43 protein-coding genes, 11 tRNA genes, 1 rRNA gene and 2 other annotated features are annotated in these 43,745 nt (G+C 30.3%); of the genes, 52 read left to right on the top strand and 3 right to left on the bottom strand.

From position 1 onward, the window contains the following. Nucleotides 1-8 precede the first annotated feature (8 nt). The 44 genes from rrf to FYJ83_RS12680 all read left to right on the top strand — a co-directional run bounded on the left by rrf (nucleotide 9) and on the right by FYJ83_RS12680 (nucleotide 33,346). Nucleotides 9-125: ribosomal RNA gene (gene rrf, locus FYJ83_RS12895) — 5S ribosomal RNA — on the top strand. 110 nt (nucleotides 126-235) lie between these two features. Beyond that, nucleotides 236-310 (top strand) — tRNA-Asn (locus FYJ83_RS12890). 17 nt (nucleotides 311-327) lie between these two features. Further along, nucleotides 328-416, top strand: a tRNA-Leu gene (locus FYJ83_RS12885). Nucleotides 417-545: 129 nt separating this feature from the next. Next, a tRNA-Met gene (locus tag FYJ83_RS12880) sits at nucleotides 546-622 on the top strand. A 34-nt stretch (nucleotides 623-656) separates the two neighbouring features. After that, a tRNA-Glu gene (locus tag FYJ83_RS12875) sits at nucleotides 657-731 on the top strand. Nucleotides 732-844: 113 nt separating this feature from the next. After that, a tRNA-Val gene (locus tag FYJ83_RS12870) sits at nucleotides 845-920 on the top strand. Between the two features lie 127 nt (nucleotides 921-1,047). Continuing rightward, a tRNA-Asp gene (locus FYJ83_RS12865) sits at nucleotides 1,048-1,124 on the top strand. Nucleotides 1,125-1,128: 4 nt separating this feature from the next. Next, a tRNA-Thr gene (locus FYJ83_RS12860) sits at nucleotides 1,129-1,204 on the top strand. Nucleotides 1,205-1,268: 64 nt separating this feature from the next. Beyond that, a tRNA-Tyr gene (locus tag FYJ83_RS12855) sits at nucleotides 1,269-1,353 on the top strand. Between the two features lie 50 nt (nucleotides 1,354-1,403). Further along, nucleotides 1,404-1,478, top strand: a tRNA-Gly gene (locus FYJ83_RS12850). An 18-nt stretch (nucleotides 1,479-1,496) separates the two neighbouring features. Further along, nucleotides 1,497-1,570 (top strand) — tRNA-Gly (locus tag FYJ83_RS12845). 13 nt (nucleotides 1,571-1,583) lie between these two features. Continuing rightward, nucleotides 1,584-1,660, top strand: a tRNA-Arg gene (locus FYJ83_RS12840). A gap of 758 nt (nucleotides 1,661-2,418) precedes the next feature. Beyond that, nucleotides 2,419-3,855: a radical SAM/SPASM domain-containing protein gene (locus FYJ83_RS12835; protein WP_195837999.1), complete on the top strand. Its 1,437-nt coding sequence runs from the start codon at nucleotides 2,419-2,421 to the stop codon at nucleotides 3,853-3,855. A gap of 131 nt (nucleotides 3,856-3,986) precedes the next feature. Continuing rightward, nucleotides 3,987-4,346: a VOC family protein gene (locus FYJ83_RS12830; protein WP_154441088.1), complete on the top strand. Its 360-nt coding sequence runs from the start codon at nucleotides 3,987-3,989 to the stop codon at nucleotides 4,344-4,346. A gap of 92 nt (nucleotides 4,347-4,438) precedes the next feature. Continuing rightward, nucleotides 4,439-4,685, top strand: a binding site (T-box leader). Nucleotides 4,686-4,735: 50 nt separating this feature from the next. Next, nucleotides 4,736-5,716 carry an aspartate--ammonia ligase gene (gene asnA, locus FYJ83_RS12825; protein WP_195837998.1) on the top strand — a complete coding sequence of 327 codons (981 nt, stop codon included), beginning with the start codon at nucleotides 4,736-4,738 and terminating at the stop codon, nucleotides 5,714-5,716. Nucleotides 5,717-5,924: 208 nt separating this feature from the next. Beyond that, nucleotides 5,925-7,577, top strand: coding sequence for a glycosyl hydrolase family 18 protein (locus FYJ83_RS12820; protein ID WP_154441084.1), 1,653 nt, complete (start codon nucleotides 5,925-5,927; stop codon nucleotides 7,575-7,577). A gap of 48 nt (nucleotides 7,578-7,625) precedes the next feature. After that, a complete protein-coding gene (locus FYJ83_RS12815) occupies nucleotides 7,626-8,162 on the top strand; it encodes an O-acetyl-ADP-ribose deacetylase (protein WP_154441082.1) in 537 nt (178 codons plus the stop codon). Nucleotides 8,163-8,231: 69 nt separating this feature from the next. After that, the gene (locus FYJ83_RS12810) at nucleotides 8,232-8,885 is read left to right on the top strand and encodes a zinc dependent phospholipase C family protein (protein WP_154441080.1); all 654 of its coding nucleotides are present in this window, start codon (nucleotides 8,232-8,234) and stop codon (nucleotides 8,883-8,885) included. A 128-nt stretch (nucleotides 8,886-9,013) separates the two neighbouring features. Further along, nucleotides 9,014-10,117, top strand: a complete 1,104-nt coding sequence (locus tag FYJ83_RS12805; RefSeq protein WP_154441078.1) for a transglutaminase domain-containing protein — start codon at nucleotides 9,014-9,016, stop codon at nucleotides 10,115-10,117. A gap of 18 nt (nucleotides 10,118-10,135) precedes the next feature. Further along, nucleotides 10,136-10,609, top strand: coding sequence for an endolytic transglycosylase MltG (locus tag FYJ83_RS12800; RefSeq protein ID WP_154441076.1), 474 nt, complete (start codon nucleotides 10,136-10,138; stop codon nucleotides 10,607-10,609). Between the two features lie 162 nt (nucleotides 10,610-10,771). Continuing rightward, nucleotides 10,772-11,506, top strand: a complete 735-nt coding sequence (locus FYJ83_RS12795; protein WP_154441074.1) for a hypothetical protein — start codon at nucleotides 10,772-10,774, stop codon at nucleotides 11,504-11,506. Nucleotides 11,507-11,525: 19 nt separating this feature from the next. Next, the gene (locus FYJ83_RS12790; protein ID WP_154441072.1) at nucleotides 11,526-12,158 is read left to right on the top strand and encodes a CBS domain-containing protein; all 633 of its coding nucleotides are present in this window, start codon (nucleotides 11,526-11,528) and stop codon (nucleotides 12,156-12,158) included. Between the two features lie 68 nt (nucleotides 12,159-12,226). Beyond that, complete coding sequence (locus FYJ83_RS12785) at nucleotides 12,227-12,817, top strand: BofC C-terminal domain-containing protein (protein WP_154441070.1); 591 nt, start codon at nucleotides 12,227-12,229, stop codon at nucleotides 12,815-12,817. Between the two features lie 82 nt (nucleotides 12,818-12,899). Next, a complete protein-coding gene (gene ruvC, locus FYJ83_RS12780; RefSeq protein ID WP_154441068.1) occupies nucleotides 12,900-13,394 on the top strand; it encodes a crossover junction endodeoxyribonuclease RuvC in 495 nt (164 codons plus the stop codon). A 21-nt stretch (nucleotides 13,395-13,415) separates the two neighbouring features. After that, nucleotides 13,416-14,006, top strand: coding sequence for a Holliday junction branch migration protein RuvA (ruvA, locus tag FYJ83_RS12775; protein WP_154441066.1), 591 nt, complete (start codon nucleotides 13,416-13,418; stop codon nucleotides 14,004-14,006). A gap of 13 nt (nucleotides 14,007-14,019) precedes the next feature. Further along, a complete protein-coding gene (ruvB, locus tag FYJ83_RS12770) occupies nucleotides 14,020-15,030 on the top strand; it encodes a Holliday junction branch migration DNA helicase RuvB (RefSeq protein WP_216585136.1) in 1,011 nt (336 codons plus the stop codon). A gap of 27 nt (nucleotides 15,031-15,057) precedes the next feature. Beyond that, nucleotides 15,058-16,437: a SpoIID/LytB domain-containing protein gene (locus FYJ83_RS12765; RefSeq protein WP_154441064.1), complete on the top strand. Its 1,380-nt coding sequence runs from the start codon at nucleotides 15,058-15,060 to the stop codon at nucleotides 16,435-16,437. Nucleotides 16,438-16,472: 35 nt separating this feature from the next. After that, nucleotides 16,473-17,498, top strand: a complete 1,026-nt coding sequence (gene queA / locus FYJ83_RS12760) for a tRNA preQ1(34) S-adenosylmethionine ribosyltransferase-isomerase QueA (protein ID WP_154441062.1) — start codon at nucleotides 16,473-16,475, stop codon at nucleotides 17,496-17,498. 13 nt (nucleotides 17,499-17,511) lie between these two features. Next, nucleotides 17,512-18,636, top strand: coding sequence for a tRNA guanosine(34) transglycosylase Tgt (gene tgt, locus FYJ83_RS12755; protein WP_154441060.1), 1,125 nt, complete (start codon nucleotides 17,512-17,514; stop codon nucleotides 18,634-18,636). Nucleotides 18,637-18,691: 55 nt separating this feature from the next. Next, entirely contained in the window at nucleotides 18,692-19,009 is a 318-nt protein-coding gene (yajC, locus tag FYJ83_RS12750; protein ID WP_154441058.1) for a preprotein translocase subunit YajC, read from the top strand. Between the two features lie 93 nt (nucleotides 19,010-19,102). Then, the gene (locus tag FYJ83_RS12745; RefSeq protein ID WP_154441056.1) at nucleotides 19,103-19,480 is read left to right on the top strand and encodes a TIGR04086 family membrane protein; all 378 of its coding nucleotides are present in this window, start codon (nucleotides 19,103-19,105) and stop codon (nucleotides 19,478-19,480) included. A 76-nt stretch (nucleotides 19,481-19,556) separates the two neighbouring features. Beyond that, the gene (scfA, locus tag FYJ83_RS12740; protein ID WP_154441054.1) at nucleotides 19,557-19,697 is read left to right on the top strand and encodes a six-cysteine ranthipeptide SCIFF; all 141 of its coding nucleotides are present in this window, start codon (nucleotides 19,557-19,559) and stop codon (nucleotides 19,695-19,697) included. Between the two features lie 67 nt (nucleotides 19,698-19,764). Beyond that, nucleotides 19,765-21,126, top strand: coding sequence for a thioether cross-link-forming SCIFF peptide maturase (gene scfB, locus FYJ83_RS12735; protein ID WP_154441052.1), 1,362 nt, complete (start codon nucleotides 19,765-19,767; stop codon nucleotides 21,124-21,126). Between the two features lie 10 nt (nucleotides 21,127-21,136). Further along, the gene (gene secD, locus FYJ83_RS12730) at nucleotides 21,137-22,438 is read left to right on the top strand and encodes a protein translocase subunit SecD (protein ID WP_154441050.1); all 1,302 of its coding nucleotides are present in this window, start codon (nucleotides 21,137-21,139) and stop codon (nucleotides 22,436-22,438) included. Further along, on the top strand, nucleotides 22,435-23,301 hold the full coding sequence (secF, locus tag FYJ83_RS12725; protein WP_154441048.1) for a protein translocase subunit SecF: 867 nt from the start codon (nucleotides 22,435-22,437) through the stop codon (nucleotides 23,299-23,301). Before secD ends, secF begins: the two co-directional genes overlap by 4 nt. A 148-nt stretch (nucleotides 23,302-23,449) precedes the next feature. Then, nucleotides 23,450-25,219, top strand: a complete 1,770-nt coding sequence (gene recJ, locus FYJ83_RS12720; protein ID WP_154441046.1) for a single-stranded-DNA-specific exonuclease RecJ — start codon at nucleotides 23,450-23,452, stop codon at nucleotides 25,217-25,219. Nucleotides 25,220-25,340: 121 nt separating this feature from the next. Next, nucleotides 25,341-27,503, top strand: a complete 2,163-nt coding sequence (locus FYJ83_RS12715) for a RelA/SpoT family protein (protein WP_154441044.1) — start codon at nucleotides 25,341-25,343, stop codon at nucleotides 27,501-27,503. Nucleotides 27,504-27,517: 14 nt separating this feature from the next. After that, nucleotides 27,518-27,967: a D-aminoacyl-tRNA deacylase gene (gene dtd, locus FYJ83_RS12710; RefSeq protein ID WP_154441042.1), complete on the top strand. Its 450-nt coding sequence runs from the start codon at nucleotides 27,518-27,520 to the stop codon at nucleotides 27,965-27,967. 11 nt (nucleotides 27,968-27,978) lie between these two features. Further along, nucleotides 27,979-28,599: an MBL fold metallo-hydrolase gene (locus FYJ83_RS12705; protein WP_154441040.1), complete on the top strand. Its 621-nt coding sequence runs from the start codon at nucleotides 27,979-27,981 to the stop codon at nucleotides 28,597-28,599. 26 nt (nucleotides 28,600-28,625) lie between these two features. Then, on the top strand, nucleotides 28,626-30,104 hold the full coding sequence (gene hemZ / locus FYJ83_RS12700; RefSeq protein ID WP_154441038.1) for a coproporphyrinogen dehydrogenase HemZ: 1,479 nt from the start codon (nucleotides 28,626-28,628) through the stop codon (nucleotides 30,102-30,104). Nucleotides 30,105-30,121: 17 nt separating this feature from the next. Beyond that, nucleotides 30,122-30,508 (top strand): bacteriohemerythrin, encoded by a 387-nt coding sequence (locus tag FYJ83_RS12695; RefSeq protein WP_154441036.1) that lies wholly within the window; start codon nucleotides 30,122-30,124, stop codon nucleotides 30,506-30,508. Nucleotides 30,509-30,568: 60 nt separating this feature from the next. Then, nucleotides 30,569-30,766, top strand: a binding site (T-box leader). Between the two features lie 43 nt (nucleotides 30,767-30,809). Next, nucleotides 30,810-32,597, top strand: coding sequence for an aspartate--tRNA ligase (gene aspS, locus FYJ83_RS12690; RefSeq protein ID WP_154441034.1), 1,788 nt, complete (start codon nucleotides 30,810-30,812; stop codon nucleotides 32,595-32,597). Nucleotides 32,598-32,645: 48 nt separating this feature from the next. Then, nucleotides 32,646-33,068, top strand: a complete 423-nt coding sequence (locus FYJ83_RS12685) for a SoxR reducing system RseC family protein (protein WP_154441032.1) — start codon at nucleotides 32,646-32,648, stop codon at nucleotides 33,066-33,068. Nucleotides 33,069-33,085: 17 nt separating this feature from the next. Beyond that, entirely contained in the window at nucleotides 33,086-33,346 is a 261-nt protein-coding gene (locus FYJ83_RS12680) for a metal-sensitive transcriptional regulator (RefSeq protein ID WP_229768583.1), read from the top strand. Between the two features lie 2 nt (nucleotides 33,347-33,348). On the opposite strand, the gene FYJ83_RS12675 is transcribed toward FYJ83_RS12680, so the two are convergent. Further along, complete coding sequence (locus FYJ83_RS12675) at nucleotides 33,349-33,786, bottom strand: threonine/serine exporter family protein (protein WP_154441028.1); 438 nt, start codon at nucleotides 33,784-33,786, stop codon at nucleotides 33,349-33,351. Then, nucleotides 33,787-34,560, bottom strand: coding sequence for a threonine/serine exporter family protein (locus tag FYJ83_RS12670; protein WP_154441026.1), 774 nt, complete (start codon nucleotides 34,558-34,560; stop codon nucleotides 33,787-33,789). Nucleotides 34,561-34,721: 161 nt separating this feature from the next. Between FYJ83_RS12670 and FYJ83_RS12665 the strand changes: the two genes are divergently transcribed. The 7 genes from FYJ83_RS12665 (at nucleotide 34,722) to FYJ83_RS12635 (ending at nucleotide 42,424) form a co-directional block, all read left to right on the top strand. Further along, on the top strand, nucleotides 34,722-35,951 hold the full coding sequence (locus FYJ83_RS12665) for a serine hydroxymethyltransferase (protein WP_154441024.1): 1,230 nt from the start codon (nucleotides 34,722-34,724) through the stop codon (nucleotides 35,949-35,951). Nucleotides 35,952-36,048: 97 nt separating this feature from the next. Next, nucleotides 36,049-37,392 carry a DUF512 domain-containing protein gene (locus tag FYJ83_RS12660; RefSeq protein ID WP_154441022.1) on the top strand — a complete coding sequence of 448 codons (1,344 nt, stop codon included), beginning with the start codon at nucleotides 36,049-36,051 and terminating at the stop codon, nucleotides 37,390-37,392. Nucleotides 37,393-37,403: 11 nt separating this feature from the next. Next, nucleotides 37,404-38,720 (top strand): ribosome biogenesis GTPase Der, encoded by a 1,317-nt coding sequence (gene der, locus FYJ83_RS12655; RefSeq protein ID WP_154441020.1) that lies wholly within the window; start codon nucleotides 37,404-37,406, stop codon nucleotides 38,718-38,720. Between the two features lie 2 nt (nucleotides 38,721-38,722). Further along, complete coding sequence (gene plsY / locus FYJ83_RS12650; protein WP_154441018.1) at nucleotides 38,723-39,316, top strand: glycerol-3-phosphate 1-O-acyltransferase PlsY; 594 nt, start codon at nucleotides 38,723-38,725, stop codon at nucleotides 39,314-39,316. Between the two features lie 13 nt (nucleotides 39,317-39,329). Next, nucleotides 39,330-40,358, top strand: coding sequence for an NAD(P)H-dependent glycerol-3-phosphate dehydrogenase (locus FYJ83_RS12645; RefSeq protein ID WP_154441016.1), 1,029 nt, complete (start codon nucleotides 39,330-39,332; stop codon nucleotides 40,356-40,358). 117 nt (nucleotides 40,359-40,475) lie between these two features. Continuing rightward, on the top strand, nucleotides 40,476-41,954 hold the full coding sequence (gene spoIVA / locus FYJ83_RS12640; RefSeq protein WP_216585138.1) for a stage IV sporulation protein A: 1,479 nt from the start codon (nucleotides 40,476-40,478) through the stop codon (nucleotides 41,952-41,954). A gap of 221 nt (nucleotides 41,955-42,175) precedes the next feature. Then, entirely contained in the window at nucleotides 42,176-42,424 is a 249-nt protein-coding gene (locus FYJ83_RS12635) for a GlsB/YeaQ/YmgE family stress response membrane protein (protein WP_154441014.1), read from the top strand. Between the two features lie 158 nt (nucleotides 42,425-42,582). Here FYJ83_RS12635 and FYJ83_RS12630 read toward each other — a convergent pair whose 3' ends face one another. After that, a complete protein-coding gene (locus tag FYJ83_RS12630) occupies nucleotides 42,583-42,750 on the bottom strand; it encodes an aspartyl-phosphate phosphatase Spo0E family protein (protein WP_154441012.1) in 168 nt (55 codons plus the stop codon). Between the two features lie 463 nt (nucleotides 42,751-43,213). Between FYJ83_RS12630 and FYJ83_RS12625 the strand changes: the two genes are divergently transcribed. Further along, nucleotides 43,214-43,351, top strand: coding sequence for a hypothetical protein (locus tag FYJ83_RS12625; protein ID WP_154441010.1), 138 nt, complete (start codon nucleotides 43,214-43,216; stop codon nucleotides 43,349-43,351). Nucleotides 43,352-43,745: the final 394 nt, after the last annotated feature.

Here is a 43,745-nt window from a genome sequence, read left to right as displayed (position 1 = left end):
AGTTTTCGTCTGGTGACGATAGCAAGATGGACACACCTGTACCCATACCGAACACAGAAGTTAAGCATCTTAACGCCGATGGTACTTGGTTGGAAACGACCTGGGAGAGTAGGAAGTTGCCAGGCTTTATGACCTAACCCAACGAGCTTTAGCGAGTTGTAGGTAGGTCAAAAGCAATGAGCGCCAAATCTATATGAGCATAGCAAGTAAATAGATTTGAGTTGCGAAACTGCATTCTTGGGTAGCTCAATGGCGGAGCAACCGGCTGTTAACCGGTAGGTTGTGGGTTCGAGTCCCACCCCAAGAGCCATTAGAAACATAAAAAACGCCGGAGTGGCGGAACAGGCAGACGCACAGGACTTAAAATCCTGCGATCCTCACCGATCGTACCGGTTCGATTCCGGTCTCCGGCACCATTATGACCTAACACAATAAGCGTAGTGAATTGATGTAGGTCAAACGCAATGAGCACCAAATCTATATGAGTGTAACGAGTAAATAGATTTGAGTTGCGAAACTGCGAGAATGAGAGATAAACTAGATAGCGCGGGATGGAGCAGTCTGGCAGCTCGTCGGGCTCATAACCCGGAGGTCGTCGGTTCAAATCCGGCTCCCGCAACCAAAATTTTTTTAAAAATATATTGTAGAATAAATAAGGCCCCATGGTCAAGCGGTTAAGACATCGCCCTTTCACGGCGGTAACCCGGGTTCGAATCCCGGTGGGGTCACCATTATGACCTAACTTAATGAACGATAGTGAGTTATAGTAGGTCAAACGCAACGAGCACCAAATCTATACGAGTGTACGAGTAAATAGATTTGAGTTGCGAGACTGCGATAATATGGGCGCATAGCTCAGTTGGGAGAGCACCTGCCTTACAAGCAGGGGGTCACAGGTTCGAGCCCTGTTGTGCCCACCATTTATGAACAATTTATGACCTGACACAGTGAACGATAGTGAGCTGATGTAGGTCAAACGCAATAAGCTCCAAATCTACATGAGCGTAGCGAGTGAATAGAATTGTGATGCGAAACTGCGAAATGTTTGGCCTGGTAGTTCAGTTGGTTAGAATGCCAGCCTGTCACGCTGGAGGTCGAGGGTTCGAGTCCCTTCCAGGTCGCCATTATGCTGGCGTAGCTCAATCGGCAGAGCAACTGACTTGTAATCAGTAGGTTGGGGGTTCAATTCCTCTCGCCAGCTCCAAATAAAGTTATTTTTATAAATTGCTTTGAAAATATGGTAGTCCTTAGGGCTCTGTTTTAAATTAGGAGGAGTACCCAAGTGGCTAAAGGGGACGGACTGTAAATCCGTTAGCTAAGCTTTCACTGGTTCGAATCCAGTCTCCTCCACCATTATAATTGATTTAGTTGAATTAATATCAGTAAGTGTAAAATTTGATTATGCGGAAGTGGCTCAGTGGTAGAGCATCGCCTTGCCAAGGCGAGGGTCGCGAGTTCGAATCTCGTCTTCCGCTCCATAAGTATTTATTTGTTATGCGGGTGTAGCTCAGTGGTAGAGCCCCAGCCTTCCAAGCTGGTTGCGAGGGTTCGATTCCCTTCACCCGCTCCATTTATATTTATTTGTACCCTTAGCTCAGCTGGATAGAGTGTCTGGCTACGAACCAGAAGGTCGGGGGTTCGACTCCCTCAGGGTACGCCAAAACGTTGGAGTTTTAATATCTTAATAAAAGCGAATTGTGTACAAAGAAGATTTAGCCAAATTGTACATCATTCGTTTTTTTGTTTTCTGTATTTCTATAACTGATATAACTTTTTTAATTTTAAATTTTCTTCAATGCAGATCTTGTTCAATTCAGCAAGATCTTTTTTAAATTCTGATCTCTTTTTTATAAACATCTAGTTTTATTCCAGTGCAAAGGACATTATAAATACCTGATTAATATAAAGTATAAAGAGTCATTTAATAAATTTGTAAAAGATTGTAGATATTTGTAAAAGATTCGCAAGATTTGTAATATTTATAATATTTGAAAAATTACCTTGACTTTTAATAAACCTTCTAATATAATTTATATATACACCATAGTATAACGCAAAAAGGTGAAACGTTATTTAATACTAGGGAGGTGAAAATATAATGAAAATGAAGCCGATTATTGAAACTAGTTGGGATTTACAAAATGAAGCTAAGAATGACTCAAGTATGGGGCCAATGGTGGGAATTGGTAATCAATGGTGTTGTGCTTGCTAAGCTTAACAAAGTGGTTTAGCTTACTCTCTTACTGAATATTTGATTCTAAAAAAGCTGAGCTACATAACCCTTCTATCACAATAATCCAAATTATTTAGTGATAGAAGGGTTTTTATCACAGATGACATCTTGCCAAATATTTTGATTATTATAGTTGTGGGAATGTGATTTGTTGCCAAGTTATGTGTGTCATAGGTTGGGTGGAGATGATTGGTATTTGGAATATATATTTTGGACATGCTAGTAAGTTTAGAACTTCATTAACAAAACAATCAGCTTTAGGGGGGAAAGTAATGAAATTAATTAAACACATGATATTTGTAGATATACACGATAACAAAAAACTGTTGATAAACTCTTTAACAGGCACCATGGACGAAATTGACGCTCCGATTTACGAAACTTTGTCTAAGTGGCAGACTTGTGAAGAGATTGTAACAGAAAATGATTTAGAAGCTGAGTTATTGAGCAATCTTCAATCCAGAGGATATCTGGTAAATAATCATGAAGAGGAAGTGGCTAAAAAGAATGAAATTTTAAAGATATTGCGTGACGAGCACGTCCAAATGCAAAAAGACCAAAAAACTGTTGTCTTTGTTATGACTTATGACTGTAACTTTAGATGTCCTTATTGCTTTGAGGGTGATGCTTATCTTAAAAAGGAGGTTATAGCTCCTGAACAAATTGATGTTGCTTTAAAGTTTGCAGGTGAGGGTGTGCAGACAATATGTCTTTTTGGCGGAGAGCCGTTACTTCCAAAAACCAGACCTACTTTGGAACATCTTTTCAAAAAGGCACCCGACAAAACATACCAAATTTTTACCAATGGGTATTATCTGACAGAATTTCTTGATTTGCTTTTGTCTATAAATATTTCTCAAGTTTTAATTACTTTGGATGGTAGCGAGGAATCTCACAATAGCAGGAGAGTCTTAGCTAACGGAAAGCCTACGTTCAAAAAAATTATGGATGGTATAGAGAAGTGTTTAGAAAACGGGATAAATATCCGAATCAGAATGAACCTTGACAAGACCAATTACGAGGAAGGAATTGATTTAAGAGAAAAGCTACTTGACAAATTTTCAGGATATAAGGACAATTTATCCTTTGAATTGGCCACATTGATTGGAGACTCTTATGAAGAACGAATGGATATAATAACTGAATTATATCATACAGATGTAAAGCATTCCTTCAAAGATAGGGAAAGAATAAACGATTTTATAACTAAAAAAAATTCAATACTAGACCACTTAGTATATGGCAGAGCCATAAAGCCTTTGTACTCCTATTGCTACGCTCATGTAGATGGTATGGCGTTTGACCCCTATGGAGATATTTATCCATGCTTGGGGTGTGTTGGCAAGGAACGCTTTTCTATAGGAAAGTATCATCCCTTAATTGAGTTCAAGGAAAACTCAATACGTAACCGAAATATAGAAAAAATTCCTGAATGTAGGGATTGTACATATTCTCTTCTTTGTGGAGGAGGCTGTCCTTTGGGGTTAAATGACAGTAGTGATTTTTTCAAGCCTATGTGCTATTCCGTTAAAACTCTTTTGCATGAAGAGCTTCCCATATTCTATAAAGAAATGGAAGAAGGTATGAAAAAAACTGAAGAAGCAGTAAATAGTGCATATTGATGGGAGGGGGGATTGTTATCCCTGAAACCATCAGGGTACGCCTGAAAGACATAGTTTTTCTTAAGAAAAACTATGTCTTTTTTATATAAAAAATATGATATAATTAACAAATAAAGGAGTGATATTCAATTATGAAATTAAATTGGGTTACAATTTATGTAAGCAATTTGGAAAAGAGTTTATATTTTTATACAAAGATATTAGGTCTTAATGTTTCAGTGAAATTTGGTGATGAGAATCACCAAATTGTCATGCTTGGTGAAGCAGATGAGACTAAGATTGAATTAATATTTGAGTCAAACACTAAAATAGAAAATCCAGGTAAAGGTGTATCAATTGGACTCGAAACTGATAATTTAGAAAATTTAATAGAAGAATTAAATAATATTGGATATAAAGTGACAGGACCTATATCACCTAATCCACATATTCGTTTCTTTTTTGTTCAAGATCCAGATGGATATACAATTCAATTAATTGGGAAAAGCTAAATTGAACTACTAAGTGAGAAAAGTGCTTTAAAAATATGTATTTTTCCTCTTGACTTTACTATAATATGAGGCTATACTATTAATAATTTAAAAATAAAGCGTTGATAGAAAGAGTAGTTTATTAAGTAAGTTATAGAGAGTCGGAGATTATGGTGGAAGTCTGATACTAATTAATAAATGAAGAACATTCTTGAGCATCTAACCGAAATTGCAAAAGAGTAGGCTTAGACGGGTGTAGCCTGATATTGACTATGGAGTATCGATTAATATAATCTGTACTTATTTAAGAGAGCTTGCTAACTAAGGTGGTACCGCGAAAATCAACCTTTCGTCCTTTATCAGGATGAAAGGTTTTTTTAATTATAGCAAATAAAATGGGAGGAATAAAGATGACAGAACTAAATCCAAGAAAAACTCAAATAGCAATAAAGCAAATAAAAGACTATTTTGAAACAAAATTGGCTGAAAAACTTAATTTAATCAGGGTATCAGCCCCATTATTTGTTACACCTAACAGTGGGTTAAATGATAATTTAACAGGAGTAGAAAAAGCTGTATCTTTTGAGATGAGAAAATATAATGAAATGATAGAAATAGTTCAATCTCTAGCCAAGTGGAAAAGAATGGCTTTAAAATGGTATGAATTTAATATTGATGAAGGTCTTTATGCAGATATGAATGCCATAAGACCAGATGAAGTATTGGACAATATACATTCTATATATGTAGACCAATGGGATTGGGAAAAGATAATAAAAAGATCAGATAGAACTATGGAATATCTAGTTCATACTGTAGAAAATATATATAATGTATTTAGAGAGACAGAAGATTATATTAGTGAATTATATCCAGATATATTTACAAAAAAATTGCCTAAAGATATAAAATTTATTACTAGTCAAGAACTAGAGGATTTATACCCTAATGAAACCCCTGATGAAAGAGAATATTTAATAGTAAAAAAATATAAAGCAGTATTTATATCAAAAATTGGGGGAACTTTAAAATCTGGAATTTCCCATGGAACTAGGTCACCAGATTATGACGATTGGAATTTAAATGGCGATATTATATTTTGGAATCCAATAACGGAAGAAGCCTTGGAATTATCCAGTATGGGAATAAGGGTAGATAAGGAAGCATTGGAAAAACAACTTAAATTATCTGGAGCTGAGGAAAGAAAAACACTAGATTATCATAAAAAGTTATTAAACGAAGAATTACCTTATACAATAGGTGGTGGAATAGGACAGTCTAGAATTTGTATGTTTTTCTTAGAGAAGAAACATATAGGAGAAGTTCAAGCATCGGTTTGGACAGATCAAATATTAAAAGAATGTAAAGAGAATAACATATTTTTATTATAGATTGTATTAAATATAATAGACTATAAAATGGGCAGCTAATATTTATAATATTGGCTGTTTGTTTTTATAGGAAATTCCACCCCCCGATCTTGTGGTTCGTAGCCAGACACATTATCAATGGAACTAATTAGATTTGTAAAAATAATATATTTCAATTATAATAATTAATAGGACAAGTTATTGATTTCTTAAAGTAGGAGGAGACAATATGAGAAAAGTAAGTATATTTATACTTTTAGGATTGGTTATAATAGGCTTAGGTGGATTTATTTATCATGAAATTCTTGTATCACCAAGCAAAAAAGTAATGACTTACTCAGATGATTTATATTTAATAGTTGAAGAACAGGAAGCAGAAGATGGGTCAGTATTGTTTTCTGAAGATATATTATATCTTTCACTTTCATCTATTGAATATTTTATAGATAAAGATATATTTTATGATGATGCAGAAGAGACATTGATAATTACAGATAAAAGTAGAGTTATTAGATATAAATTAAACTCTGATAAAGGCAGTATGAACAATAAAGAATTTTTAATATCTAACCCCATAAGGGAATTTAATGATAAAGTATATATTCCAGTAGATATAATCCTTAAAAACTATGATGTAGATATTAATTATTTTGAAGAGACAAATGCAGTTGTATTGGATTACAAAAATATTGAGTATTTGAAAGGTGAAATAATAGGTGATGATGCTGTTTTAAGAACAGACTTAGATATTAAATCACCTATAATATCAAATAACCTTCCAACAGGAACCATAATAAATGTTTATGGAGAATATGAAAATTGGTATAAAGTAAGAAGTATAGACGGAGTACCAGGATTTATTGAGAAAAAGTACCTAAAAATAAACTATGTAAAAGATATGTTTAAAGTAGAATTGCCTATTGAAGATACCTCTGATTATGGTAAAGAAAAAATCAGCTTAACTTGGGACTATACTTATAGAAAAGTCCAAAATACTGACAATATCAAACCAATTCAAGGAGTAAATATAATTTCTCCTACATGGTTTTCTGTTATTGATACAGATGGGAATATACAGGACAAAGGTAGTACAGATTATGTTAAAAAATATAGAGACTTAGGTTATGAAATATGGCCTCTTATTAATAACAGCTTTGACCCTGATTTAACTCATGAACTTTTATATAAAAGTAGTACAAGGGAAAAACTGATAAATGAGATACTAGAGGTTTATAAAGAATATGGTTTTCAAGGGATTAATATTGATTTTGAAAATGTACATTTAAAAACAAAGGATCTGTTGACTCAATTTGTAAGGGAATTATATCCTCTATTTAAAGAGTCAGGTTTAAGTGTTTCCATGGATGTAACTGGAATGTCAACTTCTGAAAACTGGTCTTTAAGTTATGACAGAGAAAGACTTTCCAAAGCAGTAGACTATATGATTTTAATGGCATATGACCAGCACTGGGCTAGTAGTCCTGTAGCTGGTTCTGTTGCAGAATATACATGGGTAGAAAAAAGTATATTGGGAGTGTCAGAATACATTCCAAATGATAAATTAGTATTAGCAGTACCATTTTATACCAGACTTTGGATAGAAAAAGATGGGAAACTATCTTCTCAGGCACTATCAATGGAAACAGCCAATAAGTTTATAGATGAAAATAATATTGAGCTTATGTGGGATACTAAGGCATTACAGTATTACGGTGAAATAGAAAAAGACAATGAATTATACAGGATTTGGTTAGAAGACTCAGAATCACTAGCTGCTAAAGTATCATTGGTTCACAAATATGATCTAGCAGGAATAGCGTCTTGGCGAAAAGGGTTTGAAACTGATAATATATGGAGTAGCTTAGATAAATCTTTAAATTAAAATAATAGGGTTTAAAAAGGGATTTTAAATTAATATAGGAGTGATTTAATGTATATATATAAAGATACAACGATTAATGTGTTATTAGGGGATATAACAGAAGTAAAAGTAGATGCCATAGTAAATGCAGCAAATAATACTTTACTAGGTGGTGGAGGTGTTGATGGAGCTATACATAGAGTTGGAGGTAAAACAATTCTAGAGCAATGTAAAAAGATAGGAGGATGTCCAACAGGAGAAGCAAGAATAACTACAGCAGGAAATCTTCCAAGTAATTATATAATACACACTGTAGGGCCTATATATAAGGATGGAGATTCAAGAGAAGAAAGATTATTATACGAAGCTTATTATAATTCACTACTTCTTGCAGAAGAATATAATATAAAATCTATAGCCTTTCCATCTATATCAACTGGGGCATATGAATACCCAATAGAAAAGGCTATGAAGGTAGCTGTTAGAGCCATTATGGATTTTATAGATAAAGAAGGAAAAATTTCAAGTATAAGTTTTGTACTATTTAAGGAAACTGATTTTATATTATATAATGATTATTTAAAAGAGAAAATATTACAAATTTGATATTATTTTTAATTGACTTTATATTCAAATTGTTATACTATCAAGTAGAACTTAAATCCAAACAAAGGGGTGTTTAAAATATTTGCAGATTCTCATAAAGTTATTGCATCTAAGATATATGATAATATATTTGATATATATGGTGTGAAACTAGATAAGGATAAATTATTATGGGGGGCTGTATGTCCTGATATACTACCACAATTTAAGTTAATTAGACATTATAAAGAAGAAAGCTTGAATGCTGTTGCTAAGGAAATCATGAAAATTATTTTCATTAGCAGATATTTAGAGTTTAATAAAATTCTTGATCCTTTGGCAATGAAAATATTAAGCAAAAAAATAGGGATTATATCTCATTATTTATGTGATTATGTTTGCATTCCTCATGCTAATAGATGGACATTTATAGATGGTATGGATGTTATGATAAAACATATAAAATATGAATCTCAATTAGACAATGTGGCTGTATCCCATGATTTTAAAAAGAATGTTATTAATGTTAAAGATTTAGATATATATGATATAGATGAAACGGAGCTAAAAAATAAAATAAAAGACTATATAAATAAAGTTGTTGAAGAGTATTCTTTAAAGACAGACTTTAAAAATGATCTGAACTTTGCATTATCGTTAAATTTAAAAATATCATACTTTATATTAGATACTATTTCATCATACTCAGAAGAATTAGATGGACATTTTGCTTTAGAATTTTAGTAACTTTTAAAAGATAAGCTCTATATTAGATTAATTGAGCTTATCTTTTTTATTGTAAAAAACCATTTTAGTTGGAAGAATAAAAAAAATAATATATACTATATTAGGAAGGAGTTGAGGAAAGGGATATGATGAAAAAGCTTACTAAGATTTTAATAATTGGATTCTTAGGTGTTTTATTGTTTTTTCTATATTTTGTTTTTAAATATGAGAAGTATAATATTTCTATATTAAATGATGTAACAGCTAATGAACATAGTGAGATAGATCAGGGTGAAGGAAAATCTAAGCTATATATAGAGCTTGAAAAAATGTTATTAGAAGGAGAAGAAGATATACAGTTTAAAAATACATTGTTGTTTAAAGATTCTAATGAAATATTTAGTACATTAGAAGAAATATCAAATGACAATCCAGAAATAATGTACTATAAGGGAGCAGAACATAGTTTTGGAAAGTTAAGACTTATATATTCAAAAGGAAAAGAAGAAATAAAAGAGCATAAAGAAGATATAAGAAAAATAAGAAGTGAATTCATATCTAAATATATACTACAAGAAATGTCAGATTACGAAAAAGTATTGACTATACATGATTATATAGTCAACAACAGCAGATATGATAATAGATTATTGACATCGGGAATAGTACCTCCAGAATCCTATAGCAGTTATGGAATATTGTCTTTAGGACTGGGAGTATGTGAAGGATATGCTAAGGCAATGAAATATTTACTAGATGGTATAGGGATTAAATCTATAATAGTAATAGGGGAGTCTAAGGGCCAAAGTCATGCTTGGAATTTAGTAGAAATAGAAGGTGAATATTATCATATAGATTCTACTTGGAATGATCCAATTACAAAGGATGGCTCAGATGTGTTAAGATATAATTTTTTTAATTTAAATGATAGTGAAATTTCCAAAACTCATAGCTGGAAAAAGGAGAATTATCCTGAATCTAAAGGTGAAAAATTCAATTATTTTAGATATAATAATTTAATAGTAGAGGATGAAGAAGAACTAATAAAAAAAATAAAGAGCATACTTTTTAATAGGGAGTCATATTTATTAGTTAAAATAATGAACTATAGTAGTGAAGAAATATCCATTAATAAAATAGTTGAGAAAATAGTATATGATAATTATGAATTAATACGACTAAACACCTATACATATTCCATAGATGAAGAATATGGCATAATAGAATTTAAGTTTGACTACAAAAAATAATTTAATGGAGGTTTAACAATGGGGAAGAAAGGTAAAATAGTGTACTTAATTTTGGGACTAGGTATAGGGGTTATTCTTACCAATATTCTACACTCACTTTATCCAATTGTAAAATATGTTGATTTAAGTGATGATATGATAATTGAAAGATCTAAAGAATTAGGTATGGTCAGCTTAAAAGAAAGCATAAATACTAATTTGGAGAAAGAAAAAGAGGAAGTTGTAGTTCCGCCAATAGAAGAAAAAGAAATCATAGAAGAAATTTTAGAGGAAGCAGAAATTGAAGTAGTAATCAAAAGTGGTGAAAGTTTAACACAGATTGCAAAAAAACTATTTGAATTAGGAATCATAGATAATGAAAAAGAATTTATTCAATTGGGAAAGAATAAAAAGTTATCTACCAAGTTTATAGTCGGAACTTATAAAATCAAAACCAATACAGATTATGATATAATTATGGATATTTTAACTAGAAAAGAAATAGAAAAATAATAAAAGATATAATATATTAAGTTTTTGTTATAAATCTATTATAGGTTTTTAAACAAATATACATCTATTTATAGTATAATGGTTTATGTTTCCATTATATTTTAATGTTATAGGTTTAAAAATTAAACAGTTGTAAATAATTGGTAAAAAGGAGGTTTTGGTATGGCAATAGAAAACAATGATTTATTAAGTATTTATGAAGGACTAATACATAGATTTCTTTATAAAAATGATATTAATTCCATACATATCCTTCTTAATCTATATGATTTAGAAGAAAATATTACAAATATTCGACCAAAATATATCTCTATTTACCATTTAAAAAAACATATGAGTAGATTTCTAAGAAAGAAAAGGGGAAACAATTTAATTGCTTTAAATCTTGGACAACTAATACATGAGGATATTAATAGGTTAGAATTATTTATTTATCTGGAAGGCTATAAACATGGTTATTACAATAATTATTGGGTAAATATTCTAGAGAAAACAATAGTCAAAAACATACCTGTAGAAAGATTATATAAAAATCAATATTTATATCACTTTGATAATAAGACTAAAGAGATACTTGATATTAAAAATTTAATCAATAAAGATATTCAAGAAAAAGAAAAACAGGACAAATATTTATTTAATAGTATAACTGATTATTGCTCAAAGGTATTAAGGGAAAAGATATTTAGTTTAAATAAATATTTAGATAAACAATTAACTATAGAGTATAATTCCAAGTACTATAGTATAAAAGAAGATTATAGTTTGTTAACAAGAAGTGAATTAAATAAAATATACGAAGAAATTATCAAAGTAGTACTTAAAGATGGATTTAAACATTATAAAGAAGCTTACTGGTATGGACTAAATGATAGAGTATTAAAGAGATATAAATAATAATTAAGGGGGAATTACAATGTTTATTAAAAACTATATGTTACCAAAAGAGGAGTTAATCACTGTTGATTTATCTGAAAGTATAGGAGAAGCTCTTAATAAAATCAATGAGGGGAATTTTTTATCTTTACCAGTAGTAGATGGTGCTGAGTTCAAAGGTATAATTATGAAAGAAGCAATCTATAGAATTTATTTAGAGTCAGGTAATTGCAACAGAGATGAATACTTAAATAACACTAAAGTAAAAGATATATATAATAATGATTATGAAAGCATTTCAGCAGATGAAAGAATCGAAACTGCTTCATATTTATTAAAACAACTTAGAACACCATTTTTACCTGTTTTTGACTCTACGAATAAATTTGTAGGTATATTAACTCATTTTGCAATTTTTAAAGCCTTTTCCGAAATATTTGGTATTGATAAAGGAACTAGAATTGTAATAAATATGTTTGATTTACCAGGACAACTAGCTAAACTTACAGATGTAATCAGAAAAGAAAATATAAATATAATAAATTTTGCTATTATGGACCCAGAAGTATTAGATTTAATTCAAGTAGTTCTTAGAGTAGATTCAGAAGATGTAGAGAGATTAGTAGAAAAGATTCAATCAGCAGGATTTAGAATTGGTGAAGTTGAAAAATAGTATAAGATGTATAAAATTTCATAAAATGGATACAATATCCCTCTAGATAGTATTCTGGAGGGATATTTATGAAAAAAGATAAAATTATACCTGTTTTTTTCTTTTCTTTAACTTTGTTTCTAATAAGTTTTATTGTTGGCTATCAATTAATGGGGAATAAATTAAATCCTCAAATTAGTAAAATGAAAGAAGAACAAGAAAACATACAGGATTATTCTGATTTGCAGATTTTAAAAGAGGATATTAGGATTTCCCCAAATACCTTTATTGAAGAAAGAATTCATCATACTACTTGTAATCATGTGGTTACAAAGGTTAATGAATCTAATGACGAATTCGTAAATATGACTAGAAATGAATTTGTAGATTATTTAGAAGAAAATTACCCTAATAAAAAACTTATATCATTCTCATCTAGTAATGTAACCATTGGAACTACAAAAAACCATTTGTGTGAGAATCATTATGTAGTAGGGGAAAAAGACGGCTCCATAGCCATATTTACAATAAATGAAGATGGTGAAAGAGTATTAGAAAATATATTAACAGACCATTCTATATCCTTATTGATGGAAGTGGATCAAGAAAAATTAATTGAGGGAATTGTTGTAGATAATGAAGACGAACTATCTGAAGTTTTAGAGAATTTCATTAGCTAACTAAGTTAGAAATCTAACTTAGTTTTTTCTTTGCAAATATGATACAATAGTATTTGAAATTAATGGAGAAAGGTGGCTAGAAATGATAATACTTGGAATTGACCCTGGAATAGCCATAGTAGGTTATAGTATTATAGAATGTAATGGGAATAAGTTTAATGCCATAGATTATGGTGCCATAAGAACAGATGCAGATACTTTATTTCCAGATAGAATAAAGATAATTTATGACAAGTTAATAGAGATTATAGACAAATATAATCCAGAAGATTTGGCTGTAGAAGAATTGTTTTTTAATAAAAACGTAAAAACAGCTATAAAGGTAGGACAGGCTAGAGGGGTAGAGATTCTGGCAGCAGTAAATAAAGGATTAAAAATATATGAGTATACTCCATTACAAATAAAACAGGCAGTAGTAGGGTATGGAAGAGCAGAAAAAGCACAGGTACAGGAAATGGTTAAAGTCTTGCTAAATTTAAAAGAGAAACCAAAACCTGATGACGTGGCAGATGCTTTAGCAGTAGCAATATGTCATGGTAGTTCTTTGAAATTTAAAGAATCTTTTAGAATGAAATAATATTTATAAAGGGTGAATATATTGTTTGAATTTATTATAGGAGATATAGTTGCTATAAATGAAGATTACATAGTATTACAAAATAATGGAATTGGATATAAGATATTTACTTCTATTAATTCAATGGTTAAACTGGAATTAGGAATGAAAAATTCAATGATTTACACAGAGCTTAGTGTAAGAGATGATGGTGTATTTCTTTATGGATTTATATCTCAAGAAGAAATGGATATGTTTAAATTATTGCTGATGGTTTCAAAGATTGGTCCTAAAATAGCACTAGGAATACTATCACATCTTACAACAAATCAGATTAAAGCTGCCATAATGAAAAAGGACTTGGATACATTATGTAAAGCACCGGGAATAGGTAAAAAAACTGCTGAAAGATTGATTTTGGAATTAAAGGATAGAATAGATAAAGATTTTGATATAGAGGAAGAAGATTCTAACAAATTAAACCTAAATGGCTATAATGAAGCCATAAATGGGTTAATGTCATTGGGATATACACGAATGGAAATAGAAAAGATCACTAGAACCATGGATATATCCAATATGGATATAGAAGATATAATTAGGGAAGCATTAAAAAGATTATCAAAACAGTAAGAAGGTGAAATAAGTGTCAGATAATAATGATAGAATAGTGGCTGGAGCCTTGAGAAGTGAAGACTTAGAAAGTGAACAAAGTTTACGTCCTAAATGGATAGCAGAATACATAGGACAAGATAAAGTAAAAGAAAAATTAAATATTTTTATTCAAGCAGCTAAAGGGAGGAATGAATCTCTAGATCATGTACTATTATATGGACCACCAGGATTAGGAAAAACTACATTGGCAAATATTATAGCAAATGAAATGGGAGTAAATATTAAAATAACATCAGGTCCAGCAATTGAAAGACCTGGAGATTTAGCAAGTATTTTAACTAATCTTTCAGAAGATGATGTTTTGTTTATTGATGAGATACACAGAATAAATAGGACTGTAGAAGAAATCTTATATCCTGCAATGGAAGATTTTGCTTTAGATATAATTATAGGGAAAGGACCTTCTGCTAGATCTGTAAGACTAGATTTGTCTAGATTTACCCTTATAGGTGCTACTACTAGGGCTGGGCTTTTAACTTCTCCACTTAGAGATAGATTTGGAGTAATGTTAAATTTAGAATTATACGATGAAGAAAACTTAAAACAGATTATAATTAGGTCAGCGGATATATTAAATATAGAAATTGAATCAGAAGGAGCTTTAGAAATTGCCAGAAGGTCTAGGGGCACTCCTAGAATAGCCAATAGGCTTCTAAGAAGAGTAAGAGATTATGCTCAAGTAGTAGAAAAAGGTATAATTACTTTAGAAGTAGCAAAAAAAGGTCTGGAAATTCTTGAAATAGACCCTCTAGGATTGGACAGTGTAGATAGAAAGCTTATATTGACTTTAATAGAGAACTTTGCTGGAGGTCCTGTAGGAGTAGATACATTGTCAGCTGCTACAGGAGAAGAAAGAATCACAATAGAAGATGTATATGAACCTTATCTTTTACAAATAGGTTTTTTAAATAGAACACCTAGAGGTAGAATAGTAACTAAAAGAGCATATGACCATTTTCATATTCCATATGAGGAAGATTAGAAATTGTAACAAGAAAGGGGCACACTTATGAAAAAAATATTAGCAGTTTTTTTAATTTTATTGTTCGCTGTAATTTTAATTCCTACTAATAACTCTTATGCCAATTCTATAGCAGGACAATATATAGATATTAAACTTACAAAACCCTCAAATCAAAAAAACCATATTAATTTCAGCAGTAGTACAGGATTTTCCTTAATAGATGCTTTAAATAAAGATTATATATTAATGGATATACAGGAAACCAATATAATTGCTACAGTAGATAACGGTAATATTTATTTAATGGATTCAAGGAATAATATTATATTTGATTTACCGAAGGACGGTAGTATTTTAATTAAATCCAATACATTGAATGATTCTATAATAACTGTTGAAAAAGACCGTTATAGGGATTATATTAAATTAATAAGTAAAAATAATGAAATACTTGTTATAAATCATGTAGAACTTGAGAATTATCTATATGGATTAGTTCCAGCAGAAATGCCAGTTAGTTTTCATAGGGAAGCATTGAAAGCTCAAGCAGTAGCAGCTAGAAGTTATACTCTTAAAAATATAAATAAACATAAAAACGAAGGGTTTAATCTTTGTGATACAACTCATTGTCATGTATATTCAGGATTTGAGTATGAAAACCCGATAACAAATTCTGTAGTTGATGAAACAAGAGGTATACTAGCCTATTATAATGGAGAAGTGATAGATGCTATATACCATTCCACCAGTAGCGGAGTTACAGAAGATAGTGCCAGTGTCTGGGGTGGAGACTTTCCTTATCTTAAATCTGTAGAAGATAATTTTTCCAAGGATTCACCTTATAGTAGCTGGACAATTAGTGTTGGATTTAATGAAATAAATAATAAATTAAAATCATCTGGAATAAATATAGGTGAATTTCAAGGAGTAGAAATAGTAGAGGAAACTTCCGCTGGAAGAGTAAACAAAATGAAAATTATTGGTACTAGTGGAGAAAAGATTATATCAGGTGCAGATTTTAGAAATCTAATAGGTGCAAGTAAATTTAAAAGTTCTTCTTTCAGCGTGAATGGAGGAATTAGTAGTAGAACTAGTGCAGGAAATAAAAAAGTTTATGTAATAGATGGTAATATGAATAGTGTAAAAACTGTAGATATTAACAATGCTTATATCCTAGACAATAAAGAAAAAAATACAGTAACTAGAAGTAGTGTAACGCGAGGAATAAGTAAAGATAGAATTGAAAATATAGGTGAGAACCAATCTACTTTAACATCTACATCAACTACAGAACTAATAATAGAAGGAAAAGGCTTTGGACATGGAGTAGGTATGAGTCAGTTTGGGGCAAAAAAAATGGCAGAGTTAGGATATTCTTTTGAACAAATTCTCAAATACTATTATACAGGAATAGATATTAGGTAAAAATAAGGATAATTATAACAAAGAAGGATGATTAAATGAAGCGAGAGGATTTTAATTTTATTTTACCAGAGGAGTTAATTGCTCAGCACCCTTTAGAAAATAGAGAGGAGTCTAAGTTATTAATATTAGATAAAGAAACTGGTAATATAGAACATAAACATTTTAAAGATATTATTGATTATTTAAGTAAAGGTGATTGTCTGGTTTTAAATGATACAAGAGTAATACCTGCCAGACTCTATGGTAATAGACCAAGCAAAGAAGAAAGTATAGAGATATTGCTTCTTAAAAGAATGGAAAATGATATTTGGGAAGTATTGGTAAAGCCAGGTAAAAAAGCTAGACCTGGGCATACAATAGAATTTGGGGAAGGTATATTAAAAGGTACAATTTTATCAATAGAGGAAGATGGGACTAGATTGATTAAATTTGAGTATAAAGGCATATTTGAAGAAATATTAGATAAACTAGGAGAAATGCCTTTACCTCCATATATAACAGAGGTTCTGGAAGATAGGGAAAGGTATCAGACCGTATATTCAAAAAATATAGGCTCAGCGGCAGCTCCTACAGCTGGACTACACTTTACTAATAGACTATTAGAAGATATTAAGAATAAGGGAATCAATATTGCTTATATAACCTTACATGTAGGTCTTGGAACTTTTAGACCAGTAAAAGTAGACAATATTTTGGAACATCATATGCACTCAGAGTATTATCAAATATCAGAAGAATCTGCTGCAATTATTAATAATACTAAATCTAAGGGAGGAAAAATCATATCTGTAGGTACTACTTCTACAAGGACATTGGAGACTGTAAGTAACGAGGATGGAAAGATCACTGAATCATCTGGATGGACAGATATATTTATTTATCCAGGATATAAGTTTAAAATCGTAGATAAGTTGATTACAAATTTTCACTTACCAGAATCAACATTACTTATGTTAGTTAGTGCATTGGCCACTCAAGAAAACATTCTTAATGCGTATAAAATAGCTGTAGAAGAAAAATATAGATTTTTTAGTTTTGGAGATGCAATGTTTATAAAGTAATAGGAGGAAAATAATGGCTATAAAGTTTGAACTAATAAAAGAGGCAAAGGATTCAAAAGCAAGACTTGGAAAATTATATACACCCCATGGAGTTATAGAAACTCCAATATTTATGCCAGTGGGAACTCGCGCAACTGTTAAAGCTATGACACCAGAAGAAGTAAAGGATTTAGGTGCACAAATAATTTTGAGTAATACCTACCATTTATATCTAAGGCCAGGACATAAATTAGTAGAAGAAGCAGGAGGACTCCATAAATTTATGAATTGGGACGGACCAATTTTAACAGATAGTGGTTGTTTTCAAGTTTTTAGTTTAGGAGATTTAAGAAAAATAAAAGAAGAAGGCGTAGAATTTAGATCTCATATAGATGGGTCAAAACATTTCATAAGTCCAGAAAAATCAATAGAAATTCAAAATTCATTGGGTTCAGATATTATGATGTGTTTTGACGAATGTACTCCCTATCCAGCAACTTATGAATACGCTAAACATTCAATGGAAAGAACTACTAGATGGGCTAAAAGATGTAAAGAATATCATAAAAATTGGGATAAACAAGGTCTGTTTGGTATAGTTCAAGGTGGAATGTATAAGGATTTAAGGGCACAAAGTGCAAAGGAATTAGTAGAGTTAGATTTTCCGGGATATGCCATAGGTGGTTTAAGTGTTGGAGAGCCAAAAGAATTGATGTGTGAAATGTTAGACTTTACTACTCCATTGTTACCTAAAGATAAACCCAGGTATAACATGGGTGTTGGAAGTCCAGATTACTTATTTGAGTCAGTAATAAGAGGAATAGACATGGCAGACTGTGTATTACCTACAAGAATTGCTAGAAATGGTACTGCAATGACCTCTCAAGGAAAGGTAGTTATTAGAAATGCAAAGTATTCAAAGGATTTTACTAAATTAGACTCAGAGTGTGATTGTTATACTTGTAGAAACTATTCTAAGGCATATATTCGCCATCTATTTAATGTTGATGAGATTTTGGGCTCTAGACTCACTACTATTCATAATTTATATTTTTTAATAAAGCTAATGGAAAATATAAGAGAGGCAATAAGGCAGGATAGATTATTGGAATATAGAGATGAATTTTATGAAAAATATGGTTACAATGATAAAAAATAGATGAAATATTTATTTTTTATTGTATAATAGATATAGAAAGGGAGGGATTTTTTATATGCCACAACAATTACAAGGGTTAATAATACCAATAGGTTTTTTTGCTTTACTGTATTTTATGATGATTAGACCACAAAAGAAAAAAGAACAACAAATAAGAGAAATGCGAAATGCTTTAAAAGTAGGCGATGAAGTAGTTACCATTGGTGGAATTCAGGGTAAGATTATTAAAGCTAAAGAAGATGTTATAACTATTGAAGTAGGAGCATCAAAAACAAGACTTGAAATGACTAGATGGTCTGTTGGTTCAGTAGTTAGTAAAAATGAAAAAGATAACAAAAATGAAGAAGTAAAAACTGAAGAAGATAAAGAGTAACAAAAAAGCTTCCTAAATTTCTAAGGAAGCTTTTTTTATGTAATAAATTCCTCTTTATTAAAATAGATTAAACTAAAGATAAGGAGGGATAATATGAAAGTCAAAAATTTAGACAAAGGTATTTACTTATTAAAGGGGTTATTGCTATCTTATATTGTTACTTGTATTCTAATATTGTTTTTCTCAGTATTGTTAACTTATTCAAACATGAGTGAAGGAAAAATGCCTTTATTAAATACTATAACAATGTTAATAAGTATAACAATAGGCAGTATTTATACAGCAGGGAAAGTAAAAGAAAAAGGTTGGATTAGTGGGGGGTTAGTAGGTATATCTTATTATATTATATTAATTGCACTAAATATGATATTTTTAAAACCACTGGTATTCGACATATTCTCTGCTTCTAAAATAATATTATCATCTGTCATGGGAGTAATAGGAGGAATTATAGGAATAAACTTGTCATAAAAAATAAAAAGAACTTTAAATAAAAAAAGTAATATGATATAATAAATAGCAGAAAAATACACAGGGAGGGATTAAGATGAAATACATAAAGACTATATCAAGCAGTAACCTAAAGAAGACCATAGCAAAAGGTGGATGTGGAGAGTGTCAAACATCTTGTCAGTCAGCTTGTAAAACATCCTGCACTGTAGGAAACCAAAAATGTGAAAATAAATAAGTAAATGAAAGGTGGTGGTTTATCCACTACTTTTTATTTTGTAAAATAATAATTGGGAGGAAGTTTAATGAGTAAAGCATCCAAGATGCATAAGTTTTTTTTGAATAATAAATATATAGTATTAGATGTAAATACTGGTGCAGTCCATGTAGTTGACAAAATTGTATATGAAATTTTAGATTTCTATGGTGAAAAATCTAAAGATGAAATAATAGAAATATTTAAAAGTGTTTATGGTGCTAAAGCTGTAGAAGATGTATATGAAGAAATAGAAGAATTGGTTAAAGAAGGATTACTATTATCTGATGATGTAGATATATCAAACTTTAAATATAATGAATCAAATATTGTTAAGGCAATGTGTCTACATGTAGCTCATGATTGTAATTTAAAATGTAACTATTGCTTTGCATCACAAGGAAACTTTAAAGGTGAAAGATCCATGATGTCTTTAGAAGTAGGAAAAAAGGCATTAGAGTATCTTGCTAAGAATTCAGGTTCAAGAAGAAATTTAGAAGTGGATTTCTTTGGAGGAGAACCACTTATGAATTTTGAATTAGTTAAGGATTTAGTAGATTATGGCAGAAGTTTAGAGAAGGAATATAACAAAAATTTTAGATTTACAATTACAACTAATGGAATATTGTTAGATGATGATAAAATTGACTTTATCAATGAAAATATGGATAATGTAGTTCTTAGTTTAGATGGAAGAAAAGATGTCAATGATAATATGAGGAAAACAATTAGTGGTGAGGGAAGCTACGATATTATTCTTCCAAAGTTTAAAAAAATGGTGGAAAAAAGAGGAGACAAGGATTATTATATTAGAGGAACTTTTACTAGCAACAATACTGACTTTTCCAAGGATGCTTTAGATTTTTATAATAATGGATTTAAAAAAATATCAATAGAACCTGTTGTAACACCAGAGGAAATGGATTATGCTTTAAGAGAAGAACACTTAGAGTCTGTTTTAAAGGAATATGAAGAATTCTCTAAGGAATATATTAATATAAAAAGAAATGATAAAGATTTTTATTTCTTTCATTTCATGATAGATTTAAATCAAGGGCCTTGTATTATTAAAAGAGCTGTAGGTTGTGGTGCAGGTTCTGAGTATATGGCTGTTACTCCAGAAGGGGATTTATATCCTTGTCATCAGTTTGTAGGCGAAGAGGATTTTAAAATCGGTGATGTTTTTGAAGGAGTAAAGAATACTGATTTAAGAGATAAATTTAAAAATGCAAATGTATATAGTAAAGAAGAGTGTAGAAAATGTTGGGCTAGATTTTATTGTAGTGGTGGATGTCATGCCAACTCATATCATGCACATAATGATTTGAAAAAAAGTTATAGTTTAGGATGTGAAATGGAGAAGAAAAGAATAGAGTGTGCTATTTCTATATTGGCAAATTTAGATAATTAGGAGGAAAAATATGAAATCTAAAAATACTATACTATTGGTACTTATATTTTCAATAGTAATAGGAAGTATATTTATATCCCTAAATGGTATTAAAATTGGAAAATATGAAATACCCAAAATTAAAGATGCCATAGATCTTGGATTGGATTTAGCAGGAGGAGTTTATGTAGTTTTAGAAGCTCAAACCAATGCAAAGGGAATAGAACTCCAAAAAATCATGGAGCAAACTAAGGTAATTATCGATGAAAGAGTAAATAGCTTAGGAGTATCAGAACCTAATATTACAATTGAAGGTAGCAATAGAATAAGGGTAGAATTAGCAGGTATAGATGACCCGCAAAAAGCTATTGAATTAATTGGAAAAACAGCACAATTACAATTTATTGATCCAAATAAAAATATAGTTTTAACAGGTAAAAATGTAGTAGGCTCAGAGGTGCAATATCATGAGAATCAGTTAGGACAACAGGAGATTGTTGTAAGTCTAGAATTAGATAAAGAAGGTACTAAGAATTTTGCTGAGGCTACGGGAAGACTTACGTTAGAAAAGAATATAGAAGATAGAATTATTTATATAGTATTAGATGACCAAATAATATCATACCCAGCAGTACAAAGTGCTGAAGAAGGGGGAACAGCTATTACAGATGGAAAAGCTGTTATAACAGGTAGTTTTACTTTGGAGGAAGCTAGTGAGCTAGCTGCTTTAATAAGAGCTGGTGCATTGCCAGTAGAGATGAAAGAGTTGCAAACATCTATTATAGGACCAACTTTGGGACTAGAAGCTTACGAAAAGAGTTTAAAGGCAGTAGGTATTGCACTTATTATAATTATGGTATTTATGGTAATTATATATAGGATACCTGGTTTGATAGCTTCCATTGGACTAATTATATATACATTAATAACAGTATTTACTATGTCAGCACTGGAAGTAAAATTAACTCTTCCTGGAATAGCAGGTTTAATTTTATCAATTGGTATGGCAGTAGATGCAAATGTTATTATATTTGAAAGAATAAAAGAAGAGATAAAGGTAGGGAAAACTTTAAGAACAGCTGTAGATGCAGGATTTAGAAGAGCCCTTACATCTGTAATGGATTCAAATATAACGACATTAATAGCTGGAGTAGTATTATACTATTTTGGTATAGGACCTATTAAGGGCTTTGGAGTAACTTTAATAATAGGTATAATAGCTTCTATGTTAACAGCAGTTATTATTTCTAAATATTTACTAAAGTTAATGGTATCTGTTACAGGTGGAAAGAACACTAAGCTTTATGGAGCTAATAGCGAGGTGAAAAGATGAATATTATAAAAAACAGAAAGATTTTTACAGTATGTTCAATTGTTATAATAGCTGTAGGACTTATTATGTTCTTTGTTAAAGGCTTTAACTATGGAATAGATTTTACAGGTGGAACATTAATAGAAATAAACACAGGAAAATTTATACCAGTAGATGAAGTAAGAGAAATCACAGATGAATATGATAAAAGTGCAAGTATTCTGCATGGTGGAGAGAACAAAAGTCAACTGATAATAAAAAGTACATTGGACTTTTCGAACAATACTGTAACAGATATAGTTAATAATCTTGCAGAAAAATACGATATAAATAACAAAGACTTCCAATCAGAAAAATTCGGACCTTTTATGGGGAAGGAAATAAGGAATAAAGCTTTATTATCTATATTAATAGCCACTGTACTTATGTTAATGTATATATCATGGAGATTTGAATTTGATTTTGGATTAGCAGCAATTATTGCTTTATTACATGATGTGTTAATTATGATTGCTGTTTATTCTATATTTAGAATACCAGTGAATAGCTCATTTATAGCAGCAATTTTAACAATTCTAGGATATTCTATTAATGATACCATCGTAATATTTGATAGAATAAGAGAAGAATCAAAACTTTATCCAAAGGAATCTATAGAGAATCTAGTAAATAATAGTGTAAAGAAATCTTTAACAAGAACAATTAACACTTCCCTTACTACCTTAATAGCTGTTATTGTATTATATATAATAGGAGTTGAGGATATAAAAGTATTAGCTTTACCTTTAATAGTAGGTATTATAACAGGAACTTACTCCTCCATATTTATTGCATCTCCTATTTGGTATAAACTTAAAAATAGAAAAATAAAAACTGCTAAATAAGCAGTTTTTATTTTATAATAGATAGTTAAGTTATATTTTATCGAAAAATGAAGAAATAGATAATAATAACTAGAATTAACATAGATAAAATGATAGAATTTATATAATAATTAAAAATATTTTAAATTTATTTATTGGAGTGAAATAGTTGGAAAAATGGTTTATACGAAATAAGTCAGCTGACTATAAGAAAATAGCGGCTCATTTTAAAATATCTGAGTTTTTGGCTAAATTATTAATTAATAGGGATGTAAATGACCATAGACTAATTGATAGCTTTATATACTCAAATTTAGATAAGTTACATAACCCTAAGACAATGAAGGATTTATCTAAGGGTGCAAATATCATTAAAGAGAAAATAATAAATAAAGATGCCATCCGAATAGTAGGAGATTATGATGTAGATGGAGTAATTTCTATTTATTTATTATATACTGTAATAAAACAATTTGGCGGAAATGTGGACTACGTTATTCCAAATAGAATCGATGATGGTTATGGTATAAATAATGAAATTGTAAGAGAAGCAAAGAAACAAGGTATAGATACAATAATAACCTGTGACAATGGCATAGCGGCTATAGAGCAGATAAAGTTAGCTAAAGAATTGAGTTTAACTGTAATAGTTACAGATCATCATGATTTACCATTTATAATAGATGAGTCAGGAGAAAAAGTATATTTAACCTTAGAGGCTGATGCAGTAATAAATCCAAAGCAACCAGATTGTGATTATGCTTTTGAAAAGCTTTGCGGTGCTGCAGTTGTGCTTAAACTAATCCAAGAGTTATATCTTTTATTCAATATCCCTTTGGAATCTACTTATGACTTACTGGAATATACTGCAATTGCAACAGTTTGTGATGTAGTTGATTTAGTTGATGAAAACAGAATTATAGCCAAAAAAGGTTTAGAACTTATAAATGAGACTAAAAATATTGGTTTAAAAGCTTTAATAAAAGAATCAGGAATAGAAAATAAAGAAATTGGAATCTATCATATAGGATTTATAATTGGCCCTAGCATTAATGCCTCTGGTAGATTAGATTCAGCGCTAAAATCTTTAGAATTACTTTTATGTGAAGAGGAAGAACTTGCACATACATTGGCTAAGGAACTTCGAGAAATAAATGAAGAAAGAAAGCAAATGACCATAGAAGGTGTAGAAAGAATCGTTAATACAATTGAATACTCTAACTTAAAGGATAATAAGGTTTTAGTTATTTATGAACCAAAAGTCCATGAAAGCATAGCAGGTATAATTGCAGGAAGGATTAAAGATAGATATAATAGGCCTACAATAGTTTTAACCAATGGAAAAGAAGGAGTAAAAGGCTCTGGAAGGTCCATAGAAGGATATAATATGTTTGAAGAACTATCAGAATGTAAAGAACTATTATCGAGATTTGGTGGACATCCTATGGCAGCAGGTCTATCTTTAGAGTATGAAAACATTCATATTCTTAGGGAGAAATTAAATCATAATATAAAATTAACAGAGGAAGATTTGATACCTAAGGTATATATCGATATGCACCTTCCCCTAGAATATATTAATTTTGCATTAATTAATGAACTGAAGCTTTTAGAACCCTTTGGAAAGGGCAATAATAAACCTATATTTGGTGAAAAGGATTTGAAAATAAATCGGGGATTTAGATTAGGTGTCAATAAGAATGTCTTAAAACTAATACTAGAAAACAAAAATAAGTCTGTTGTAGAAGCCATTTATTTTGGAGATATAGATGATTTTGAAGATTTAATAGTTACTAGATATGGAAGAACTCAACTTGAAAATATATACAAGGGTATAGATAATAATATAAATATAGATATATTATACTATCCTTCAATTAATGAATATAATGGAAAGACCAATATACAGATCACAATTCAAAGCTATAGGATTAGTTAATAATTTATTTATATTAAAATAATGATTAAAACAAATATAATCCCTAAAAACTGGGTAATTATAAGTAATTAAACTTTAATATTGTTGTAAAAATTCATTTTACGTAAAGAAGGTGAATCTAATGTTAGAAAACTTACTCTTAAAAATTGAACAGTATAATCCACAGGCTGATTTAAGCCTTATAGTTAAGGCTTATAACTTTGCACAATCTGCCCATGAAGGGCAGGTAAGAAATTCAGGTGAGAACTTTTTTATACATCCTTTCAATGTGGCAGTAATACTGGCAGATTTAAATATGGATACAGATACAATAATAGCAGGTCTGCTTCATGACGTTATAGAGGATACTGATAGGTCATATGAAGTTGTAGCTGAAGAATTTGGTATAGAAATAGCTGACTTAGTAGAAGGTGTTACAAAGCTAAAAAAACTTAATTATAAGACTAAGCAAGAGAGTCAGGCTGAAAATTTGAGAAAAATGGTTTTAGCCATGGCAAAGGACATTCGAGTTATTATAGTTAAATTAGCAGATAGACTTCACAATATGAGAACCTTAGAATATATGAGAGATGAGAAAAGAAAAGAAAAAGCTTTAGAAACATTGGAAATCTATGCACCATTGGCTCATAGATTAGGAATTTCAAAGATAAAATGGGAATTAGAGGATTTATCACTTAGATATCTGGACCCTGAAAATTATTATGATTTAGTTGACAGAGTTTCAAAGCGAAGACAAGAAAGAGAAGCCTATGTAAAAATAATTGTAGAAACCCTAAGTAAAAAATTAGATGAAGTTAAAATAAGATATGATATTAGCGGAAGACCAAAGAACTTTTATAGTATATATAAAAAAATGGTTCATCAAGGTAAAGCTTTTGAGCAGATATTCGATTTAACAGCCATAAGAATCATAGTAGATGATATGAAAGATTGTTATGAAGTTTTAGGTATAGTACACAGTCTATGGAAACCGCTTCCAGGAAGATTTAAAGACTATATTGCCATGCCTAAGCCAAATATGTATCAATCAATTCATACTACAGTAATTGGTCTAAAGGGAGAAATATTTGAAGTGCAAATTCGTACTTGGGAAATGCACAGAACAGCAGAATATGGTATAGCTGCTCACTGGAAATATAAAGAAGGAATAAATAAATCAGATAGCTTTGATGATAAACTAACATGGCTAAGACAATTAATGGAGTGGCAATCTGATTTAAATGATCCTACAGATTTTATGGAAACATTGAAAATCGATTTCTTTACAGATGAGGTTTTTATATTTACTCCGAAAGGAGATGTAATAAACCTTCCAGACGGCTCTACTCCTATAGATTTTGCCTATAGAGTTCACACTGAAGTAGGTAATAAATGTGTAGGAGCAAAAGTAGATGGAAGGATTGTTCCTTTAAATTATAAATTGAAAAATGGAAATATAGTAGAAGTTATTACATCGCCTAATAGTAATGGGCCTAGTAGAGATTGGATTAAGATAGTAAAAAGTACCCAAGCAAAAACTAAAATTAGGCAATGGTTTAAAGCTAAAGAAAAAGACTTTAATATAATAAGAGGAAAAGAAGCTTTAGAAAAAGAGGTTAAAAGATTAGGTTATAAATCATCAGAAATACTAAAAGATGAATGGATAAAAAATATTGCATCTAAGGTAAGTATAAACTCAATAGATGATTTATACGCTGCTGTTGGATATGGTAGTATAACTTTAAATCAGGTTATTTCAAAGCTTAAAATCCAATATAATGAATACTATAAAGTAGAAGATGAGAAAGCATTTGTAGAAAGTAAGATACAGCAGCCTACTCAAAGTAATGCTCAAAAACATACTCAAGGTATTAAAGTAAAAGGATTAGATAATATTAAAGTAAGATTTTCTAAATGCTGTAATCCAGTGCCAGGAGATGAAGTAGTAGGATATATAACTAGAGGTAGAGGTGTTTCTGTTCATAGAACCGATTGCCCCAATATAACAACATCAGATGAGACTGAAAGGTTTATTGAGGTTGAGTGGAACTTCCAAAAGAAAGCATCTTATCCAGCTGAAATTCAGATAAAAGCATCAGATAGGGCAGGGCTTTTAGCTGAAGTTACTCAGAAAATAACGGATTCTGATTTGGGAGTTTTATCTTTAAACGCTAGAACATCAAAGGATAAAATAGTATTTATAAATCTGACTCTCGAAATTAGAAATATTGAGGAACTAAAGGATTTAATGAAAAAGATAAAGAAAATAAGAAATATAATAGATGTATATAGAGTTACAGCTTAGAAAGAGGGAGAGACATGAGAATAGTAGTACAAAGAGTTTCAGAAGCATCAGTTAAAGTAGATGGAGAAATTGTGGGAAGTATAGATAAGGGTTTGCTCGTATTACTTGGTATAGGAGAAGGAGATGATTCTAAGGATTTAGATTATATGATAGATAAGGTATTGGGTCTTCGCATATTTGAAGATGAAAATAATAAGATGAACTTATCATTATTAGATATAGGAGGAGAATTATTAGTAGTGTCACAATTTACCCTCTATGGTGATGTGAGAAAAGGAAAAAGACCTAGCTTTATAGATTCTGCTCATCCAGATATAGCAGAAAAATATTACTTAGAATTTATTCAAAAAGCCATAGATAATGGAGTAAAAACTGAAAAAGGTATATTTGGAGCAGATATGAAGGTAAGTCTTATAAATGATGGACCTGTAACAATTTTATTAGATAGCAAAAAAACATTTTAGGAGTGATTAAGTTGGAAATAACTAGAGTACCAGCAGGAGTATACGCTGCTAACTGTTATATCATATATTCTAAAACTACTAAAGAGGGAATAATAGTAGACCCTGGAGGAGATGCAGACGATTTAGTTGAATATATAAAAAGAAATGATTTGAGTATAAAGCATATTATCCTCACCCATGGTCACGGAGATCATATAGGAGGAGTGAAGGAGTTAAAGGAAGCCCTTGAAGCTACAATTATGATACATGAAGACGATAGGGAAATGTTAATAGACGGGAATAAGAATCTTTCCACATCAATGGCAATGGGGACTGTGGAAATTGAACCAGATGTATTGCTTAAAGATGGAGATATTATAGAATTTGGAGATTTAAAGGCAGAAGTAATTCATACTCCTGGCCATACTGAGGGATGTATTTGTATAAAAATAGGAGAAAATATAATTACTGGAGATACATTATTCGCAGGTTCTATTGGCAGAACAGATTTATTTGGGGGGAACTATGAATCCATAATCAAATCAATAAAAGAGAAGTTAATGATTTATCCAGATGAAATTCAAGTATTTCCAGGACATGGAACTCCATCTACCATAGGTAAGGAAAGAGTATCCAATCCTTTTTTACGTTAATATACTCTATTAAATAAGGTGATTGAATGATAAAAGTATTACTAGTGGGTCATAAAGTTAAGTATGAATTAACTGAACTAACTAAAGTGTTTTTTCCCAAAGAAGAAATACAGTTTATTGAAGATAAAGAAGAATACTTAGGTGAAGGAATCTTTATAATCAGTGAACTATATGAAAGCAATAAAGAGATAAAAGCCATAACAAAATTATATATAGATAATATTTTAGCCAATCAATCAATTGAAGATATTAATCTAATAGAAATATATAGAGATACTTTAGATAAATATATAAGAATTGGAATTAAAAAATCCTTATATAATACATTAATAAATATATCTGAGAATGAAACTCCTTGGGGTATTTTAACTGGAATAAGACCAATAAAAATTATTCATGATCTATTAGATAAAAATATAGATGAAGATATAATAATAAAAACATTGACAAAGGAATATAAGCTAGACATTAAGAAAGCTAAACTTACATTGGATATTGGAAAAAGACAAAGAAGCTATATCTATCCTTTAGATAAAGATAGATATAGTCTTTATGTTAGTATACCTTTTTGTCCTACTCGATGTTTATACTGTTCTTTTCCAGCATTACCAATAGATAAATATAGAGACTATATTGAAGAATATATCATAAAACTAATGGATGAAATCAAGAGTATAAAAAACATAATGGAAGGTAAAAAGATAAATACAGTATATATAGGTGGCGGCACACCAACGGCAATTTTCCCAATGGAACTTGAAAGAATTATTCAATTTATATATAATGAATTTGGAGAGAAAAATATAAGGGAAATTACTGTGGAAGCAGGTAGACCTGATACTATAACTAAAGAGTATTTGGAAATGTTAAATAAAAATAATATTGGTAGAATAAGTATAAATCCTCAAACCATGAACGATAATACATTAAAACTTATAGGAAGACATCATAATTCATATGATATTATAAAGACTTTTAACTTGGCAAAAGAAATCGGATTTAATATAATAAATATGGACTTAATTATAGGGTTGCCAGGCGAAGGAGTTAGAGAAGTGAAACATACATTAGAAGAAGTTCAAGAGCTAGATCCAGAAAATCTTACTATACATACTCTTTCAGTAAAAAGAGGTTCTAAGTTTAAGGATACTATGGATAAGTATTCAATAGAAACTCAGCATGTTTTAAGTGAGATGTTAAATAAAACCATAAAAGCTTCAGATAAAATGGGACTAGTACCCTATTATCTTTATAGACAGAAGCAAATATTAGGAAACTTTGAAAATATAGGATATTGTAAACCAGAAATGGATTGCATATATAATATTATGATGATGGAAGAAAAAGAAACTATAATGGCAGCAGGTATGGGTTCAGTATCCAAGATTTATTTTCCACAGGAAAATAGAATAGAGAGAGTTCCAAATTTTAAAGATTTAAAGGAATATTTAAATAGAATTGATGAATTAATTGAAAATAAAAGAAAGATATTAGAAAATCACTAATAAAAGGGGATGACTTTATGTTATGGTGGACTGAAGATCTTGAAACGGGAATAGATACAATTGATGAGCAGCATAAAAGTATTTTTGACAAGGCAAAAGAGATTTTTGATTTAGGACCTGAATCTGATATAGAAACTGTTGAAAAAATATTTATATTTTTAATGAATTATGCAAATAATCACTTTTATGAGGAAGAAATGTTAATGCTGGAAAACTCATATAAAGGATTTCTTAATCATAGAAAAAAACATAATCATTTCATAGAAGAGATATATAGGATATATCAAAAGACCATAGAAAACAGTTCTGAGGAGAATCTAAATGAATTGAAAGTTCTAATCATAGATTGGTTGGCAAACCATATAAGCTGTGATGATAAAGAATTTATTACCACTTTAGATTAAAACTATAATAGTTCTTGACACTAATTATTTTTTGGTCTATAATTAATGAAAATAAATATAATTATTACAAAGATAAGGAAGAGTAATTAAATTTCTTAGTTATAGAGAGTCGGTAGAAGGTGAAAACCGATACTAATATTTAATGAAGACACCTTTGAGTAAGTAATCTGTAAGGATTAATTCGCAGAAATGCGTTAAAATTTCGAGTGAGGAAAACCTAATTAGGGTGGTACCGCGAGATAACCTCTCGTCCCTGAATATCAGAGATGAGAGGTTTATATTTTTTTGAGGAGGTTATAATATGGGAGAAAAAATGGGAAATTTAAGAAGAACCATTATGTGTGGAGAACTAAGACCAGAACATGACGGTAAAGAAGTAGTGTTAATGGGATGGGTTCAAAGAGAAAGAAATTTAGGTTCAATTATATTTATGGATTTAAGAGATACTACAGGAATTGCTCAAATTGTATTTGATAATACTGTGTCTAGTGAAGTATTTAATAAAGCTGAAAAAATCAGATCAGAATTCGTATTAGCAATTAAAGGAAAAGTAAGAATCAGACAAAGCATTAATAAAGAAATACCTACTGGCGAAGTGGAAGTTTTAGTAGATGAACTTAAAATCCTAGATGAATCTGAAACTACACCTATATATATTAAAGATGACGACAATGTGTCTGAATCTATGAGACTAAAATATAGATATTTAGATTTAAGAAAACCATCTATGCAGGAAAGATTAAAACTAAGAGCTAAAACAGCCAAAGTAGTAAGGGACTTCTTAGATGAAAATAGCTTTATTGAAATAGAAACACCTATGCTTACAAAGCCAACGCCTGAAGGAGCAAGAGATTATTTAGTGCCTAGTAGGGTAAATCCTGGAGAATTCTATGCACTTCCTCAATCTCCACAGTTAATGAAACAGCTTCTGATGGTTGCAGGAATGGATAGATATTTCCAAATAGTTAAATGTTTTAGAGACGAAGATTTAAGAGCCAATAGACAACCAGAATTTACTCAAATAGATATTGAAATGTCTTTTGTAGATATAGAAGATATTATTTCTATAAATGAACAATTGTTATATAGATTATTCAAAGAATTAAAAGGTGTGGAAATAGATCTTCCTATTAAGAGAATAACTTATAATGAAGCCATGGAAAGATATGGAGTTGATAAGCCAGATTTAAGATTTGGATTTGAGTTAAAGGATATTTCCGACTTAGTAAAGAACTGTGGATTTAAAGTATTTAGTGGAGCCATTGAAAACAACGGTGCTGTAAGAGGAATCAATGTAAAAGGATATGGAGATAAGTTTACAAGGAAGGATATAACTGCTTTAGAAGACTATGCAAAAACCTACGGTGCAAAAGGATTAGCATGGATTAAAATAACTGAAGAAGGAGTGACTTCTCCTATTGCTAAGTTCTTTAGTGAAGAAGAGTTCACAAACATTATAGAAAGAATGGAAGGGGAAAAAGGAGATTTAATTCTCTTTGTAGCAGACAAAAAATCAATTGTATTTGATAGTTTAGGTAATTTGAGAAACGAAGTGGCAAAAAGACTAAATATAATTGATCCTAATGATATGAAATTAGTCTGGGTTACAGAGTTCCCACTATTTGAATTTGATGAAGAAGAAAATAGATATGTGGCTAAACATCATCCTTTTACTCACCCAATGGAGGAAGATATAGAACTTTTAGAATCTCATCCTGAAAAAGTAAGGGCTAAAGCTTATGATATAGTTATTAATGGAGATGAAATGGGTGGTGGAAGTATTAGAATTAATAATTCTACTTTACAAAAGAAAATGTTTAGTGCCTTAGGATTTACAGAAGAAGAGGCTTGGGATAAGTTTGGATTCTTATTAGAAGCATTTAAATATGGTACTCCACCCCATGGAGGCATTGCTTATGGTTTTGATAGGCTTATTATGCTTTTATCAAATACATCTAATATTCGAGATGTTGTAGCATTTCCTAAGACTCAATCAGCTACTTGTTTAATGACTAATGCACCTACTGTAGTTTCTCATAAGCAACTTCAAGAGGTTCATATTCAAACTACTAAGAATCAGAATATATAACATTTCATATTCTACTATGATATAATATAGGAGTATGGAGGTGTAGATATGGATCAAGTTGGATTAGTAAGAAAGGTGTTAAATGGAGAAGCAGAAGTAGAAGTCAGAAGAATTTCAGGCTGTGGAGAAAATTGTAAAGGCTGTGGTGGTGGATGTAATGTTCCAAGTCATGTAGTGATTTTACCTAATAATATAAATGCTGAGGTAGGAGACTTTGTAGAGATACAGGGAGAAACAAAAAATATATTGAAATATACTATGATTATATATATGATTCCATTTGCATTTCTTATTATAGGAATATCATTGAGCATGAAGATTTTAAAGAATATGTCTATATCTAGTTATGAACCATTAAGTTTTTTTATAGGTTTGATATTTTTAGCTTTTGGTTATTTAGTAGTCAAATTTATAGATAAAAAGGTTGGCAAAAAAGAGGAAAATATTATAAAAATGACAAGGATTATTTAATTAAAGGAGTGTAATTGTTGGGAGATAAGGATGCTGTCATCAAAAGGTTAAGAAGGGTTGAAGGACAAATAAAGGGCATACAAAAAATGGTAAATGAAGAAAAGTTTTGTGGTGATATATTAATCCAAATAGCTGCAGCTAGGGCAGCTTTAAACAGTGTAGGTGGATTAATATTAGAGAATTATATGAAAGATTGTTTAAAAGGATATTTACAAGGAGTAAACGAAGAAGAGGCCTTAGATAAATTAGTTGATATAATGGTTAAATATTCTAAATAAACTCAGTCTTTTAGTTTTACTCTCTTTATTGACCTAGAGAATGCTGATGAAATTATTACTCCTACAGCTATAGCTGTGGCTACAAAGAAGGTTTCTACCCCTTTAGTGGCAGCCATAGTAAAGTCATTTTCTATTATTGCAAGCATAGTATAATACATGCCAGCACCAGGAACCAATGGAATTATTCCAGAGGTAATAAATATGGTTGCTGGCTTTTTACATTTTCTTGCCAATAGCTCCCCTAATAGACCAACTGTTAAGGCACCTAAAAACGTAGCACTTACATTGCTATGGAATATATTTGCAGTTATAAAATATACTGTCCATCCAATAGCTCCAGTAAGACCATTGTATCCCAAAGTCTTTGTAGGAGAACCAAATAATATGGAAAAGCCTATTGTAGAGAAAAATGATATAATTAGCTGTTTTATAATTACCAATTAAAAAACTCCTTTCGCATAAAAATTAAGAATGATTCCAACTCCCAGAGCTATGGCAATAGCAGAGAATACGGCTTCCATACCTCTAGATAAACCAGATAAAAATTCTCCAGACATAGTATCACGAATAGCATTTGTAATTGCCACACCGGGAACTAGACACATTATAGAACCAATTATAACTTTATCAAGATTTTGACCTAATCCTACCATGACTGTAATAAAAGATAAACCACTTGCCAGTATAGACCCAAATAAATTATTGACAAAAAACGTAAGTTCAAGTTTTGAAATTTTATTTATAAAAGTTAAAACAGTTAAGCTGACAATAAAACTTGATATAAAGTCTAAAAATGTACCGCCAAATAAAACACAAAAGAGTGCTGCTCCTAAGGAGCCAAATAAAGATTTTGTTTTTGATTTATAAGCATCTGTTTTATTAATTCTCTTTAGTTCTTTAATTCCATCATCTATAGACATTTGAGAATTAACAAAAGAACGAGAAAATTCATTGACCATATCAATTTTATTTAAGTCTATGGAAATAGTTTTGTTTCTCTTTATATAAGATAATAATTCACCTTTATATTCTAGAGATATAAAGATTCCAGTTGGAACTACATAGGCATCTACATATCTTATATCCTTTCTCGACTTACAAATCCTTATTATTGTATCTTCTGCTCTATAGGTTTCTGCTCCAGCTTTAAGCATTATTCTTCCCGCCATTGTTGCTAAAAGTAATAACTTTTTAACTTCTTCCCTTTCATCCATATTATCACCTCTTTAATTAATGTTCTTGTAAAATTTGTGAAAAAAATATATAATGTAAATGGTTATATTTTAAATTTACAATTAATTATATATATTATAACATAATATAATTTTATAATTAATTAATTACAAAAATAAAAGATAAGGAGAGATATAAGGATATGGATTTCACAAATTTAGCGAAGTATGATCCTGAAGTAATGAACATTATTGAAACGGAACTAAATAGACAAAAGAAACATATTGAACTTATAGCTTCAGAAAACTTTGTAACACCACAGGTAATGGAAGCAGCAGGTAGTTATTTAACTAACAAATATGCTGAAGGATACCCAGCAAAGAGATACTATGGCGGTTGCGAAGTAGTAGATGTGGTTGAAAATCTTGCTATAGATAGATTAAAAGAAATATTTGGTGCAGATCATGCCAATGTGCAGCCACATTCTGGCTCTAATGCTAACTTAGGAGTATATTTTGCTGTATTAAAACCTGGCGATAAAGTATTAGGTATGAATTTATCACAAGGTGGTCACCTAACTCATGGTAGCCCAGTTAATATTTCAGGAACTTATTTTAATTTTATAGCTTATGGAGTAAATAAAGAAACAGAAGTAATAGACTATGAAGAGGTAAGGGAAATAGCTTTAAGAGAAAAGCCAAAGATGATTGTAGCTGGTGCTAGTGCATATCCTAGACAAATTGACTTTAAGAAGTTTAGAGAAATTGCAGATGAAGTAGGAGCATATTTAATGGTAGATATGGCTCATATAGCTGGTCTTGTTGCAGCAGGCTTACATCCGAATCCAGTTCCTTATGCAGATTTTGTAACTACTACAACTCATAAAACCTTAAGAGGGCCAAGAGGTGGTGCAATTCTTTGTAAAGAAGAATATGCTAAAGCTATTGATAAGGCAATATTCCCTGGAATACAAGGTGGACCATTAATGCATATTATAGCTGCTAAAGCAGTTGCATTTGGTGAAGCTTTACAAGATGATTTTAAAGGTTACCAACAACAAACTATTAACAATGCTAAGGCGTTAGCAGAAGGATTAATAAAAAATGGATTTAGACTAGTATCTGGTGGTACAGATAATCACTTAATTTTAATAGATGTTAGAACAAAAGGTTTAACAGGAAAAAAAGCAGAAGCACTTTTAGATGAAATTGGTATAGCAACTAATAAAAATACTATTCCATTTGACCCAGAATCACCATTTATAACAAGTGGAATAAGAATAGGTACTCCAGCAATGACAACTCGTGGAATGAAAGAAGAGGATATGTTAGAAATTGCTGAAATAATGACTTTAGCACTAGATGAAACTAAAGACAGAAATGAAATAAAAGCTAGAGTAGAAAGATTATGTGATAAATATAAATTATATTAATTATAAGGCCTACAGATAATTCTGTAGGCTTTTCTTTACATATTTGTTATACTATATTAGAGTAGGCATAGATTTAAAAATAATTGAGGTGTAAAAATTGGAATCAAATAACTACGAATTAAATAATTATTCGGAAGATAGAAATATTATAGAAGAAGTTACTGAGGGTAGCATAGCCGAAGAATTAGAAATAGAACCAGGAGACATATTACTAACAATTAATGATATACCTGTAAAAGATATTATTGATTATAAATACTTAGTGTCTGATGATTATCTTATAGTTGCCATAGGAAAAAAAGATGGTGAGATATGGGAATTGGAAATTGAAAAAGATTTTGATGAGGATTTAGGTCTGATATTTACTAATCCTTTAATAGACAAGGCTAAATCCTGTAGAAATAAATGTATGTTTTGTTTTGTAGATCAATTACCGCCCAATATGAGAGAAACCCTATATTTTAAAGATGATGATTCAAGATTATCATTTTTACAAGGTAATTTCATAACTCTTACTAATATGAGTGATGATGAAATAGACAGAATAATACGGTATAGATTAAGTCCCATAAATGTAAGTGTCCATACTACAAATCCTGAACTTAGAATAAAGATGTTGAATAACAAGAATGCAGGTAGGATATATGATATACTAAAGAGGTTCAAAGAGGCCAACCTTGAAGTGAATTGTCAAATAGTTTTAGTCCCAGGAGTAAATGATGGAGAAGAATTAAATAGAACATTGTCTGATTTAAAGAATTTATATCCAACTGTTGAAAGTATAGCAGTAGTGCCTGTGGGTATAACTAAGTATAGAGATGGACTTTATGATGTAAAACCATTTACTAAAGAAGGCTCTGAAAAGTTGTTGGAATTTATATCTAATAAGCAATCAGAGTTTTTAGAAGAAATAGGAACTAGATTTGTATTTGCTTCAGATGAATTCTTTGCAACAACAGAGAAAGAATTACCTAGTTATGATAAATATGAAGGATTTCCCCAGCTGGAAAATGGAGTAGGGCTTATGAAATCCTTTGAGGATGAAATAGTTAAAGAACTGAATAAGATAAAGGTACCCATAAATAATAAGAAGAAATATATAATAGCTACAGGAACTTTAGCATTTAATTTTATAGAAGGTATCAAGGATAAAATAATTAGGAAATTTAATGAATTAGAAATAATAGTTGTGCCAATAGTTAATAAGTTTTTTGGAGAAACTATAACTGTATCTGGACTTGTAACAGGTGGAGATTTAGTTTCTCAGCTAAAGGATTATAAAGATATTGATGGAATTATTATTCCAAGTTCTATGTTGAAAAGAGACGAGGAAATATTCTTAGACAATTTGACCCTTGTGGAAGTATCAAGGAAATTGAATATTCCCATTATCCCTTCTAAATTAGAAGGAAAAAGTTTAATAGATATAATAAAGAATTGAGGGATGAACAGATGAATAGAGCCATTGTTTGTATAGTAGGAAGACCAAATGTAGGTAAATCAACTTTATTCAATAAAATAGTTGGAAAAAGAATTGCAATAACAGAAGATACTCCAGGAGTAACTAGAGATAGGATATATGCTGAAGGGGAATGGTTAGGAAAATATTTTACAGTAATAGATACTGGAGGACTTGAACCTGAAAATGAAGAAATAATAATGTCCAATATAAAGAGGCAGGCAGAAATGGCAGTAGATACTGCTGATGTTATCTTATTTGTAGTAGATGGATTAGCTGGACTTACTTCTACAGATAGAGAAATAGGGAATATGCTTAGAAAATCAGGAAAAAAAGTAATAGTAGCTTGTAACAAAATAGATACTCCAAAAACTCCAGATGAAATATATGAGTTTTATGAACTAGGTCTTGGAGAACCTATAGTTATATCTGGAGAGCAAGGACTTGGTATAGGAGATTTATTAGATGAAATAATAGAAAGTTTCCCAGGAGATAGAGACACAGATTATGATGAGGATTTAATAAGAGTTTCTTTAATAGGTAAACCCAATGTAGGTAAATCATCTTTAATTAATAATATTTTAGGTGAAGAAAGGGTAATCGTGACGAATATACCAGGTACAACTAGAGATGCAATAGATACTTATTTTAATTATAATGAACATAGATATGTATTTATTGATACAGCAGGCCTAAGAAGAAAGAGAAGTATATATGAGGATATAGAAAGATATTCTGTCATAAGGACTTTAACAGCAGTAGATAGATCTGACATATGTATATTGGTCATAGATGCTACTGAAGGAATTACAGAGCAAGATACTAAAATAGCAGGCTATGCCCATGATAATGGAAAATCTATTATAATTGCAATCAATAAATGGGATTTAGTAAAAAAAGACACTAACACACATTTAGAGTTTGAAAAAGAAATTAGAAAAGAATTAGGATTTATTGCATATGCACCTATAGTATTTATATCTGCCTTAACAGGACAGAGGGTAGATAAATTATTGGAGTTAATAAATGTAGTAAATAACAATTATAATCTAAGAATTAGTACAGGTGTATTAAATGATATAATCAATGAAGCAGTGCTTATGAATCAGCCACCTAGTGATAAAGGAAAGAGAACAAGGATTTACTATGGAACTCAGGTATCTGTAAGACCACCTAAGTTTGTAATATTTGTAAGGAATGCAGAACTAATGCATTTTTCATATGTTAGATATTTAGAAAACCAAATAAGAAACCATTTTGGGTTTGTAGGAACACCTATTCAATTTGAATTTAGAGAAAAGGGAGAATAAAAATGAAAATATTTTTGTCTATATTACTACCTTATTTAATAGGATGTTTTTCATCTGCATATTTTTTAGGTAAAGTGTCAAAGAACATAGATATAAGAAACTATGGAAGTGGCAATGCTGGAGCAACTAATGCCCTTAGGGTTTTGGGTAAAAAAATGGGAGTATTGACCTTTGTTTTAGACATATTAAAGGGTATAGTAGCAGTATTATTGGGAAAAGCATTATTAGGATTTAATGGAAGCCTTTTAGCAAGTTTCTTTGTTGTTCTAGGGCATAACTTTCCAATATTTCTTAAATTTAAAGGAGGAAAAGGAGTTGCGACTTCTTTTGGGGTTCTATTAATCCTTAGCTGGAAGGTAGGACTATTATGTTTGTTAGGAGCAGCTATTGTAATTTTATTTACTAGATATGTATCACTAGGCTCTATTACTGCAGCTGTTCTTGCACCTTTGTTTATAGTACTGACTTCAGACACAGTGGATAAAACTCTTTATTTTACTGTATGGATACTTGCTACCCTTTTAGTACTTAGACATAAAGCGAATATAATCAGATTATGTAATAGAGAAGAAAATAAATTAGGAAATAACATATAGGTAGGTGTTTTTAATGAGTAAAAGAATTGGAGTTTTAGGTGGTGGAAGCTGGGGGACTGCTTTAGGAATTTTACTAGCCAATAAAGGTTATGATGTTCATATGTGGTTAAGAGATGAAAACCAAATTATGGATATGAATGAAACTAGAATAAACAACAAATATCTTCCTGATATTACACTACCATCTAATCTAAAATTAACTAATGATTTGGAAAAGGTTAATTTTAATAAAGATGCTATTGTATTATCTGTGGGAACTCATGGAATTAGAGAAGTGCTTAATAATTGTAAATCATATATTAAAAAAGATCAAATAATAGTTAATGTTTCTAAAGGTATTGAAAATCAAAGCTTACTTAGAATATCAGAAATTGTTGAAGAAATAGTACCAAATAGTAGATACACTGTACTATCAGGGCCTTCTCATGCAGAGGAAGTGGCTAAGAACATGCCTACTACAGTGGTTTCAGCTTCCAAAAGTAAGGAAGTGGCACAATATGTTCAAGACCTATTTATAACTCCTAGTTTTCGAGTATATACTAATCCAGATGTTATAGGAGTAGAACTAGGAGGAGCATTGAAGAATATAATTGCCTTAGGTGCTGGTATATCAGATGGTTCGGGATGGGGTGACAATACTAAGGCGGCACTTATGACTAGAGGAATTTATGAAATGGCTAGGTTAGGAGAAAAAATGGGTGCACAAGCCAGTACTTTTTTAGGATTGGCAGGTATAGGAGATTTAATAGTAACCTGTACTAGTATGCTTAGTAGAAACAGAAGAGCAGGAATATTAATAGGAAAAGGTATAAAAGTAGAAGATGCTATAAAAGAAATTGGAATGGTTGTAGAAGGTATAAAAACAACAAAATCTACATTTGACCTATCTAAAAAATATAATATAGATATGCCTATAGCTGAAGAACTTTACGGTGTATTATATGAAGGCAAAGATGTGAAAAATTCAGTTTCTAGTTTGATGGTTAGAGATAAAAAACATGAAATGGAAAATATAGTTTTGGAAAATAATAATTTATGGTAACCTGCTCAAGAGAGAGCAGGTTTTTTTCATCAGCTTGTAATATTTCTGAATTCCTAACGTATATATATAATGTTAAGTTTTGTATTTTAATAATTATATTTATAAGGGGGGAACGATGTGGAAGTATTTGATATATACAAGGATATTTCAGAACGAACAGATGGAGACATTTATGCAGGTATTGTGGGTCCAGTTAGGACAGGTAAATCCACATTTATAAAGAGATTTATGGAATTATTGGTTTTACCTAATATCGATAATAAGCATAAAAAAGAAAGAGCTAAGGACGAATTGCCTTTAAGTGGGTCTGGAAAAACAATAATGACTACAGAACCAAAGTTTGTGCCTAATGAGGCAGTAGAACTTACTTTAAATGAAAATGTAAATTTTAAGGTAAGAATGGTAGATTGTGTAGGATATTTAATTAGTGGTGCCTTGGGACATGAGGAAAACTTTGCTCCTAGAATGGTAACTACACCATGGTATGATGAAGAAATCCCTTTTGAAGATGCAGCAGAAATAGGTACAAGAAAGGTTATAGCCGATCATTCAAGCATTGGATTAGTAGTGACAACAGATGGTTCCATAACTGATATAGACAGATCTAATTATATTAAGGCAGAAGAAAGAGTTATATCAGAATTAAAAGAATTAGGAAAGCCTTTTGTTATTGTACTAAACTCGAAACATCCTAATTTAGATAGTACAATGGCATTAAAGGAAAGTTTACAAGGTAAGTATGGGGTATCAGTAGTAGTTGTAGATTGCTTAAATATGGATACTCAAGATATTGAAAAGATATTTGAAAAACTATTATTTGAGTTCCCAGTAAAAGAAGTAACTATAAATCTTCCAAAATGGATAGAAGGATTACCAAAGAGACATTGGATAAAATCAAATATATTAAATGCTTTAAAGGAAACTATAGAAGGACTTCATAAATTAAACGAGGTTTCAAGTTTTTTAAATCCTTTAAAGGATTTGGATATAGTGAAAAACGTAAATCTATCTGAAATTAAATTGGGAGAAGGGGTTGTACACTCTGAAATAATAGTTGATGATGGGTTGTTCTATAGTGTGTTAAATGATATGACAGGATATTCAATAGAAGGAGACTATCAACTATTAGGTCTGATTTCAAAACTAGCAGATACTAAGAAAAAATATGATAAAATTGAAAAAGCATTAATTGAAGCTAAAGAAATTGGATATGGATTAGTTAGCCCTAGTTTAGATGAAATGGAATTGGCAGAACCAGAAGTTTATCGTCAAGGAAATAGATATGGAGTAAAATTAAAGGCAAAGGCTCCATCACTTCATGTATTGAGGGCAGACATAGCTACAGAAGTATCTCCGCTAATAGGTACAGAAAAGCAATCTGAAGAACTTATTAACTATCTACTATCAGAAGTTGAAGGAGACCCTTCAAATATTTGGCAGTTAAATTTATTCGGTAAATCATTATATGATTTAGTAAATGAACAACTTCAAGGAAAGCTTAGTACAATGCCAGAGGATGCAAGACAAAAACTTAGAAGGGCCCTTGAGAGAATAATTAATGACGGCAGTGGTGGATTGATCTGTATAATTATATAATAATTAATAAAAGTAAGGTTAAAAACAGCAGAAAAGGACCAGTAAGGTCCTTTTTATTTTGTAAAATATAATAGACATAGTAGAACAATCTAATAACTATATAAACAATATATAGAGTTAGGTTAGTAAGACAGATAAAATAATAGTACTGTTTATTTTAATTGTATATAGGGTATTTTAAATACAAGATAATTAAAATAAACAGTAGGGGAGTTGACACTATGGGATATATTGCATGGATAATATTAGGAGCACTATCTGGTTGGATAGCAAGTATGATAATGGGTAAAAATTCACAAATGGGTGCTATTGCAAATATTATAGTTGGTATTATAGGTGCTTTTATAGGAGGTTTTGTATTTAGATTAATAGGAGCATCAGGTGTTACGGGGTTAAATTTATGGAGTGTAATAGTGTCTGTAGTTGGAGCTTGTATATTATTATTTATAGCTAACAAGATTCAAAGATAATTTATATTTTAAAAGAAACCTAAAATCAGGTTTCTTTTCTATGTACAAATGAATTATTAGAACAGAAAGAATAATAGAGCCAATAGGCTCTTTTTTCATGCAAGAACTTGCTTAAAAAATAAGCGCAACAGGTTAAATATAGTTAATTAATTATTTGTTTATTTTAAATCTTCATACTCGGACAAGAGCTTATCCAGTAATTGACTTAGTTTGATTACCTCAGAATCAAGAAGATTATATTTCTTCTCAGATATTAAATCATGAAGTTTAATTCTAGTTATTTCAATTTCTTTAACCAGTTTTTTGATTGCAGCTTTATTGTTCAATTATCATACTCCTATTCTATGGTAGATTTATTTAACCTGTTACGCTAATATAAGTTTACAAAAAATATAAGGTAGGTGGTGATATGAAGAAAAAAGGTGGAAAATTTAGTGAATATTAAATATAGTGAAAAAATAAATGGATAGTTATAGATGGAGTAACAGCAGATTGAAAAATCATTAAAAAGACACGTTAATTAATAGAACTAAATTAAAATGTAAAAATAAAGTGCTAGAGCATATAACATGAATCAAGCACATTTTTTTGAAAGATGTTTATTCACTTTATTTTTTACTATAGATAAGGGGAATATTTAGAATTAATCTAAGAAGTTTAGGTAGAAAAGGAATTAAAGAAATTATTGAAGTAGACACACAAATCTCTAGTCTTTTCTTTATGTTTTGAAGGAATTTTAAAATAAATGTAGAAATATATAAGTAAATCTTATATAAGAGGTGGTAGGTAATGATGGGGAGTTTGTTGCTTATATCTAAGGATTTATTATATTCTTTAGATGTTATGAGGTTTATAGAAAATGAAAGAAATCATATAATTAGTGTATTAAAAAAAGTTATAGATGTATCGTTAATAGAATTAGATTAGGAAAGAATAGTTGGATAGAGCTTTGTAATATGAAATATATAATTAACTTAGGGATACTTTAGAGTAAAATCTAGGATCTTTTTTATTTATTTTCCATAATTTCCCAGGCATAAAATAGAAAATAAATCACATAATATAAATGTAAGGTTCGTAAATAGGTTTCGAAAAAATATGTTTTTATTTTATAGGGTCCGTAATGGATTTTTATAAATAAACATATTGCTCGGTTCCATTACGGACCTTACTTTTTTATTTTGTAAGAAATATTGTAAAGGACAATGATAAAATACAGATAAAAGGTAATCAAAAAGTACAGAGTTCTTAATCAAAGAGGGAACACTACCTAAAGAATAAAAAATAATAGGTGGTGTGAATATGAAAGGAGAACTTTGGA

The sequence above is a fragment of the Tissierella pigra genome (assembly GCF_009695605.1).
Classification (GTDB): Bacteria; Bacillota; Clostridia; order Tissierellales; family Tissierellaceae; genus Tissierella; species Tissierella pigra.
The sequence above is the reverse complement of the archived record's forward strand: the minus strand, read 5'-3'. Positions and strand labels throughout refer to the sequence as shown.

Excerpts from the sequence above, each read along its gene's own strand:
- FYJ83_RS12685 (WP_154441032.1), top strand. The coding sequence starts at position 32,646 with ATGGATCAAGTTGGATTAGTAAGAAAGGTGTTAAATGGAGAAGCAGAA.
- queA (WP_154441062.1), top strand. The coding sequence starts at position 16,473 with ATGAAGCGAGAGGATTTTAATTTTATTTTACCAGAGGAGTTAATTGCT.
- FYJ83_RS12765 (WP_154441064.1), top strand. The coding sequence starts at position 15,058 with ATGAAAAAAATATTAGCAGTTTTTTTAATTTTATTGTTCGCTGTAATT.
- secF (WP_154441048.1), top strand. The coding sequence starts at position 22,435 with ATGAATATTATAAAAAACAGAAAGATTTTTACAGTATGTTCAATTGTT.
- FYJ83_RS12670 (WP_154441026.1), bottom strand. The coding sequence starts at position 34,560 with ATGGATGAAAGGGAAGAAGTTAAAAAGTTATTACTTTTAGCAACAATG.
- dtd (WP_154441042.1), top strand. The coding sequence starts at position 27,518 with ATGAGAATAGTAGTACAAAGAGTTTCAGAAGCATCAGTTAAAGTAGAT.
- secD (WP_154441050.1), top strand. The coding sequence starts at position 21,137 with ATGAAATCTAAAAATACTATACTATTGGTACTTATATTTTCAATAGTA.
- scfA (WP_154441054.1), top strand. The coding sequence starts at position 19,557 with ATGAAATACATAAAGACTATATCAAGCAGTAACCTAAAGAAGACCATA.
- FYJ83_RS12790 (WP_154441072.1), top strand. The coding sequence starts at position 11,526 with ATGTTTATTAAAAACTATATGTTACCAAAAGAGGAGTTAATCACTGTT.
- FYJ83_RS12785 (WP_154441070.1), top strand. The coding sequence starts at position 12,227 with ATGAAAAAAGATAAAATTATACCTGTTTTTTTCTTTTCTTTAACTTTG.
- FYJ83_RS12695 (WP_154441036.1), top strand. The coding sequence starts at position 30,122 with ATGTTATGGTGGACTGAAGATCTTGAAACGGGAATAGATACAATTGAT.
- asnA (WP_195837998.1), top strand. The coding sequence starts at position 4,736 with ATGACAGAACTAAATCCAAGAAAAACTCAAATAGCAATAAAGCAAATA.
- FYJ83_RS12800 (WP_154441076.1), top strand. The coding sequence starts at position 10,136 with ATGGGGAAGAAAGGTAAAATAGTGTACTTAATTTTGGGACTAGGTATA.
- ruvC (WP_154441068.1), top strand. The coding sequence starts at position 12,900 with ATGATAATACTTGGAATTGACCCTGGAATAGCCATAGTAGGTTATAGT.
- FYJ83_RS12715 (WP_154441044.1), top strand. The coding sequence starts at position 25,341 with ATGTTAGAAAACTTACTCTTAAAAATTGAACAGTATAATCCACAGGCT.
- aspS (WP_154441034.1), top strand. The coding sequence starts at position 30,810 with ATGGGAGAAAAAATGGGAAATTTAAGAAGAACCATTATGTGTGGAGAA.
- plsY (WP_154441018.1), top strand. The coding sequence starts at position 38,723 with ATGAAAATATTTTTGTCTATATTACTACCTTATTTAATAGGATGTTTT.
- scfB (WP_154441052.1), top strand. The coding sequence starts at position 19,765 with ATGAGTAAAGCATCCAAGATGCATAAGTTTTTTTTGAATAATAAATAT.
- hemZ (WP_154441038.1), top strand. The coding sequence starts at position 28,626 with ATGATAAAAGTATTACTAGTGGGTCATAAAGTTAAGTATGAATTAACT.
- FYJ83_RS12805 (WP_154441078.1), top strand. The coding sequence starts at position 9,014 with ATGATGAAAAAGCTTACTAAGATTTTAATAATTGGATTCTTAGGTGTT.
- FYJ83_RS12635 (WP_154441014.1), top strand. The coding sequence starts at position 42,176 with ATGGGATATATTGCATGGATAATATTAGGAGCACTATCTGGTTGGATA.
- yajC (WP_154441058.1), top strand. The coding sequence starts at position 18,692 with ATGCCACAACAATTACAAGGGTTAATAATACCAATAGGTTTTTTTGCT.
- FYJ83_RS12820 (WP_154441084.1), top strand. The coding sequence starts at position 5,925 with ATGAGAAAAGTAAGTATATTTATACTTTTAGGATTGGTTATAATAGGC.
- FYJ83_RS12795 (WP_154441074.1), top strand. The coding sequence starts at position 10,772 with ATGGCAATAGAAAACAATGATTTATTAAGTATTTATGAAGGACTAATA.
- FYJ83_RS12625 (WP_154441010.1), top strand. The coding sequence starts at position 43,214 with ATGATGGGGAGTTTGTTGCTTATATCTAAGGATTTATTATATTCTTTA.
- der (WP_154441020.1), top strand. The coding sequence starts at position 37,404 with ATGAATAGAGCCATTGTTTGTATAGTAGGAAGACCAAATGTAGGTAAA.
- FYJ83_RS12815 (WP_154441082.1), top strand. The coding sequence starts at position 7,626 with ATGTATATATATAAAGATACAACGATTAATGTGTTATTAGGGGATATA.
- FYJ83_RS12835 (WP_195837999.1), top strand. The coding sequence starts at position 2,419 with ATGATTGGTATTTGGAATATATATTTTGGACATGCTAGTAAGTTTAGA.
- FYJ83_RS12830 (WP_154441088.1), top strand. The coding sequence starts at position 3,987 with ATGAAATTAAATTGGGTTACAATTTATGTAAGCAATTTGGAAAAGAGT.
- FYJ83_RS12745 (WP_154441056.1), top strand. The coding sequence starts at position 19,103 with ATGAAAGTCAAAAATTTAGACAAAGGTATTTACTTATTAAAGGGGTTA.
- FYJ83_RS12665 (WP_154441024.1), top strand. The coding sequence starts at position 34,722 with ATGGATTTCACAAATTTAGCGAAGTATGATCCTGAAGTAATGAACATT.
- tgt (WP_154441060.1), top strand. The coding sequence starts at position 17,512 with ATGGCTATAAAGTTTGAACTAATAAAAGAGGCAAAGGATTCAAAAGCA.
- FYJ83_RS12645 (WP_154441016.1), top strand. The coding sequence starts at position 39,330 with ATGAGTAAAAGAATTGGAGTTTTAGGTGGTGGAAGCTGGGGGACTGCT.